This window comes from Streptococcus sp. 27098_8_91 (genome assembly GCF_041432385.1).
In the GTDB taxonomy this organism is placed as follows: domain Bacteria; phylum Bacillota; class Bacilli; order Lactobacillales; family Streptococcaceae; genus Streptococcus.
On sequence record NZ_JAPVZN010000008.1, the window covers coordinates 1 to 55,336 of the forward strand.

General features: G+C 40.2%; 72 protein-coding genes (1 of these 72 cut by a window edge). 9 read left to right on the forward strand and 63 right to left on the reverse strand.

Annotated features, from left to right (window positions below):
- Positions 1–38: 38 nt before the first annotated feature.
- The 4 genes from rpmG to O3611_RS07705 all read right to left on the reverse strand — a co-directional run bounded on the left by rpmG (position 39) and on the right by O3611_RS07705 (position 1,745).
- Positions 39–188, reverse strand: a complete 150-nt coding sequence (rpmG, locus tag O3611_RS07690; protein ID WP_001265622.1) for a 50S ribosomal protein L33 — start codon at positions 186–188, stop codon at positions 39–41.
- A 15-nt stretch (positions 189–203) separates the two neighbouring features.
- Positions 204–386: a 50S ribosomal protein L32 gene (gene rpmF / locus O3611_RS07695; protein WP_000290417.1), complete on the reverse strand. Its 183-nt coding sequence runs from the start codon at positions 384–386 to the stop codon at positions 204–206.
- 148 nt (positions 387–534) lie between these two features.
- Positions 535–735, reverse strand: a complete 201-nt coding sequence (locus O3611_RS07700) for a PTS ascorbate transporter subunit IIC (protein WP_000796543.1) — start codon at positions 733–735, stop codon at positions 535–537.
- Positions 736–737: 2 nt separating this feature from the next.
- The gene (locus tag O3611_RS07705) at positions 738–1,745 is read right to left on the reverse strand and encodes an SPFH domain-containing protein (protein WP_075230949.1); all 1,008 of its coding nucleotides are present in this window, start codon (positions 1,743–1,745) and stop codon (positions 738–740) included.
- Positions 1,746–1,929: 184 nt separating this feature from the next.
- On the opposite strand from O3611_RS07705, the gene ilvD reads away from it, so the two are divergent.
- Both ilvD and O3611_RS07715 read left to right on the forward strand, forming a co-directional pair.
- Positions 1,930–3,633, forward strand: a complete 1,704-nt coding sequence (gene ilvD / locus O3611_RS07710; RefSeq protein WP_371608250.1) for a dihydroxy-acid dehydratase — start codon at positions 1,930–1,932, stop codon at positions 3,631–3,633.
- Positions 3,634–3,741: 108 nt separating this feature from the next.
- The gene (locus O3611_RS07715) at positions 3,742–4,029 is read left to right on the forward strand and encodes a glyoxalase (RefSeq protein ID WP_371608251.1); all 288 of its coding nucleotides are present in this window, start codon (positions 3,742–3,744) and stop codon (positions 4,027–4,029) included.
- A gap of 40 nt (positions 4,030–4,069) precedes the next feature.
- On the opposite strand, the gene O3611_RS07720 is transcribed toward O3611_RS07715, so the two are convergent.
- The 30 genes from O3611_RS07720 to O3611_RS07865 all read right to left on the reverse strand — a co-directional run bounded on the left by O3611_RS07720 (position 4,070) and on the right by O3611_RS07865 (position 33,092).
- Positions 4,070–4,411, reverse strand: coding sequence for a metal-sulfur cluster assembly factor (locus tag O3611_RS07720; RefSeq protein WP_371608252.1), 342 nt, complete (start codon positions 4,409–4,411; stop codon positions 4,070–4,072).
- Positions 4,412–4,676: 265 nt separating this feature from the next.
- Positions 4,677–6,494 (reverse strand): acyltransferase family protein, encoded by a 1,818-nt coding sequence (locus tag O3611_RS07725; RefSeq protein ID WP_371608253.1) that lies wholly within the window; start codon positions 6,492–6,494, stop codon positions 4,677–4,679.
- 133 nt (positions 6,495–6,627) lie between these two features.
- Positions 6,628–7,770: a tRNA guanosine(34) transglycosylase Tgt gene (tgt, locus tag O3611_RS07730; protein ID WP_075230954.1), complete on the reverse strand. Its 1,143-nt coding sequence runs from the start codon at positions 7,768–7,770 to the stop codon at positions 6,628–6,630.
- A gap of 405 nt (positions 7,771–8,175) precedes the next feature.
- Positions 8,176–9,177 carry a GH25 family lysozyme gene (locus O3611_RS07735; RefSeq protein ID WP_371608254.1) on the reverse strand — a complete coding sequence of 334 codons (1,002 nt, stop codon included), beginning with the start codon at positions 9,175–9,177 and terminating at the stop codon, positions 8,176–8,178.
- Between the two features lie 9 nt (positions 9,178–9,186).
- A complete protein-coding gene (locus O3611_RS07740) occupies positions 9,187–9,465 on the reverse strand; it encodes a phage holin (protein WP_371608255.1) in 279 nt (92 codons plus the stop codon).
- A gap of 3 nt (positions 9,466–9,468) precedes the next feature.
- The gene (locus tag O3611_RS07745; RefSeq protein WP_371608256.1) at positions 9,469–9,885 is read right to left on the reverse strand and encodes a phage holin family protein; all 417 of its coding nucleotides are present in this window, start codon (positions 9,883–9,885) and stop codon (positions 9,469–9,471) included.
- A gap of 9 nt (positions 9,886–9,894) precedes the next feature.
- Positions 9,895–10,500 carry a DUF1366 domain-containing protein gene (locus O3611_RS07750; RefSeq protein WP_371608257.1) on the reverse strand — a complete coding sequence of 202 codons (606 nt, stop codon included), beginning with the start codon at positions 10,498–10,500 and terminating at the stop codon, positions 9,895–9,897.
- Positions 10,501–10,555: 55 nt separating this feature from the next.
- A complete protein-coding gene (locus tag O3611_RS07755; protein WP_371608258.1) occupies positions 10,556–12,601 on the reverse strand; it encodes a DUF859 family phage minor structural protein in 2,046 nt (681 codons plus the stop codon).
- Between the two features lie 11 nt (positions 12,602–12,612).
- Entirely contained in the window at positions 12,613–16,416 is a 3,804-nt protein-coding gene (locus tag O3611_RS07760) for a phage tail spike protein (RefSeq protein WP_371608259.1), read from the reverse strand.
- Complete coding sequence (locus O3611_RS07765) at positions 16,416–17,918, reverse strand: distal tail protein Dit (protein WP_371608260.1); 1,503 nt, start codon at positions 17,916–17,918, stop codon at positions 16,416–16,418. The genes O3611_RS07760 and O3611_RS07765 overlap by 1 nt, the downstream gene beginning before the upstream one ends.
- Complete coding sequence (locus O3611_RS07770) at positions 17,915–21,955, reverse strand: phage tail tape measure protein (RefSeq protein WP_371608261.1); 4,041 nt, start codon at positions 21,953–21,955, stop codon at positions 17,915–17,917. Before O3611_RS07770 ends, O3611_RS07765 begins: the two co-directional genes overlap by 4 nt.
- A gap of 59 nt (positions 21,956–22,014) precedes the next feature.
- Positions 22,015–22,254, reverse strand: a complete 240-nt coding sequence (locus O3611_RS07775; protein WP_371608262.1) for a hypothetical protein — start codon at positions 22,252–22,254, stop codon at positions 22,015–22,017.
- On the reverse strand, positions 22,247–22,399 hold the full coding sequence (locus O3611_RS07780) for a hypothetical protein (protein ID WP_371608263.1): 153 nt from the start codon (positions 22,397–22,399) through the stop codon (positions 22,247–22,249). The genes O3611_RS07775 and O3611_RS07780 overlap by 8 nt, the downstream gene beginning before the upstream one ends.
- 254 nt (positions 22,400–22,653) lie before the next feature.
- Positions 22,654–22,947, reverse strand: a complete 294-nt coding sequence (gene gpG, locus O3611_RS07785; protein WP_261049524.1) for a phage tail assembly chaperone G — start codon at positions 22,945–22,947, stop codon at positions 22,654–22,656.
- Positions 22,948–22,998: 51 nt separating this feature from the next.
- On the reverse strand, positions 22,999–23,595 hold the full coding sequence (locus O3611_RS07790; RefSeq protein WP_371608264.1) for a major tail protein: 597 nt from the start codon (positions 23,593–23,595) through the stop codon (positions 22,999–23,001).
- Between the two features lie 15 nt (positions 23,596–23,610).
- A complete protein-coding gene (locus tag O3611_RS07795; RefSeq protein ID WP_371608265.1) occupies positions 23,611–23,991 on the reverse strand; it encodes a hypothetical protein in 381 nt (126 codons plus the stop codon).
- Positions 23,991–24,389 carry a hypothetical protein gene (locus O3611_RS07800; RefSeq protein WP_371608266.1) on the reverse strand — a complete coding sequence of 133 codons (399 nt, stop codon included), beginning with the start codon at positions 24,387–24,389 and terminating at the stop codon, positions 23,991–23,993. The genes O3611_RS07795 and O3611_RS07800 overlap by 1 nt, the downstream gene beginning before the upstream one ends.
- Positions 24,382–24,774, reverse strand: coding sequence for a phage head-tail adapter protein (locus O3611_RS07805; protein ID WP_371608267.1), 393 nt, complete (start codon positions 24,772–24,774; stop codon positions 24,382–24,384). Before O3611_RS07805 ends, O3611_RS07800 begins: the two co-directional genes overlap by 8 nt.
- The gene (locus O3611_RS07810) at positions 24,758–24,934 is read right to left on the reverse strand and encodes a hypothetical protein (RefSeq protein ID WP_371608268.1); all 177 of its coding nucleotides are present in this window, start codon (positions 24,932–24,934) and stop codon (positions 24,758–24,760) included. Before O3611_RS07810 ends, O3611_RS07805 begins: the two co-directional genes overlap by 17 nt.
- Entirely contained in the window at positions 24,927–25,217 is a 291-nt protein-coding gene (locus O3611_RS07815; RefSeq protein ID WP_371608269.1) for a phage gp6-like head-tail connector protein, read from the reverse strand. The genes O3611_RS07810 and O3611_RS07815 overlap by 8 nt, the downstream gene beginning before the upstream one ends.
- 15 nt (positions 25,218–25,232) lie before the next feature.
- On the reverse strand, positions 25,233–26,354 hold the full coding sequence (locus tag O3611_RS07820) for a phage major capsid protein (RefSeq protein ID WP_371608270.1): 1,122 nt from the start codon (positions 26,352–26,354) through the stop codon (positions 25,233–25,235).
- A 16-nt stretch (positions 26,355–26,370) separates the two neighbouring features.
- Positions 26,371–27,153 (reverse strand): head maturation protease, ClpP-related, encoded by a 783-nt coding sequence (locus O3611_RS07825; protein WP_371608271.1) that lies wholly within the window; start codon positions 27,151–27,153, stop codon positions 26,371–26,373.
- The gene (locus O3611_RS07830) at positions 27,134–28,285 is read right to left on the reverse strand and encodes a phage portal protein (RefSeq protein WP_371608272.1); all 1,152 of its coding nucleotides are present in this window, start codon (positions 28,283–28,285) and stop codon (positions 27,134–27,136) included. The genes O3611_RS07825 and O3611_RS07830 overlap by 20 nt, the downstream gene beginning before the upstream one ends.
- 58 nt (positions 28,286–28,343) lie before the next feature.
- Positions 28,344–29,984: a terminase TerL endonuclease subunit gene (locus O3611_RS07835; RefSeq protein ID WP_371608273.1), complete on the reverse strand. Its 1,641-nt coding sequence runs from the start codon at positions 29,982–29,984 to the stop codon at positions 28,344–28,346.
- Positions 29,981–30,319, reverse strand: coding sequence for a hypothetical protein (locus O3611_RS07840; RefSeq protein WP_315639937.1), 339 nt, complete (start codon positions 30,317–30,319; stop codon positions 29,981–29,983). The genes O3611_RS07835 and O3611_RS07840 overlap by 4 nt, the downstream gene beginning before the upstream one ends.
- Positions 30,320–30,437: 118 nt before the next feature.
- Complete coding sequence (locus O3611_RS07845) at positions 30,438–30,734, reverse strand: HNH endonuclease (RefSeq protein WP_261049445.1); 297 nt, start codon at positions 30,732–30,734, stop codon at positions 30,438–30,440.
- The gene (locus O3611_RS07850; protein ID WP_371608274.1) at positions 30,731–30,937 is read right to left on the reverse strand and encodes a hypothetical protein; all 207 of its coding nucleotides are present in this window, start codon (positions 30,935–30,937) and stop codon (positions 30,731–30,733) included. The genes O3611_RS07845 and O3611_RS07850 overlap by 4 nt, the downstream gene beginning before the upstream one ends.
- A gap of 165 nt (positions 30,938–31,102) precedes the next feature.
- Positions 31,103–31,669, reverse strand: coding sequence for a tyrosine-type recombinase/integrase (locus tag O3611_RS07855; protein WP_000261915.1), 567 nt, complete (start codon positions 31,667–31,669; stop codon positions 31,103–31,105).
- A gap of 89 nt (positions 31,670–31,758) precedes the next feature.
- Positions 31,759–32,184, reverse strand: a complete 426-nt coding sequence (locus O3611_RS07860; protein WP_371608275.1) for a DUF1492 domain-containing protein — start codon at positions 32,182–32,184, stop codon at positions 31,759–31,761.
- A gap of 44 nt (positions 32,185–32,228) precedes the next feature.
- Positions 32,229–33,092: an SPFH domain-containing protein gene (locus O3611_RS07865; RefSeq protein ID WP_371608276.1), complete on the reverse strand. Its 864-nt coding sequence runs from the start codon at positions 33,090–33,092 to the stop codon at positions 32,229–32,231.
- On the opposite strand from O3611_RS07865, the gene O3611_RS07870 reads away from it, so the two are divergent.
- Positions 33,072–33,140 carry a hypothetical protein gene (locus O3611_RS07870; RefSeq protein WP_371608320.1) on the forward strand — a complete coding sequence of 23 codons (69 nt, stop codon included), beginning with the start codon at positions 33,072–33,074 and terminating at the stop codon, positions 33,138–33,140. The genes O3611_RS07865 and O3611_RS07870 overlap by 21 nt on opposite strands.
- Here the strand turns inward: O3611_RS07870 and O3611_RS07875 are convergent.
- The 20 genes from O3611_RS07875 to O3611_RS07970 form a co-directional block, all read right to left on the reverse strand.
- Positions 33,109–33,273, reverse strand: coding sequence for a hypothetical protein (locus tag O3611_RS07875; RefSeq protein ID WP_371608277.1), 165 nt, complete (start codon positions 33,271–33,273; stop codon positions 33,109–33,111). The genes O3611_RS07870 and O3611_RS07875 overlap by 32 nt on opposite strands.
- Entirely contained in the window at positions 33,263–33,499 is a 237-nt protein-coding gene (locus tag O3611_RS07880; protein WP_371608278.1) for a DUF3310 domain-containing protein, read from the reverse strand. The genes O3611_RS07875 and O3611_RS07880 overlap by 11 nt, the downstream gene beginning before the upstream one ends.
- Positions 33,480–33,857, reverse strand: coding sequence for a YopX family protein (locus tag O3611_RS07885; protein WP_371608279.1), 378 nt, complete (start codon positions 33,855–33,857; stop codon positions 33,480–33,482). Before O3611_RS07885 ends, O3611_RS07880 begins: the two co-directional genes overlap by 20 nt.
- 20 nt (positions 33,858–33,877) lie before the next feature.
- Positions 33,878–34,369: a MazG-like family protein gene (locus tag O3611_RS07890; protein ID WP_371608280.1), complete on the reverse strand. Its 492-nt coding sequence runs from the start codon at positions 34,367–34,369 to the stop codon at positions 33,878–33,880.
- A complete protein-coding gene (locus O3611_RS07895; RefSeq protein WP_371608281.1) occupies positions 34,366–34,626 on the reverse strand; it encodes a DUF1372 family protein in 261 nt (86 codons plus the stop codon). The genes O3611_RS07890 and O3611_RS07895 overlap by 4 nt, the downstream gene beginning before the upstream one ends.
- Positions 34,627–34,638: 12 nt before the next feature.
- A complete protein-coding gene (locus O3611_RS07900) occupies positions 34,639–34,803 on the reverse strand; it encodes a hypothetical protein (protein WP_371608282.1) in 165 nt (54 codons plus the stop codon).
- Positions 34,804–34,805: 2 nt separating this feature from the next.
- Positions 34,806–35,357 (reverse strand): DUF1642 domain-containing protein, encoded by a 552-nt coding sequence (locus tag O3611_RS07905; protein WP_371608283.1) that lies wholly within the window; start codon positions 35,355–35,357, stop codon positions 34,806–34,808.
- The gene (locus O3611_RS07910; protein WP_371608284.1) at positions 35,350–35,676 is read right to left on the reverse strand and encodes a hypothetical protein; all 327 of its coding nucleotides are present in this window, start codon (positions 35,674–35,676) and stop codon (positions 35,350–35,352) included. Before O3611_RS07910 ends, O3611_RS07905 begins: the two co-directional genes overlap by 8 nt.
- A gap of 19 nt (positions 35,677–35,695) precedes the next feature.
- A complete protein-coding gene (locus O3611_RS07915) occupies positions 35,696–37,051 on the reverse strand; it encodes a PcfJ domain-containing protein (protein WP_371608285.1) in 1,356 nt (451 codons plus the stop codon).
- Entirely contained in the window at positions 37,048–37,524 is a 477-nt protein-coding gene (locus O3611_RS07920) for a Cas9 inhibitor AcrIIA9 family protein (protein ID WP_371608286.1), read from the reverse strand. Before O3611_RS07920 ends, O3611_RS07915 begins: the two co-directional genes overlap by 4 nt.
- Before the next feature lie 103 nt (positions 37,525–37,627).
- The gene (locus O3611_RS07925; protein ID WP_371608287.1) at positions 37,628–37,858 is read right to left on the reverse strand and encodes a hypothetical protein; all 231 of its coding nucleotides are present in this window, start codon (positions 37,856–37,858) and stop codon (positions 37,628–37,630) included.
- Between the two features lie 14 nt (positions 37,859–37,872).
- Positions 37,873–38,643: an ATP-binding protein gene (locus O3611_RS07930; RefSeq protein ID WP_371608288.1), complete on the reverse strand. Its 771-nt coding sequence runs from the start codon at positions 38,641–38,643 to the stop codon at positions 37,873–37,875.
- Positions 38,637–38,795 carry a hypothetical protein gene (locus O3611_RS07935; protein ID WP_371608289.1) on the reverse strand — a complete coding sequence of 53 codons (159 nt, stop codon included), beginning with the start codon at positions 38,793–38,795 and terminating at the stop codon, positions 38,637–38,639. The genes O3611_RS07930 and O3611_RS07935 overlap by 7 nt, the downstream gene beginning before the upstream one ends.
- Positions 38,783–39,580: a phage replisome organizer N-terminal domain-containing protein gene (locus O3611_RS07940; protein ID WP_371608290.1), complete on the reverse strand. Its 798-nt coding sequence runs from the start codon at positions 39,578–39,580 to the stop codon at positions 38,783–38,785. Before O3611_RS07940 ends, O3611_RS07935 begins: the two co-directional genes overlap by 13 nt.
- 30 nt (positions 39,581–39,610) lie before the next feature.
- The gene (locus O3611_RS07945; RefSeq protein ID WP_371608291.1) at positions 39,611–40,039 is read right to left on the reverse strand and encodes a hypothetical protein; all 429 of its coding nucleotides are present in this window, start codon (positions 40,037–40,039) and stop codon (positions 39,611–39,613) included.
- Between the two features lie 9 nt (positions 40,040–40,048).
- Complete coding sequence (locus tag O3611_RS07950) at positions 40,049–40,339, reverse strand: hypothetical protein (protein ID WP_000398535.1); 291 nt, start codon at positions 40,337–40,339, stop codon at positions 40,049–40,051.
- A gap of 98 nt (positions 40,340–40,437) precedes the next feature.
- A complete protein-coding gene (locus tag O3611_RS07955; protein ID WP_371608292.1) occupies positions 40,438–41,145 on the reverse strand; it encodes an ORF6C domain-containing protein in 708 nt (235 codons plus the stop codon).
- An 18-nt stretch (positions 41,146–41,163) separates the two neighbouring features.
- Positions 41,164–41,394 (reverse strand): hypothetical protein, encoded by a 231-nt coding sequence (locus O3611_RS07960; protein ID WP_371608293.1) that lies wholly within the window; start codon positions 41,392–41,394, stop codon positions 41,164–41,166.
- A 254-nt stretch (positions 41,395–41,648) separates the two neighbouring features.
- Positions 41,649–41,912: a hypothetical protein gene (locus O3611_RS07965; protein ID WP_371608294.1), complete on the reverse strand. Its 264-nt coding sequence runs from the start codon at positions 41,910–41,912 to the stop codon at positions 41,649–41,651.
- Between the two features lie 95 nt (positions 41,913–42,007).
- Complete coding sequence (locus tag O3611_RS07970; protein ID WP_049549205.1) at positions 42,008–42,244, reverse strand: hypothetical protein; 237 nt, start codon at positions 42,242–42,244, stop codon at positions 42,008–42,010.
- 72 nt (positions 42,245–42,316) lie between these two features.
- On the opposite strand from O3611_RS07970, the gene O3611_RS07975 reads away from it, so the two are divergent.
- Positions 42,317–42,529, forward strand: a complete 213-nt coding sequence (locus O3611_RS07975) for a hypothetical protein (RefSeq protein WP_268699020.1) — start codon at positions 42,317–42,319, stop codon at positions 42,527–42,529.
- Between the two features lie 199 nt (positions 42,530–42,728).
- Positions 42,729–43,436, forward strand: a complete 708-nt coding sequence (locus O3611_RS07980) for a DUF4145 domain-containing protein (protein ID WP_268699021.1) — start codon at positions 42,729–42,731, stop codon at positions 43,434–43,436.
- Here O3611_RS07980 and O3611_RS07985 read toward each other — a convergent pair.
- Positions 43,433–43,564: a hypothetical protein gene (locus O3611_RS07985; protein WP_000446473.1), complete on the reverse strand. Its 132-nt coding sequence runs from the start codon at positions 43,562–43,564 to the stop codon at positions 43,433–43,435. The genes O3611_RS07980 and O3611_RS07985 overlap by 4 nt on opposite strands.
- A 73-nt stretch (positions 43,565–43,637) precedes the next feature.
- Positions 43,638–43,913 (reverse strand): hypothetical protein, encoded by a 276-nt coding sequence (locus O3611_RS07990; RefSeq protein ID WP_371608295.1) that lies wholly within the window; start codon positions 43,911–43,913, stop codon positions 43,638–43,640.
- Positions 43,914–44,073: 160 nt separating this feature from the next.
- Here O3611_RS07990 and O3611_RS07995 point away from each other — a divergent pair, with 160 nt between their 5' ends.
- The 4 genes from O3611_RS07995 to O3611_RS08010 all read left to right on the forward strand — a co-directional run bounded on the left by O3611_RS07995 (position 44,074) and on the right by O3611_RS08010 (position 48,373).
- Entirely contained in the window at positions 44,074–44,802 is a 729-nt protein-coding gene (locus O3611_RS07995) for an XRE family transcriptional regulator (protein ID WP_371608296.1), read from the forward strand.
- A 362-nt stretch (positions 44,803–45,164) separates the two neighbouring features.
- Entirely contained in the window at positions 45,165–46,088 is a 924-nt protein-coding gene (locus O3611_RS08000) for an exonuclease domain-containing protein (RefSeq protein ID WP_371608297.1), read from the forward strand.
- A 175-nt stretch (positions 46,089–46,263) separates the two neighbouring features.
- Positions 46,264–47,409 carry a tyrosine-type recombinase/integrase gene (locus O3611_RS08005; RefSeq protein WP_371608298.1) on the forward strand — a complete coding sequence of 382 codons (1,146 nt, stop codon included), beginning with the start codon at positions 46,264–46,266 and terminating at the stop codon, positions 47,407–47,409.
- 106 nt (positions 47,410–47,515) lie between these two features.
- Positions 47,516–48,373 (forward strand): DUF975 family protein, encoded by an 858-nt coding sequence (locus tag O3611_RS08010; protein WP_371608299.1) that lies wholly within the window; start codon positions 47,516–47,518, stop codon positions 48,371–48,373.
- Between the two features lie 47 nt (positions 48,374–48,420).
- Here the strand turns inward: O3611_RS08010 and O3611_RS08015 are convergent, their stop codons facing one another.
- The 7 genes from O3611_RS08015 to O3611_RS08045 form a co-directional block, all read right to left on the reverse strand.
- A complete protein-coding gene (locus tag O3611_RS08015) occupies positions 48,421–48,783 on the reverse strand; it encodes a DUF1304 domain-containing protein (protein ID WP_371608300.1) in 363 nt (120 codons plus the stop codon).
- Positions 48,784–48,793: 10 nt separating this feature from the next.
- Positions 48,794–49,219, reverse strand: coding sequence for a MarR family winged helix-turn-helix transcriptional regulator (locus tag O3611_RS08020; protein ID WP_371608321.1), 426 nt, complete (start codon positions 49,217–49,219; stop codon positions 48,794–48,796).
- Positions 49,220–49,443: 224 nt separating this feature from the next.
- On the reverse strand, positions 49,444–50,568 hold the full coding sequence (locus tag O3611_RS08025) for a LysM peptidoglycan-binding domain-containing protein (RefSeq protein WP_371608301.1): 1,125 nt from the start codon (positions 50,566–50,568) through the stop codon (positions 49,444–49,446).
- Positions 50,569–50,744: 176 nt separating this feature from the next.
- Entirely contained in the window at positions 50,745–51,359 is a 615-nt protein-coding gene (locus O3611_RS08030) for an HAD-IA family hydrolase (protein ID WP_371608302.1), read from the reverse strand.
- A gap of 3 nt (positions 51,360–51,362) precedes the next feature.
- Positions 51,363–52,643: an MATE family efflux transporter gene (locus O3611_RS08035; RefSeq protein WP_371608303.1), complete on the reverse strand. Its 1,281-nt coding sequence runs from the start codon at positions 52,641–52,643 to the stop codon at positions 51,363–51,365.
- Between the two features lie 60 nt (positions 52,644–52,703).
- Positions 52,704–54,188, reverse strand: coding sequence for a threonine synthase (thrC, locus tag O3611_RS08040; RefSeq protein WP_371608304.1), 1,485 nt, complete (start codon positions 54,186–54,188; stop codon positions 52,704–52,706).
- Positions 54,189–54,262: 74 nt separating this feature from the next.
- Positions 54,263–55,336, reverse strand: the 3' portion of a protein-coding gene (locus O3611_RS08045; protein ID WP_371608305.1) for a gamma-glutamylcysteine synthetase. The gene runs 204 nt beyond the window's last position; the window shows 1,074 of its 1,278 coding nt (coding positions 205–1,278); its start codon lies beyond the right edge, outside the window — the gene reads right to left on this strand; the stop codon is at positions 54,263–54,265.

Below are 55,336 nucleotides of genomic sequence, written 5' to 3' on the forward strand. Positions count from 1 at the left end.
ATCAGCGTTTTTCCTATGTATTGATTCGTATTGAATGCTTACTTCACTTCTGTAAACACAACGTGCTTGCGAAGTTTTGGTGAGTATTTCTTCAATTGAAGACGGTCTGGAGTGTTACGTTTGTTTTTAGAAGTAAGGTACAAGCGTTCACCAGATTCTTTGTGTTCAAGTGTAATATTTACGCGCATGGTATCTCCCTTCTATTATTCAGCTGATGCAGCTTTAGCGATCTTACGTCCTTTGTAGTATCCTTTAAGTGATACACGGTGTGAACGTGAGTAATCTCCAGTAGTTTCGTCAAAGTTTACAGATGGTGCTGTTACTTTGTAGTGTGTACGACGTTTGTTTTTCTTCGCTTTTGAAGTGCGACGTGCAGGTACTGCCATTTTGATTTCTCCTTTTAAGATATAAATTCAGTTAGGTTTGATTTTCATCAACTTTAATAGTATATCAAAACTTTTTTGTAAAGTAAAGTTACTTGACAAAAAAAGATAAAAAAATTTTCCTATCCACTATTCTGGATAGGAAAATAGATTAAATATCAATCTCGAAGGGTTCATCAATGGTTTCTGAGACGTATTTCCCGTCTTTTTTTCGTTGTTTGACACATTCGGTGAGAAGATATTCGATTTGCCCGTTAACTGATCGGAAGTCATCTTCTGCCCATGATGCGAGTGCAGCGTATAACTTATTCGAAAGTCGAAGGGGAATCTGCTTTTTTTTAGCTTCTGCCATTTTTAATAAAGGCTTCCTGTATTGACAATTGGTTGTGCATCATGATTGCCACAGAGAACGACTAGGAGATTTGAAACCATAGCAGCTTTTCGTTCTTCGTCAAGTTCTACTAATTCTCCTTCATTGAGACGTTCTAGTGCCATTTCAACCATTCCTACAGCGCCATCAACAATCATCTTACGTGCATCAATAATGGCTGATGCTTGTTGACGTTGAAGCATGACAGCTGCAATTTCCGGTGCATAAGCTAGGTAAGTAATACGTGCTTCAAGGATTTCCAAACCAGCGTCCTCTACACGACTTTGGATTTCTTCACGAATGCGACTAGCTACAATCTCACTAGAACCGCGGAGGCTTCCTTCATCGGCTTGCCCATCACCTGTAGTATCCACATTCGGAGACACATCGTAAGGATAGATGCGAACAATATTACGAAGGGCGCTATCACACTGCAATGACAGGTATTCTTTGTAGTTATCTACGTTGAAGACTGCTTTAGCCGTATCGACCACTCTCCAAGTAACAGCGATTCCGATTTCAACAGGGTTCCCTAGGCAATCGTTAATCTTTTGACGAGAATTACTTAAAGTCATAACTTTGAGGGAAATCTGTTTCTTGCCAATTTCAAGATTTACGTCATTACCATTTGATGATTTCATCCCTGAAAAAGGAGATTTTGTGCTAACATCACCACTTTGTCCGAGTCGAGTGTGGATTGCAGGATTGACCGCTATACTGAAGGGATTGACAAAGTAAAAACCAGGTTCTTTGATGGTCCCAGTATAGTTACCAAAGAGGGTCAAAACCAGTGCTTCTTGAGGTTTCACAACTTTTAAACCAGCATGAGCTAGACCTGCAATTAAGCTTAATAAAAGTCCGATAATAATTCCAAAAATATTTTCCGAACCAGCACCCATTACAAATATAAAAACACCAAGTACGAGTGCCAACTCAATGAGAATCAATGCTACTACACCATTTGGTTTTGAATTGATTAGTTTTTCAGTCATCAGAATGACCTCCTGTTTTTTGATATCTAAATGATATCACTTTAATTTATAAAGTCAAGAAATAAATGCAAAATTTTTAAAGAAAATATTTCTGTATAGAATTTTCTGAAAATTCAAGAATTTTCTTCTGTTCATTGCTTTTAAAATGTGCTATAATGATACAAACTGAATCGGGAGGGAACAAATGACAGAATTAGATAAACGTCACCGCAGTAGCATTTATGACAGCATGGTTAAATCACCAAACCGTGCCATGCTTCGTGCGACTGGTATGACAGATAAGGACTTTGAAACACCAATTGTGGGAGTCATTTCGACTTGGGCAGAAAATACACCATGTAATATTCACTTGCATGACTTCGGTAAGCTTGCAAAAGAAGGTGTCAAATCTGCTGATGCTTGGCCTGTGCAGTTTGGAACCATTACGGTAGCCGATGGTATTGCCATGGGAACGCCGGGTATGCGCTTCTCTCTAACGTCACGTGATATCATCGCGGACTCTATCGAAGCTGCTATGGGCGGTCATAACGTCGATGCATTTGTAGCTATCGGGGGTTGTGACAAGAACATGCCTGGTTCCATGATTGCTATTGCCAATATGGATATCCCAGCTATTTTCGCTTACGGTGGTACTATCGCCCCTGGAAAACTGGATGGCAAAGACATCGACTTGGTTTCTGTATTTGAAGGAATCGGTAAGTGGAATCACGGCGATATGACAGCGGAGGACGTGAAACGTCTGGAATGTAATGCCTGCCCTGGCCCTGGTGGCTGTGGTGGTATGTATACTGCCAATACTATGGCGACTGCTATCGAAGTTTTGGGGATGAGCTTGCCAGGTTCTTCTTCTCACCCAGCAGAATCTGCTGATAAGAAAGAAGACATCGAAGCAGCAGGACGTGCTGTTGTTAAGATGTTGGAACTTGGTCTCAAACCATCAGATATCTTGACTCGTGAAGCCTTTGAAGATGCTATCACTGTAACTATGGCTCTCGGTGGTTCTACAAATGCTACTCTTCACTTGCTTGCCATTGCCCACGCGGCTAATGTTGACTTGTCACTTGAGGACTTCAATACAATCCAAGAACGTGTGCCTCACTTGGCCGACTTGAAACCATCTGGTCAGTATGTCTTCCAAGACCTTTACGAAGTTGGTGGTGTGCCTGCGGTTATGAAGTACTTGTTGGCAAATGGATTCCTTCACGGAGACCGTATCACATGTACTGGTAAGACTGTCGCTGAAAACTTAGCTGACTTTGCAGACCTCACACCAGGTCAAAAAGTCATCATGCCATTGGAAAATCCAAAACGTGCAGATGGACCATTGATTATCTTGAACGGGAACCTTGCACCTGATGGAGCAGTTGCCAAGGTATCAGGTGTTAAAGTGCGTCGTCACGTTGGACCAGCTAAGGTCTTTGATTCTGAAGAAGATGCTATCCAAGCTGTCTTGTCAGATGAAATCGTTGATGGCGACGTTGTCGTCGTGCGTTTCGTTGGACCTAAGGGTGGTCCTGGTATGCCTGAGATGCTATCACTTTCATCAATGATCGTTGGTAAAGGCCAAGGAGACAAAGTTGCCCTCTTGACAGATGGCCGTTTCTCTGGTGGTACTTATGGATTGGTTGTTGGACATATCGCTCCTGAAGCTCAGGATGGTGGACCAATTGCCTATCTCCGTACAGGCGATATCGTCACTGTCGACCAAGATACAAAAGAAATTTCTATGACCGTATCCGAAGAAGAACTTGAAAAACGCAAGGCAGAAACAACATTGCCACCACTCTATAGCCGTGGTGTCCTTGGTAAGTATGCCCATACCGTATCTTCTGCATCACGTGGTGCCGTTACAGATTTCTGGAATATGGAACAATCTGGTAAAAAATAATTAGAAAAATAAGAGCAGTCGTTAAATGACTGCTTTTTCTGGTTCTTTGTATTTTCTCATGGAATGTGATAAGATAATTGCTCTAACTATGATTATGAAGGAGAAACAATGTTTTCAAAAAATACAGGAATTATGCTCTACGTAGAAGACGTAGCAGCTGAGAGAAACTTTTGGTCTGCTTTCGATTTTGAAATTGTGAACCACTCTGAAATCATGGGATTTGAAACTTTTGAGATGAAACCCAGCCTACTCTTTGAGACAGCAGATCTTCACGGTCTTCATAAACGCCTAGCTGCAGTGACTGACACCACTAGTCCGATCAGTACCCAACCTTTCCCTCACTTTAACTTTGCAAATCCAAGTGGACACTATTTCGCAGTTAGAGGAATCGAATAACAAAACAGCTCTCTGTTTATTGGCAGAGAGCTCTTGTATTTTAACGAGGTGGCAGTCCAAGGGCAATACGACCGTAGCGACTGATTCTTGTAATCTTCCAGGCAGGCGACCAGGTAACTTCAACCTTGACATCTTCGATACCCTCGATTTGTTTGAGACCTGCCACGATTTCGATAGGCAGGCTTTCGGCGCAATCGCAGGCGGTGTCGGTGAAGGTCATGACAATTGTACAAAGACCAGCCTCGTCCAAATGAATCTCGTAAATCAAGCCAAGATTATAGACATCTAGTTCCACATCTGTATCGTAAACTTTTTCTAGTTTTTCAATGATTTGTTCTCCTAATGCTAGAGCACGATCATTGATTTTGATATCTTCTCTCATTGCATTCCCTCCATTTGTAAACTGCACCTATTTTCTCATAATTCTGACAATTTGGCAAGTTTTTCCCAATCAAAACTGGATTCGCCATAAAAACTACAGACTAGAAATTAGTCATAGTTTGAACCAAACTGCCCAAAGAGCTAACAACCTAGAGCAAAGGGATATTGGCATAGGTTAGAGAAATAAACTCAGACAATGATTGAGCTTCTAAGACATACTTTCTAAAAAGAAAAAGTAGAGAACGGTCATCTCTACTTTTTAAATATTATTTTGACTTCACAGGTTTATCTGCCAAGGCCTTGATAGCTGATGCTATCGTTTCTGCGTAGAGCTTAGCTCCCTCTTCTAGTTTAGCATTATCACTTCCAAAGTGAACCTGGTCCGTTCCTTTCCAGATGTCTGGATGATCCTTAGATACCTGATTCCAGTCAGCAACCTCAATGTAAGGATACTTTTGAGCTACTTCACGCACATAGCTAGCATACTGTTCTACATAAGGCTGAGTTGCTTGAGTTGTATCACCCTCATAAGGTGTCATAAGTACAAGTTGATGCCCCTTAGGTAGATTCGTTATCAAAGAATCGATATCAGCCTTATAATCCTCAGGATTATTCACTCCAGTAGCAATAACGACTATTTTAGGGAGGACTTTATTCTGACTATGGTTGAGCATAATAGCATTGGCTTGCTTGGTATTTCTGCTGACTTGACCATCTGTCTGAGCGTCTGGTAGAACCTCTTTAAGTTCAGGTGTTGCACGCAAGGTTACAGAATCTCCAATGATGGATACACCTTCAGCAATATTGTAGTGACTGGCTTCTGCTTGGTCCGCCATGGTTTTTGTACGGGTGATATTGGTTTGAGCTTGATTAAGACCATTTACCATCAAATCCGTTTCAAAAGCACCGACTTGGGGAGCTATGAACATCACAATCAGTGTTAGCAAGCTAAGAAAACCGACGCTACCCGCAAAGATTGGTTGAATATGCGGAATTTCTTTTACCTTTTGCAATATGCTACTATTCTTCCCAGCAATGAAAGGTTCAATCACATAGAAGGAAAGGCTTGCAAAGAGATAAGAAAAGATAGTGGTGAGAATCACAGCTGGTAAATTGCTCATCAACTGAGAGAAAATAATATAAAACGGCCAGTGGAAAAGATAGACGGCATAGCTGGTGTCAGCTAAGAAGCTAATTACCTTTGGTTCTTCAATCGTCGGAGTTTTCTCATGCAAAAGTCGTGCTGCAACGATCATCAGAAGCGCAGCTAAACTTGCCAACAAGAAGCCAAGCAAGTAGGCAAAGAGATAATTAAATTTCACGAAGAAAGTCAATAAGAGCAAAACTCCGAGACCTGCCCCGAATACTAGCAAGGTCTTTTTCAAATCCCAGGTATTATTTAAACGCTTAACAAGAGTAGTCGTTTGACGAACACCTACCAAAGATGCCAAAATACTGCCTAGAAAGAAAGGATAGACGTGAGTAAAGCTAGAAAAGTAGAGCGTCGAGTAGGAACTAACGATAAAGCTACCGATAAACATTGAAAGAAAACCGATGATAAAGACAGCTGATGATAGAAGAAAGACTAGCCCTCTTAATTGTCCAGATGATTTTACCCGCTTGGACAAGAACCAAATCGCCAAGCCCCACAAGATATAGTAATGAACCTCAACCGCCAAGCTCCAATTATGAACAAACAAATGAGGAATGAACTGAGATTCATAACTTCCCCCTGTTAACATTTCATAGAAGTTAGTCATAAAACCAAGAACACCAGCTATCTGACTACCAATCCCGGCTATATAATCTTGGCGAACCAAGAAAGTAAAGGGCATAACGACCAGGATCATCAAGACGACTGGAGGGAAAATACGATAGAAACGTCTCCTGAAAAATCCCAAGATATCGATTTTCCCTTTTTGTCCAAATTCTTCTAACAGGAGTGACGTAATTAGAAAACCTGAAAAGGTGAAGAAGACGTCAACCCCGAAGAAACCTCCTGGAAAAATCGTCTGAAAAAAATGGTACAAGAGTACCAAGAGTAAGCCTGTAATCCTAATCAAGGAAAACCATTTTATACGCATACGAGTTTATTCTCCGTTCATTAGAGTAGTAAAAAAAACCATCTAATGTTCATTCCATACTACCTTTATTTTATCAAAAAAAGAAGAAAAATCCTAAGAGAAAACTTAGGATTTTAGCTTTGGTCTACTAATCTTAGAAATTACGACCTGATTTATTGTAGCCATATTTTTCAACAAAATGCTCACGGAATTCCAAGAGATTATCATCCATAATAGCCTGACGAACCTGCTTCATAAGGTTGAGCAAGAAGTAAAGGTTATGGTAACTTGTCAAACGAATACCAAAGGTCTCATCGGCCTTGAGCAAGTGACGAAGGTAGGCACGGGTGTAGTTCTTACATGTGTAGCAATCGCACTCAGGATCAAGTGGGGTAAAGTCCTCCGCAAACTGGGCATTCTTGACAACCAAACGTCCTTGGCTAGTCATACAAGTTCCGTTACGAGCGATACGAGTCGGCAAGACACAGTCAAACATATCGACCCCACGAATAACCCCATCAATCAAGCTATCTGGCGCTCCCACTCCCATCAAGTAGCGAGGTTTGTTTTCAGGAAGAAGTTGAGTGGTGAAATCCAAAACTGCATTCATCTCTTCATGAGTTTCACCTACTGCCAACCCTCCGATAGAGTATCCAGGGAAGTCCATGCTAACAAGGTCGCGAGCTGATTGACGACGAAGATCTTCAAATCCTGCGCCTTGCACAATCCCAAATAATCCTTGGTCATGTGGACGACGATGAGCTTTTAATCCACGCTCAGCCCAACGGCTTGTACGTTCGATTGACTTCTTCACATAATCATAAGGCTGATAAAATTGAGGACATTCGTCAAAGGACATCATGATATCTGAGCCTAGATTGTTTTGGATAGAGATGGCTTTTTCAGGTGATAGGAACATCTTGGAACCATTGAGGTGGTTTTTGAAGGTTACCCCTTCCTCTGTAATGTTACGGCTATCAGCTAGAGAGTATACTTGGAAACCGCCACTATCCGTCAAGATAGGTTGGTCCCAGTTCATGAACTTATGAAGCCCACCTGCTCGAGCAATCAACTCATCTCCAGGACGAAGCCACAAGTGATAGGTATTAGAGAGGATAATCCCTGACCCAATCTCTTTCAATTCTTCTGGCGATTGTGTTTTGACCGTTGCTTGAGTCCCAACTGGCATAAACATAGGAGTTGGGAAGGTTCCGTGTGGCGTGATAATCTCACCCAGACGAGCTCCCGTGTGTTTTTCTTTTTTAATCAAACGATATTTGATTGGTGAATCTGACATTTTTTACCTCCGAAGCTGGGAAAGACAGTCCCAGTTCTTACTTTGTGCCCAAGGGCATACTGTATGATTCTATCAAAAAAAACAGGAACTGTCACGAACTATGGTATAAGTGACAAATGTTTTCCAATACTTTCTGTTGCTTATCGTTAGTTGAGTTTTTGCTTATTTTTATTTAAAATTATTTCCATTGATTACCGTCATTTTTTTAAATCGTATTCATCTTCGTATTCATTTTCATACTCACCTTTGCCCGTATAGTTGAGAAGGCTACAATTTAGTTCTAATAGTTTACAAAAGGATCAGTGAGTAATTTCACTGTTTTTTTCTATTTTCAGACCAAACAAAAAAACCGCAAGCTACTGCCTGCGGTTAGTGTACGATATTTTTGATTCTTTCTGTTTTATTTTATTTTGTGGTGATTAATCCATTAGGTAATACATCGAGTGCTGGTTTGTCTGAACGACTGCCATCCTCATTGACGTAGTACCAGCCTCCTTCGACCTTGACAAGTTCTTTTGAAGACATTTCGCCATTCTCTTCTTTGAGATGGTATAGTTTGTCCTTGTATTGAACCCAGCCAGTGACCATTGCTCCTGAAGCATCAAGATAGTACCATTTGCCATTCACAAACACCCAACCAATGGCCATTGCCCCATTTTCTTTGAGGTAGTACCACTTATCATTTTCTTTGAACCATTGACTGGTTAGACAATATCCTTTAGCATCAAAGTAGTACCACACACCGCCGATTTTTTCCCATTCTTCTTTTGGATAAGATCCGTCTGGGTGTTCCCACCACCAACCAGTATCATTTCTTTTCCATTTTGGCTCGGCTTCTTCGTCATCTAGTAAAACAATATTTTTGTCGTACGGATTTGAAGAGTATTGCCACCAGCGGATACCATCCATTGATGGAAAATATTCAAAGTTAGCTGTACCATCATTCAAACCATAGCCTGCAATCCAAAGGCTATTTGGGAATTTCTCAAGAATCTGCTCATAATAGATATTATTGAGCGTGAATGGCTTATAGCTGTAATAGATTGGTTCATAGCCATTTTCTTTGAGGATTTCCATGAAGCGAATACAAGCATCTGTATTTGCCTGTTTGTCTCCGCTAGCGTGGTCTTCATAATCTAGCACCAGATATTTAACTTTTTTAGGCACGTTGTCCAGAAAATATTTAGCTTCTCTTTCAGCTTCTTCACTATCTCCGCCAAACCATGCAAAATGGTAGAACCCAATAGGATTTGATTGTTCTACTTGGGCATGTCGGCACGGATTTAGGTAGCTTGTGCTTTCTGAGATTTTGATGATGGTATTCTGTGTACCCATGTCAGCCAAAATACCTGTAATATCGTACCCATTATGGCTAGATACATCGATGAATAAGTCGTTTTTCTTCATTGTTTTCTCCTAATCTTCGCTTGGTTCGTAGTATTCTAGCGCACGTTTGCTGTCTGAAATCCCTGCTGTTGTTGGGTCGGGAATGATATTTAGAATATTTACAATCGTCAACCCCACAAGATAAGGGTTCGCAAAGAATTTGCCAAGCAAGTCTAAAATGACTCCCCAGCTGACCAAGTCCTCCAGTTTAAGATTGAAATATGCGAGGATTGGCAAAGCTAGTGCGAATGCCACTCGCAATAAAAATGTTTTGTTTTTTAAGTTAAAACGTACTTTCCAGTTAATCATGTGTTATTCTCCTTTATTTTTATCTTCGTCTTTCTCAATCAATCGCTGAAATGCTTTTAAAAATGGTTGAAAAAGATTAACATTTCCTTTTAATTTACGGTAATTTTCAACGAGGGATTGAAAAGTAAATGCGATGTACCCGAGGTAAATCGAATACAAGAAGAGGAAACCTGTCTTTTCAGGCAAGAGGACAGACATCGGAATGAGGATCATCAGCAAGAGGACTCCTAAAATTTTGCGAAGAAGTCCGTTGATGCCGATTTTGCTCTTGTACTCGATGTCAGGGTTGACAATAGCCGCAATCGTTCCTGTCACAAAATCAATGATTTCCATGGAGACAATTAGTGCTAGGGCGTACAAGACCAGACCGTCTTCAGTCTGGACGACGCTTCTTAAAAAATTGAAAAATTCGATTTGCATATATCCTCCTTAATCGATACGTGGCATGACCACAGTCAGCACACCTTGCTGCAGCATGTCAGAGAGTGCTTGGTCTTTGTATGTGAACCCCTCGTTTGCTCTCATTTGAAACATAAAGATAGTTTGCGTGCCTTTTGGCCATTTGGCATTGGTTTCAAATGGATAAGGCATGGCAATGATGTCTCCATTTGAGTAGCGTGTACCTTTAACAAGAGGCTTGATGAAATTAGCAACCTTGCTATAAGCAAATGTAGGCATTCCTCCATTTTGAGAGATGCCCAAGGCAACCAGGACCTCAGTGATAGCTGAAACTGTGTCCAGATTTTCCTTATTCTCAGTGGTAGCTTGCTCCACCTTGGCTGCCATTTCCTTGTTTTGTTGCAACTGAGCTTCTACCTGGTTAAATTTCTCCTTCTCAGCACGCTGTGGGAAATTCTCTTGATAGAGAGCCTCTAGGGCGAGTTCAAATAGCTCTGTATTTGATAGGCTGATTTTATCAGCTGGTAGCAAGATTGGCACAATAGCACCATCTGAGTTGACAAGCGTGACCTTAGTGGCTGTTACTGCACCACTTCCGTCGTACTCTAATGATTTTTGACCGTATTCTAGTTTCATATTTCCTCCTTTTGATTTAATTATCTAAAAAATTATTGGGACTTTTTACGATGTTTCAGATTTTAAATGAAACATTATCAAAGTTAAGCCAGTTTGAGTCTACGTTACCTTTTACAACTATATTGCCATTTCCGTAGATACCTAAAACAGCTACATTATAGTTGTTATTGATCGTTGAGATGTACAGTGTCTGTGTTGGTCTAAACCCCACTGGTAAAGTCCCTATCACTGTCTCAATCGTAGTTTTCCCTTTGTACGCTGAACCTCTAAAATAAACAACGCCGTCAAACGTTTTTGAATATTGAACATCATTGTACTGCTGATGATGCTGCCATCCGTTTTGCAAAGATAAGTCCCTCCAAGGTGTGGGCTCGCTTTCTGATTTTAACAATGCCACATAGTCAGAGTTATTAGTGGATTTTGATTGTTGCACTAGATAGCGCCATGGCCTCCAGTTATTATCAAAGCCATTCTCCCTAACTGCCATGTATCCCATTGATGTTGTAAATCGCTGAATAGCCTCTACTGAGTTTGGGTTAGGTCTGAATACTTCTAACATCCCCCAAGCGCCAAAAGGATTGTTGGGAGAAGTTCCGTCTATCCACCAATGCCCAGTATTTGTCATTGAGTTGAAATCTTGTTTGATGAGTTTTCCAAAACCTCTATTATCTGTAAGCTGATACTGCTGAATAGGTTTGTCATCGGCAAAGATGTCCCCTTTGACATCAAGAGCGCCACGCTCTCTGATTTTGTTGACACCTACACCTGACCTGTCATAAGACAAGACCACGCTCTCTGTTGCTACATTGACCATGAAATCAGACCGTGTGAACTTGTCCTCTAGTGTACCAATGACGACCCATGACTGATTAGCTAGATAATTGCCAGCAAGATTAGCCTGTGAATTGACTAGACTTGAGATACTTGTCCAGGATCCAGTAGCTGGTCCTGTATCTACTTGATAGTTAGCAGTCCCAAGTCGTGCCACCTTGAAGGTCAGCGACATTGTATTCTTTTGACTTCCTGAGACAGTCAAGGGCGCTATTTTGGCGTTTCGTGTAACTGTCAGAGTGCTAGAGGTTGAGCCTGTTCTTGCTATGCTAAAATTCAATGCAGGAGCAAAATACTCAAGCACGGTCACAGATACCTCTCTAGTATCAGACCATCTACCACGGCTATCAGATACACTAGCTCTGATTTTGATTGTGCCGTGATAGTTCATAATACCAAGGCTCCCACCGTTTGAGCTTGTGGATTGGTTCTTGCCGATTATTTCAGCATAGTATCCAGTGATGGATGAGCCGTAAGAACCAGCTGCGCCATTAAACGCTACTTTGATGTTAGAAATAACCTGGATGAACGTGTCAGAATTCGGGATAAGGTTCTGTGCTGCAGAATTCAAATCTGACAGTGTAACCCCTGAAAATGTAGGTTTCACATTCGCTGGCACGCTAGCCGTCAAAGTTGTTGACTGCGTTCCAGTCTTGGTAGAGCCTGAATACGTATCAACGTAGATTGTACCTGTACCACTAGCAGAGTTTGGGATGTCGTTGGAAAAGTCAAGAGGGATCATCCACGTTGTGGATGTGTCTACATTGCTTGCAATCGTTCCACTCTTACCGGCCCAGGTATAGCGCACTGTATGCTTAAAACTGGAGCTTTGACGGTTAATATTGATAGTAACCGAACTACCAATAACTCCAGCGCTCACGCTTACAGAACTTGAACGTGGTATAGTCGTCAGGCTAAGGCTTGCTGATACTGTGATAGGCCCATGCAGGCCATTATTCGGATTGAACGTGCATGATATAGGTAAGGTCTTAGTCCCATCTGCATTGTGGCTGATTGTACTTGACCCACTAGCAAGCGTGTACTCCTCTCCTGATGTCTCCCACGTCGGATAGCTGTAATGCACGTTTTGACCATCAAGATTAAGAGAAAGCGTACTGTCCCCTTGATGGTTATGAGTATAATAGGCGCCTGTACGACTGACTGTCATCCGCCAGTTGACGGTTGAGGTGTTAGCCGTGATACTCTGAGAGCCTTGCTCCACATAGACATTGAGATACAAGCTCCCACTTGAATTACTAAACTTTGCCATACTTCCTCCTTTTAGCCTACATACCTGATAACGTTCATATCAGGGTTAATGTGATACTGCTCTTCCCTAAATCGTCCAATTTGGATAGTTTTAGAGAAAATCCCGTTCTCGATGTGGATTACACCTTGAGAGATATACATAACCTCTACACCAGCGCTAAACATTGAGATACGGCCGTTAGGGTTGAACATCATGCTAGAGCTACCGTCATTCTTACCAATGACAAGACCCTCATTAGATGAGCTCATATAGCTATCTATGAAATTCCAGCGGTCAGACAATTCTCCCAAGTCTTTTGCGATATTAGAGACGCGCTGACTAGCCGAAATCAAATCTTTTTCAGCCTGCGCCCTTGCGGTCTCGTTTGCGTTGACAAAGTCCTTGTAAGCCTTTATCCAGTTATCTAAGTCATCAGCGCTAGCCTTAGCCTCAACCTCGGCTTGAATAATCCCAGCCTTTTCATTTAGCGCATTGATTTGTTCCTGAGTTAACCCTTGGTCAGCTTTAGAGTCTAGTTGTTTTTGAGTCTCTGACCAGTGAGGTTGCCAGCTCGTCATTGGTATGGCTCCAACTGTTAAAACTGCCCAGTCAGCATTACCAATTCCTTCTAGTTCTACAGTGAAAAATGAAACAATATCACCAGCGTTAAGGTTTTTCTTGGATGTAAAAGTAGCACTCCAGACATCCAACTCAAAGCTATATGCTAAATTTATCCACTGCCAGCTATCGCTAGAATTTTCACGAATCCCAAAGTTAAGTGTACTGTTATCACTCCTCCACCACCTAGCGCTTAATGTGTACTGTTTACCGAATTTCAAAGGTTCAGCTAAAATAAAATCTTGTCTGTGCTTATTTCTCCATCCGGCATTTGAATCTAGTAAGATATTACCCGATTGCTCTGTTGTGCCAAACAAAGCTGTCCACTTGTACAGTTTAGGATTTTGACTATCTGCCTCAGTGAAATCCGTTAGCGTACCTAAATATCGCTTATTCGTGCTATCTGTTGTACTGAAACCATCACGACCATCAGCAGAGTTAGCCCAAGCCCTATGAAAATATGGAGTCCGCCCATCTGCTCCAGGCTTACCTGGAATACCTTGAGGACCATCCTTACCATTCTTTCCATCTGGACCTTTCCACTTGTTCCAGCGATAATCAGCAGGGTTTCTGCTATCTGTTGGATTAAAGTCAACATACACCCCGATATAGGCTTTGTCAGCATTTGTTTGACTGAATCCACTACCTGTTGCATTATCAGCATAGGCCATGTGAGTGTACTGTGTACGGCCATCAGCTCCCTTAGGGCCTGGAATACCTTGGTCACCCTTAGCGCCTTGCAAGCCTTGGAGTCCTTGTAAGCCACGTTCTCCACGCTCGCCTTTCTCCCCTCGATCTCCTTTAGGACCTATTGCTCCCTGTGGTCCAGGGTCTCCTTTTCCCCCGCGCACACCAATAACAGCAGGCTCTGTTGTCTTGTTTGTACCATTTGTGTATAGCTCAACTCGATAATTCCATAAATAACGCTTGTCTGATGTGATAGGCTGTGGCGTAGTTGTCCACCCTGCACTTGCTCTTGTGATACCTGTTGGGACTGTAGTAGCTAAATAGTAATTAGTTACATTAGAAATACCAGTACCATCTGCTCCTTTTATCAACGTCCACTTATACACTCTGTAATCTGTACTATCTGCCTGAGTGTAATCTGTGTATGTTCCGATATACGTTTTATTTGTACTGTCAGTAGTTGAGAAACCTTGTGAGCCGTTATTTGATGTGGCGTAAGCTATGTGTAAGTATGGTGTCCTACCATCTGCGCCAGCCTTACCTGCCACACCATTTACACCATCAGAACCTTTTACAAGTGTCCAATTGTAATCGGATGGAGTAGTACTATCAGCGCTACTGAAATCAACATACATACCGATATAAGCTCTATCAGAGGCACTTACAGAAAAATCCTTAGTTCCATCAGCACTATTACTATAAGCTATGTGAGTGTATTGTGTACGGCCGTCTGCTCCATTTCGACCAGGTAACCCTTGTTCACCTCGTGCGCCTTGCAAGCCATCTAAACCACGTTGTCCTGGTTCTCCTTTTTCGCCTTTTTCTCCCTTGTCCCCTTTTACTTTAGCCCACTTGTATTTTTTATGATCTGTGCTATCGTTTGGTTCAAAGTCTGTATAAATACCAATATAGAGTTTATTGATTGAGCTATCAAGACTAAATCCATCTGTTCCTGTTGCATTATTAGCCCACGCTGTATGCACATAAGGAGTGCGACCATCTCGCCCCGGAGTTCCAGGTGTACCAAGTTTTCCATCAACAACATTAACAAGCGATATCTCATCAACAGCAACCTCTTTATTTCCAATGTAAGCCGCAACTGTCAGAGTGACTGTATCTGTTACATTTGAGCCTCTAACTAAGTAAGTCATCCCTGTTGTCACTTCTCCATCGAGCGCCCAACGCCAAGTAACACCAGCAACAACTGGTTTTCCTCCCTTGTATAAGGTTGGGGTTATTATACTCTGGCCGATCTGATTCTTAAAGATGACACCATTGCTAGTAGATAACTTGACGATATAGGGCCTAGACTGCTCAAACAAGCGCTCAAGTACCTCTTGTATGCCGTCTGATAACTGATTTTCAAGCGCTTTAAAATTTGAAAAGATCGTTTTGTTGCTTGCTGGGTTTGAAAAACTGATTTTTTGTTCAGAAACACGGGCTTGAACTATCAATAGTGGATTGAATCCCTCATCATGAATTTTGACTGTATCGCCGATTTCGACATCAACAAAGCCATCGACTTCATAAGTGATTGCTGGATAGCAATGTTTTTTTAGTTCATTATATGCTAGACGTCGCAATTCTTTTGGATCGTCGGTATCGTAACTAAAATCTTTTCTTGTGTACTGGTCTAGTTCACCTGTTGAATGTGTGAATGTTGATGGATATAGCTGCATAGAGATTGGAGCAACAAGATGAGCCCCTAATTGATAAAATTCACAAATTCCATCCTTGTTGTACTTTTTCCACTCATCAAGACCTTGTATTGTAACTACTTCTTCAACTTCTTCACCAGATCCATTTTTTAATCGTCTTTTACCAGTTGGCCGGATTGAATTGAAAAGACCTGTCTTATCAACTCTACGGGTGATAGAAGTGATATTCTTGCCATATTTTAAGCTTATATCGTTTCTGATACGACCTACACCTTGATGTGCGTCATCATTTTCATGATAGACGTTGACACTAAACTTTTTGATTGTGCTATCAGCGTTTAATTGTGTATCAAACTCAATCTCAGCATCAAAGCGTTTGGCAAGACTCAATAGACGGGCTAGTTTAGTTTCTTGCCCTTCCCATTCAAGAGTACGTTTGTTATCTGATACTTCATTGATGCCGATAACAAGATGGGTATAGTTTAATAAATCCATAGCTTCGCAATACTCAGCAAAGCTCATAGCCTTTGTAGCCTTGTAAGGATTAGCTACCTCATTGATTAACTCAAGATTGAGGTTTTCACAATAGCATTTAATTGTCTGCTCATTTTCTTCAACCTGCATAACGTTGAAAATAAAGCTCTTTCCATGATATTTGAAAGATACCCACGCCCGTTCATTCAGATAAGAATAGGCTTTTTGGGTTGGAGTGTCTGACTTGATAGACTTTTTAAATACAGTGAATTCAAAAGTGGATGATCCTGTTTGTAAACTTCTAGTCCAGGTATCGTTGTAAAAGTTAAGTGTGCTTTGCTTGCTGTTATCAACAAAAGCAACCTTTCGCAAGTTCGCGTCATGAATTGTTAATAGCATTATAGCCACCTTTCTTCAAATTCGATTGTCACGGTTGGTTTTTTCTTGATAAAACTTGAAAAATACATCTCAAGTTTAGAATTTCCAGGCGGTATAGATAGCCATTGTGAGCCATCGACAACCTCTCCAGCTTTAGCGATACCGTCAATATATACGGTATCATCTTCACTATTGATTACAACATTTGAACCGATAGGATAGCGATTAGGAATGTCTCTTGATGCTTGTACAAAGTCCTTACGATACATCAACTCATCAAGATATAAGTGAGAGATGATTGTTTTTCCGCGAAAAGCACCTATCGTAACATGGATCTTAGCTGACTTTTTGCCTTTAATTTCAGGGACAATAAAGTCATAGTGCGAGCCATTATAATAAACTTGAACTCTCTCGTCGTTTCTTTGTAATTCAAATTGACCTTTTGAAAGTGCAAACGGATTTGTATTTTTATCGCTAGAAGAGTCAAAAAGCAAAGTTTTTAAAAAGTTATATCCACCAGCGTTATCTGTCGCAAAGACATTAAATCCACAGTATAGACCGTTATAGCGCTTATAGGTTTCGATTCCGTACAAAAATTGACCACTAGTGTCAGATACAGCTACCTTAATAAAGCCACATTGATTGATTGACTCTAGTTGATAGACCAATTTACAAAATAGATAATCATTGAGTGAGCCTTTCTGACCTGTTGAGTCTGCAGGTATCTCCCACGAAAGCCCTGCGCCATAATTTTCATTGTAAGCCCCGCTGGTCTGCTCTCTTACCTTTATACGCTTCTTGCCATCTACTGTGGTCAGTTCTGATGTTCCCGTTATATTGTCCCATCTGCTATTGGTCACTGAGCTATTTTTCACTGCTCTAGCAAAGCCATCAGCGATTTTGTCGCCTCTAAAATCAAGCAAGACCTCAGACCGTTTGACTGGTTCAGTATCAGCTTCCTCACGGTTTCCCATCTCAAAAGCCGTATTATTATTGACAAGACCTATATATCCATTTTCAGCATTATGCTTAACTTGGATAATGGGAAAAGCCTCAACGGTTCCGTTGTTTACTAAATCAAAAACCATTTTATCAGCTGCGCTTTGCGCATTTGCATCACTATTGAAATTTTTATAGGCTGAGCTATGGGCTACACCGTCTGGAACAATGAATTTTATAGAACCGGTTGACCTTCGACCACTCGTTTCTTGCATTGAAATACTCTCAATCGTCATGGCCAGATAGTATTTGTCAGGCTCATCTGAAAATGTCAGCTCTTTAGGGCTATCAACATTAAAAATACCCGCAAGCTTGTGCTTGAGGGTATTTCTGTCTTTGGACCAGATCGAAAAATCTACCTTGATATATTTTGCATCAATGGTTTGTTGCTGAATATTGACTCCGATTCTTGGTGCTTGGTCGGTAGAGATAGAGCGATTGTTCCCGATATCTCGTTGGATGTCATGGATTTCAATAAGCTCTCGAAAATCAGTTTTATTGAAACGCATTGTCACTTCACTCATTCAAGTACTCCTTTCATTCTTAGTGTCATTCTTTCTCGCTCTCTCTGCCTCTTGGTTATAATATCCGTCACTACAGAGCTATCCATATAAGCGTTCGTATCCTTGTTGAGGATAGCAATAAGCAATTTTTCTAAACTTGCCCTCAGAATTCTCATCTCAGCAACGACTTTTTCTGTATCCTTACCACTTTGAACACTAGTAGTCTGAATTGTAATATTACGCTGCGCTTCTTCCATTTCACGGAGGAATTTCGCATCGCTAGGAATACCAACCCCTGTCGCGTATTTGGGAATCCCCATCTCACGCATCAAGCGTTTAGTTTTATCCGCTCTCAAGACTTTAGACCCTTTAGGAAGAGGGAGCAAGACATCTCTGCCTTCAGGAATGAAACTCCTGCCATCTGGCAGGGTAACCATTTCTTTGTAGTTGCTGTTGCGCTGGTCATTGACAATAGCAAGACCACCAGGGTGGTAGTTGGTCCCACGGGCGTGTCTGCTTGCAAAAATATTTGTAAAGAAGTTGCCCGTTACACTATTGATCCAGCTTCGAATCCCTGAAAGTACATCAGAAGCGTTGTCTTGGACGTTAATGGTTACAGTTTTGTCACGAATAGAATCAACCCCACTTTGTACCTGGTTAACAGTTCCTTGTGTATTGTTTTGAGCCGAAATGCCAATAGGACTATTCTGTTTAATAGCATTGATTTCACTACTTGTCTCGTTTCGGACATCACCTGTCAAGTCTGTCGCGTTAATATCAACTGGTTTATGTTGACGAATAGAATTTACACCATACAACACCGACTCTACAGTGCTTGGTGTGTTATCGATTGCTTCGATAGGTAACTGTTTACCAGTCATCATATCAATACGACCTTGGACTACCTTAATATCGCTACTAGCTAAATCTTTTAAAGTCAATGCTTTTTCGCTCAGTGTCATTAAGTTCCACTGAGTCAATGCTTGCTTAGCACCTTCTGCACTGCTTAAAAAGCTTTCATTCTTACCAAGAATTTCTTTTGCCTCAGAAGGCAAATCGTTCCATTGTAACATCAGTTCTTTGCTATCCAAGATAGCTTGTACCGCTGGTTTGCCATTCACAATTAGTTCTTTTTCTTCTGGAGATAACTGCTCCCACTGGCCGTTTGCAACTAAAGCTTCACCAATCGTTAAGCGTGCATTTGTTTCAAGGTTTGCTTCTTTAAGAATAAACTGCATGGCATCCCATCCACCTTCTGCTTCAAGGGCCTTTTGAACTTCTTCAACTGCATTTGTCTTTAATTGACCAGTCTTTTCATCCCAAACCATTGCATTCCATTGAGTATTTGCAAGCTTCATTGATTCGGTTGCATCTTTAGCGGTTTGTGCCCACATACTATGGCTTTCTTGTACTTTCGAGAAAGTGTTCTGGAACTTTATAGCCATTTCATCATAAGTCAAGCCCATCTCTTCAGCTCGTGATTTAAGTTGATTCATGATGCCTGTTAATGCTTCTGGACTAACTTGCAAGGTTTTCAAAAGTCTACCTTGTAAATCGTTCCACTTCTGACTATATGCTTCCATCTTAGCAGTATGTTCTGCTTCCAATTGCTCCATTTGGGCCTTAATCTCAGCACGAGCTTTAACAGATTTTTCATCCTCGCCTTTGATTTGTTCCATGAGTTTCTTGTACCCATCCAAACGTTCTTTGTATGAAGCTTGTTCATCTTTGACCCATTTCTCAGTTAACTCAGTGGCTTTTTTAAGCTGTTCTGTATTTAATTCATCGGCTTGACCATTGAAAGCTTTGATCATGTTGATACGTTCTTCACCAGAATATTCCATCAACTCTAACTGAGTATTGATGAGTTCATTCTGGTTTGCTAAAACAATTGCTTTTTCCTCTTCAGAAAGTTTTCGATGATTGTTTGCAGCGTTTTGATAAATTTTGATAACCTCGTCCGACATTTGTTGCACATTATCTTTAACTTGATTAGAATGCTCAGTTAAAGCTTGAATTGCTTCATCACTAAGTCCTAACTTTTGTGCTAAATCGATGTCTTTAGCTAGGTTTTCATCAGCTAACTTTTGAATCTCAGTAGCTAGCTTTTTGACAGATTCAGTTACCTTATCGACACTAGCAGCGCCTGATCCAAAATCTGTCATCGCATGGTTTGCTTCATCTACTTTATCTTTGAAATCTTGAAGTTGATTTGCTTGATCCACGCTAACGCTTGCCCCCCATTCTTGAGCACGTTGTCTGGCTTCATATGCTTTGTGAGCAAAGTAAGCAATCGCACCCCCAACTGCAAGTGTCCCGAGAACTACAGCTCCTGTTGGTGTAAAAGCAAGCCCAAGCAATGTTCCTGCTTTTGACAACAATCCTACACTTGCACCAGCTTCAGCAGCGGTTGCCCCTACTGCTGATATGTTTCTTGCTGTGTTAAGTAGCTCAACTCCCTTCCCAGCGATTTTAAATACTCCTCCGAGAGTTGTTGAGAAATTACCCAGCATATTCAAAGCAGGGTAGGCGACTGCTGCACCTAGACCAACTTTTATCCAAAAATTTTGTACTTCTGGGGAAGCCTTTGAAAAACTCTCTATAATATGATTAACCTTCTCGATTAGAGGGCTTAAAGTTGGCAACAACTTTTGACCAATATTTATCTGCAATACTTCCAGATTAGCTTTAAAACGTTCAACTCCATTTTTTGAAGAGTTCATCAACTCTCTAGCAAGTTTATGAGTATATCCACGAGCATTTTCAGTTTGTTTTGTTAGATTCCGAAGCGCATCCCCTCCTTGATTAATCAAGGCATTCATACCTGTTTGAGCCTCAATACCAAATGCACGGGCAATTGCAGAGGATTTTTCTGCATCCGTCCAGCCTTCAGTAGATTTCTTGATTCGATCGATAATATCTGGCAACTTCAATGCACCAGACTGGAATTCTTCAACGCTAAATCCTAATTCACGCATTGCATTCGCATTAGATTCAGAAGGTTTCAATAATTTTGATAAAGCACCACGTAATGCCGTACCGGCCTTCTCACCAGCTATACCATTATCAGAAAGTAGACCAATAGCTGCTGAAGTCTCCTCAATTGACATACCTAGCGAATGAGCTACAGGTCCGATATATTCCATAGCAAGTCCCATATCTGAGAATCCAGCTGATGTTTTGTTAGCTACATAAGTTAGACTGTCAGTTACCCTACCAGTATCTTTAGCTTCTAGTCCAAACTGGCGTAAGATGTTTGTAGATGCGTTCATAACCACGTTAAAATCATCGCCAGATGCTTTAGAAGCATCTAGGATGCTTGGCATAGCATCAATAGTCTGATTAGCATCAAAACCTTTCTTGATGATTTCTTGCAATCCTTCGTTAATAGATGCCGTAGAAATTCCATATTGTTTCGCCCATCCTTTAGAACTCTCACCTAATCTTTTTGTTGTTGTATTCAGTTCTTCAACAGTGGGTACAGTGTCTGCAAGGAGTGATTTGGTTGTGTTCATCTGGTCCTCAAACTCAATTGCTTTTCGAGTTGCTAATGTAAATCCTGTAGCAACCAAAGTCGATACGGGACGCATAGCGTCTCCCATACCACGCAATTTCCCACCTAGCCACTCAAACTTTTCCCCTTGTTTGGATAACTGATTCGAAATTATACCAGCCCAGCTATTTTCGCGACCAACATCTTTCAAAGCTTTTTCAACTCCACGTAGCTGGTTTTCCATCGCTGCCAACTTAGCATTCTCACGCTGAATATCAGCTGCAGCTTTATCAAAGTTAGCTGTTCCAGGGTCTAGCTTATCAAAACTTTTCTTCATCTCATCCAAAACTTTACGTTGTGAATCAATAGCTTGTCCTAAAGTCTTGTATTTAGCTTGAAGTAAGCTAGCATTTTTTTCATTTCCTTTCAAAGTACTATCCAAAGAACGGACATTATTTTGGAAGTACTTTACAGCATTTTTTGCACCATTTAGAGTGGGGTTGAACTTTGACACGTCCAGCCCTAGCTCAATATACATCTGACCTAATGGCGTACCACTTGCCATCTTGTTCTCCTTCCTAACTCCTAAGAGCAAATAAAAAAGCCCTTACGGACTCTTTTCATTTATTTATATCGTTGCAAATTACGATAAGCAAATTCTACACAAGCTAATAAAGACATTCCACCAACTGCTATCAAAAACATAGGGATCAACGGTGCATAAATTAACAACATGATGAAAGGCGCAAAGATTTCATCCATATCATGATTAAAGATATAAATAATCGTATAGATATAGAAAGCCAAAGAAGAAATAGCAACACCTAACCAAATACGTGCCCAAATCAATCCTTTTCTACTCATCTTGTCCTCCCAGCTCTCTATAGAGCTTCTCTATCCCTTGACGGATCGTTTCTGATCGTCCTTGTTGTAGCTTGGTTGATATAAAATTTAGTTTATTTAAAATTTTCTCATCAACTCTAGCTCGTATAACAAATTGCTTATCCATGTAGCCACCATCTTTTCAACATTATTATACTCCTGTGTAGCTACATTTGCAAGTTAAAAGCTATATAGTTCCCAACAAATCAGCTAGGTCTATAACTTCTTCTCTCTCACTTGTTTCCATCGTTTCCATAGTTCCCAAAACCCCCATCAGATCCTCCCAACTCGTATCCATCACATCACGAATACTCATTCCATAAGGTCCCTCTGTGACATGCTTGATAAAACCATAGAACCGCCGCAGAGCCTCACTAGACTCTAATTTGTCCCCTTTGGGTCTACGTCACCAACCAGATGAGCGTAGACGTCCGCAAAAATTTCGATGATACGAGCAAAGTCTGTATATTTCAGCAACTGCTCCGCCGTCACATCTTCAAAGAGACCGGCGATAAAGTCCAACTGCCTATCCAACTTTTCCACGTCAGACATGTCTTTAGACATAGCCTCATTCATAACCAGATAGTCACGATAGTCCATAGTCGTGATTTCCTTACTAGTCTTGAGAACATCCTCACCTTTCTCGTTCTTGATTGTAAATTGTACCTTAGCCATATACTTTTCCTTCCTAGAAAAACAGATAAAAAGAGAGCTTACGCCCTCTTCCTACCCTGCTGCGGTCATCTTTAGTTGACCCTTCAATTTCTTCAATTTTTCAGCATCCGATCCATACACAATTGCACCATATCGACCATTAGTTGCAGCATCTGAACTAGCTGTCGCAGCAAAATTCACATTAGTGGTAGCTAACTCATTAGCCTTATCCTTGATCGTTTCAAAATCAATAGCATCCATAGAAAGCTGCCCTTTGTAAAAACCATAGTAAACTGGTTCCCCATCAGCAGTATTACTTTCAATGAGAATTGAAACATTCTTGGCAACGGTGTCTGCACCGAAGTAATAGATACCATTATCATTGCCATACCCCAAAGCATTAGTATATAAAGCTAATGGAACATCAAGTAAGCCCATCTCTACCTTAACATCGCCTACCCCTCGATTGGAAACGTGATAAGCAACATTACTACCGTAAGTCTTTACGGGATCGCTAGATAATCCAGTTACTTTAGCAGTCTGTGTAGCCCCTTCATTATCTTTACCCTCTAGCGTGAAGAGATTCTCTCCAGCTGTTGGAGTCTTTCCATCATGCACACGAATTGTGACCGATTTAAGGCCAATAAGTGCAGTTCCTTTTACTGTCATTTCTTTACCTTCTTTCTAGTACTTATCATACAGACCACTCCGACCTTTGTAGGTCCGAGCGTCTACATAGCGTTTGATATCAGGGATCCATTGATCCAAACCACCTTCAGTCTGATAAAATCCCTGATGTTCCATTATTTTTTCAATTTTGCCTTGGAGTTCTTTACACTCCACACGATTCTTTGACTCTACATTGATTTGATAGAGAAAAGTCTTAGCCAGACTAGTATTGCTACCGTGAGCTGTCTGCATTGGAGGTCCGACAGGGATAATGACAATACTCGTCTCGTCATCCCCCAAGGTATCAGGACGTTCAAATGACTTGATACTAATACCAGATAAAGACTCATCCTCTTTCAAAGCGTTGTAGAGTTCAGTTAATTTGTCCTTAATCATTACAAAAACTCCTGTTTTAACTTCATGCCTACTTTGGATTTGAAGACTGGTTTGCTACCTTCAAAAAAGCGACGCATAATACCGAAGCCACGAGGATGTCCTTTCTTTGCGTATCCAAATTCATTCAAGTGAATAAGAGTCCAACGAGGACTTTTAAAACCTAATTTAACCATTGGAACCCCACTAGCTGTACCAGTCACATTTCCATGGACGACGGCTCCGGCCGTCTTACCAGTGTCAGCGTACACCGCCATAGCCCGTTTGAAAGTAGGCTCAAACTCCTCAACCGTTTCCTTCAAAACTCTATTGACCTTTCTACGGACCACTGGCTCCCCTAGGCGAGCCTCGACATTCCTCAAAACATCATCAAATCCTTTTAGATTTGCTCCACTAGACATCACGACCACCTCCGATAATAACTATCAAAAAATCCCGATTATCAAAATCAGGACGCACATCAATAACCTGCCATTTCTTACCAACTAGACGGATATCCCCAACTTCGACAAAATGCCGACTTTCAGGCTGATAATCTGTCAGAGGGTCACGAATTTTCAAAGTAATCTTAGCTTTCATAGCTTTTCCAGTCGCAATCTCAATATCTTTGAAACTAGGGGAGTAAACTTGCCCCATCGTAGAAAAAGCCTTCTTGTAGCTCACATCACGACCATCAACCCCCTCCTCGACTTTAGAAGTATAGAAAGTCAAGGGGGTTCTAAGGTCTCCATTTTGAGCCTCTGGCTTTCTGTAGCGATAGCTAGGACGATTAGTATAGTGAGACATCAGGCGTTGTTACTTCTGCTTGTTTTTCTGACCATTCAACAAAGTCAGGCAATGCTTCATTGATTTCATCAAAGCGCTCTTTTGTCGCTTCAAATTCTTGGCCAACAGAACGAAATACCCCTTCTTTGAGATCATAAAATTCTTTTAAAACCTTAATCATGTTTTTCCTCCAGTTTGTAATTTTCTAGTGATAATGACATCAAATCCCCTTGAAAGTTCCCGTAGAAAAATTCAACTTGGTCATTGTAGACATATCGAGCACGTTCTAAAATAAGCTCTCTCACTCGTGGATCAGCAGAGTCCTTACTACCGACCAGACTGAGGATGGCTGACTCAGAACTTTCCAACATTTTAGAGAGGTTGTGATCCTCTCCAGTATGAAAAATCCTCATCCGCTCCTTGAAAGATTTAAGGAGTGGATGAAGTTGTTCTTCTGGAGTCATGGTTCAACTCCTAGATTAGGCTTGAGGAAGTTGTAGAGTCCAGACTGCTGCAGTCTTTTCATCGTGAGCCTTACCATAAGCAAATTGCTTAGCAGTATAGAGGTTCAAATCTTCCAAAGCATAGGTTTCTGTGTAGCGACCGAATGAAATACCGCCACCGACAAAGGCATCATAACGACCTTTGACAAATGTAGTGACTTTACCAGCAGTCTGCGCCACGGATTCAACCAAGATAAGGTTAAATGGCATCGCAGTGATATAAACTCCTTGAGCATTCAACGAAGTGTATTGTTTCTTTACATCCCAAGCATCAGCTGGGTTAACAACCATCACAAGGTTGCCTTCTACTGCAACTGGAGTTGTTCCGTCCGCTTTTACAGAGTGATGTTTGTAAACATTTGTCAATTCTTTGACTACGGTTGCTGAGTCAGCAAAAGTCAACTTAGCAGTTTGAGCTGTTTTTTCAGCATAAGTTGTCTTATTGCTTTCAACAGTCCCTGAGAGAGTACGAGAAAGACCGATAGGTTTGTTGTCTCCATCGCCGTTCAAGAAAGCAGCTTCAAGGGCAGCGGCAAAGGCTTCTGTAATTTGTGCAGAAACAAATTTTTGCAACCAAGCTGGACCAAATTTTTCGGCATCTTTTGGAATCACAACGAAAGCAGTCAACTTGTGTTGAATTGCTTCTTCATCGTTGAATTCTTGTTTAAGTTGTCCTTCGATTTCTGAATTGATTTTGCCCCAAACAGCTTGACCAGTTTGCTCTGATTTAAGGAATTTCAAACGGATACCAGCATTTTTAAGGCCGATATGCTGAAGGAGTGGACGTGCCATAACCATATCTTCAAAGATACGGTCGATTGTTTCTTGTGGGAAGAGTTTTTCAACTCCCTTAGGTGCGGCTTTTTCAATGTTATTGAAAAACTCACGAGCTTCAGCGGTCAGCTTAGCATCGTATGGATTTAAGGTTGAAACTTCTTCACGGGCAGCATCACGAGCTTGAGCCATCATTTCATTTGTCATGGACTCGATCATGTCATTGTATAGCTTCGCTTGTTCTTCTTGAGGTGCACCATTTGCAACGGCATCCAAAAATGCCTGACGTTGTTTTTCAAATTGGTTAGATAATTGCATTGTCATTCTGTTTTTTCCTTTCTTAAAACATAAAAAGACCGAACCCTTTAGGAACAGCCTTGTCTGTGTTATTTTCTGGACTTTCTGGAAAATTGAATTTCTTCTGTAGAAATTCGCTATTTTCAAAAGCCTCTTTGTCGATTTGTATATCTTGTAGTTTAGCTTCTAGCTTTTCAGCTACCAGTTCTGCGAGTTTATCAATGTCTGGAGTCATTGCTGACTTCATCTTATCAATAAAATCACTTGGGATCATAGGAGTTTCACTCGCTACCAGAGTCGGAGCAACTTCATTTGTAAACATGATCTTGTCTACAAATCCATGATTCAAAGCTGATTCAGCATCAAACCAAGTAGTCTTATTCATCAATCCAAGCAAGTCATCAAGAGCCTTACCAGTCTTATGAACATAGGCACTAGCAATAGATTTGTTAAACCCTTCTAGTACCCCAGCTTCATGAAGCAGGGTGTTATGGTCTCCATTTACTTGCGTTGAAACATTGTGGATCATGATTTGGGCGGTCGGACTGATTTCAACCGTATCTCCTGCCATTGCAATCACGCTTGCTGCGCTTGCTGCAATACCGACAATCTTCACGGTCACGTAGCCAGGATACGAGCGTAGAGCAGTATAGATTTCACTACCAGCATAAACATCTCCACCACCCGAATTGATATGAACCTCAATCGGTTCGCCACTTTCAGGAAGTACGACATCTTTCGGAGCTGTTGCATCCCACTCAAGCCAATCGTAAAGCCATCTGTCATTGTTTGATACAATCGTACCCTTAATCGGAATTACCTTCATCTTCTTTCTCACCTCCTTTCTCTAATTGTTCACCAAGTTGATAGTTTTTGGTGATGAGGAATTTATCGCCACCAGGGACAGATTCTAAGCCAAGTTCAGAGCGCACCTCGTTTCGAGTCATCGCTCCAGAAGAAATAAGCTTATCAATGTTTTCAGCAAGTGCAAACTTATCTCTCTGACCTTCGCCAATGATTACAAATAGATTATTGCGCTCGTATTTCCGTCTTGATACTAAAGCGAAATTAAGTCCATCACTCATTTTCTTAACGAGTGATTGGTAGCAATAACTATTAAACATTTTTTGGCTATTTTCAAGATTGGCCATATCGCCATGACTTAAAGCTGTTGGAATCCCTAAGACGTCCGCGACCTCATCATCAAATTGCCGACGAAGTTTCTTTAACTCATCAACAGAAATATTTGAAGTCCCTGTTGTATTCGTATGCTCGGAATATTCCATTCCATCTTGAGCTGGAACAATGGCAATCGTCTTGGTGCTGAATGATTTAAAAAGACCATCAGCATATGATTGGAGTTTATCACGCATCTGCTGATCAAAACTCCCATTATTTTTGGTTTTCAGAGTTCCTCTGATTTGATTATTCCTAGCCAAGGCCTCGACCAAACGAGTGTGCAACTTCTCGTAATCAGCAAATAAGTCAGAAATATAATCTTGCAGTCGGTTATTGTTGTACTGTAAGAAAATGACTTCACTCATCCGAAAACGCTTCTCAAAGGTATATCCTCTACAAGTTACAAACTCAAACACATCATCATAAACAGCATATTTAGTCCGTGTGTAAGAGTCAGCAACAAGCAACTGGTCATCAGTTGTAAGAAAGATTAGGACCTCATTCTTAGTAATCAACCGATAGACGACCTTTTGCCAAAAGTCTGACGCAGATTCATTCTTGTTTGGTCTTACATTCAGCAAGTAGTCCCAATCAGAAGACTTAGCCTTACCATTTTCTTGATACTTAAATACTGACTTAGCAAAAATCCGAGCGATGAACTCAGCTGACTTATCAATCGCTAAGCTTTTAAGTTGCAGATTCCCAAACATCCGCTCAAGATCCTCGAACTCAAAACCAACCTCTGGCACTTCACGCTTAAATAAATTCAGTAACCCCAATGCACTTCCTCCTTTCTTTTAATTTCTGCCGACCACCCACCCAAAATTTATGCTTAAATTAAAAATCCCAGCTATCGAGCATGTCAAGGAACTCCCCAACATTCGACTCTTGAACCAGCTCCCGCTTGTAGAGAGCAGCTATCAAAGCATGGAACCCATCCGTCTTTCTTCTAACAGGTTCTTTCTTCAAGAAACGCTTATTGCCATCTTTGTCCTCTTTGACGTAGGTATTATCTGTATACCAAATCATAGAGTTGTCCCCCTCAAAGACAAAACGCTCATTTGCAAATCCATCTTCGATGATTGGCGCAACCTTGGATTGAATCGCCCCAGGATTTCTCAAGAACTCATATTCAAACCCAGCCTCTTCTAGCAATGGCTTCAACAAGTCCATTCTGAAACCATCAGCACATACAAGCTCAATCTGATAAATATTTCTCCATTCTTCCAGCTTAGCAATCAAAAGCCGAGGATCAATACTCGGACCATCAACGATTGTAAACAAGCCTTTTTCTGCCCATTCGTCAATAGGCGCTTTTAGCTTGAAAACTTTCAAAAATGATTTCCGTGCAAATGAATGTTGCTTCCAGATGAACTCATCGCCATTCTTAAAGAGCAAACCAACACTCGCAAAGTCTCGGATGCTCGCATAGTCAAACCCAGCAACACATGACCGACCTTTCAAGTTGATACCAGGAGAACGCAAACAAGCAACTAGCTTTTCTCGAGAGGTGACATCTTTCTCAAGGTCCGCTTCAGGAAGATTCATCCGCTTAGTCATAAACTCCTGACGGCCAGACGGCTCCAGCTCAAGGTCATCATAGTCAGCCTTAGTTCTTGCAAGCAACCTTTTAGCGTAAGGCGTGCTTTCATCCAACATCGGATTTGCTTTTGACCAGTTCTTCATGTCGTCCACCTCATCCGCACTGTCTAGCTTGCAGATGAAAGGGAATAGCCTGAAATCATCAACCTCTCCATTCAAGATTTGCATAGATTTCTCTATCAGCTTGTCATAGAACCCCTCACGCACATATCCATTCGTCCCGTTGTAGAAAGTCCGAGCATGAGCAATCTTACCAAGACCAGACCGTTGAACCTTCACGGCCTTATCATCTTCAAACTGGTGAATCTCATCAAATTCAAGACAACCATCACGAGCCGAGTCCATCGTTTTCGGATTATTCGTCCGAAAAGAAAAGACCGAGTTGTTCGCTCGACCTGTAATAGACATTTTAGTTAGATAGAAATGGTCCTCAAGACCTCGCCTTTGGATAGTCTCATAGACCTCCTCAAACGAAACCTTGCCCTGTTTCTCAGAGTTGGCAGTGATGGTCACGTCATAATCTCTGATAGGGTAGATAGGACTGATAAAGAACGAGGACCTGGCAGACATAAAACCATTCTTACCACCCCCACGAGCGAGTGTGTATAGATACTCGTCGAAGTGTGGCTCCCCGTCCTCTTTCCTAAAAAGAAAAATGAACGGGGTCAAGAAAAGCTGGTATTTCGCTAGAGGGAAAAAGTTCTTTTCCGCAAAACGAATGAACTTGTCAATTAAGTCATTATCAAAATATAAATCATCACGAGGATAGATTTTCTCCTTGATAATTTTAAACAGCAACTTTCTTTCCTTGTTGACGACAATTTCTCCACTCTCGGCCATTTTGATGTAGTCATCAACCAACGGATGAGAAATCATAACAGATCACTTCCAGACGTAGGTTTCTCAACAGGAGAATTTTCCACCTCAAAATCAAACGACCGCTCAATTTTCAAAAGCTCGCTGTTTATTTTGTTGATTTCCCCGACGAGAGGATGCGATTTTGTGAACATTTGCTGACCGTTGCGAACAATGTCAATTAGATCCTCTTCATTCAGGCGAGCTGTCATATTATAAAACAATCTGACAAGATAAAGATAACGATTCACTTTTTCGTACTGGATCGCATCCTTTTTTCTAGGACTAAAATAGCCGATTTTAGAAAGTAGCTGATTTTCTAATTCTTTTATATTTTTTTCTGAGTATTCTTCCATTACCCCCCACCCCCTTTAGTTTTTTGTTAAAAATTTGGACAGTCGAGTGCAGACCGCTTACCGACGTCTTTGAAAATTTCCGATTTTTTTGACCGGGGGGTATTTAAGGTTCGTTCACCTAACCCCACCATTCATCTTTTCGGAAATTTCTGTCATTCTTATCAAAACGATCATGCCTCTTATTATGACATGCTTTGCACAGTGTTCGTAGATTATCGATATCAAGCGCAAACTCTGGATAGAACTCTAGTTCCTTGATGTGGTCAACCTCTAGGTTCTTTCTAGTGACTTTGCCTTCGTCTTTGCACCAAACACATTCATTGTGATCACGTTCAAGTACTAACTTACGCAGCGCTCTCCATTCACTGGAATTGTAAAATTGGTTGCGTTCTTCTCGAGTTGAAACTTCAATCATTTGATTATTGATGTTGATACTTTGAGCTCGAATGTATTTAGCTTCTCAATACAATTGTTCAAGTGTTCGATTGCTTCACAACATTCTTGAATTAACTCTTTTAATTCTGAGCAATTTTCAATTTCGACTCCAACTACAATTTTTCCTAATGGTTTTTGTTTAGTGGTTCTTTTATTAAAAAGTCTTTTAATAATACCTTTCATAACTGTGCAATCTCCTTTGTTTTCACTCTCTCAATTCCTTGTTTTACATATTCTAATGAATTCGCTATATGAGTTTTAACTCAGACTTATCAAGCGTTTATCCTGCATACATAAAATGAAATCATCATAACCTCAAAACAATGAATTGATATTAAAATAAAAAAATTAAAAGCCCTGAAACTTTGTCATGGCTCGGTCTTGTGAATCTTGGTTTTTGCCAATATATCGTAGTGAAATGCTTTGGCTTGAATGGTTCAGTAGGTCCATTATCAGAGCGACATCCTTGGTTTGTTCGTACATGAATAAGCCAAAAGTCTTTCTCATCGAGTGAGTCGCTATATTTTCCAGACCAACCTCTTCAGCAGCTCTTTTAATAATCTTGTAAGCTGTGTTAGGTTTTATGTGCTGATGCTTTCCGTTTCGACTAGGAAAGAGGAAGTCTTCATCTTTCTTGTCTTTGATATACTGCCTCATGGCATTCTTGAATTTCTTTGGCATCTTTCGTTTGGTTGGCTTGTCTGTCTTTTCATCGACGATCTGGACGTGCCAACCTTTAACGTGCTTTACTTTTAGTTTGACGATATCACCAATACGAAATCCCAAATTAACACCAGAAAGGAAGAGCATGAGGTTACGTTGTCTATCTGACTCTTTGACTGCACTATGCAACGTCAGCCATTCAATCATAAGCTGAACATCATCTCTATTTCTGATTGGTTCAACAACTACCACATATCCTCACCTCCTTTTTTAATGCACAAAAAAAGCAGAGGTTTCCTCTCTGCTATTCTTCATGATACTAATTTACCACATTAAAATTATCATTTGCTATCATTCTTATCATACATTTTAGATAATTTTAGTAACGCTTTATGTTTTGCTCGCTGGATGGTTGCAGGGCTACAATTTAATTTGATTTGGACCTCTTTCCAAGAAAGGCCATCGATATACAGTAATCGCATCACGATGTTTTCCACTGGATCATCGAGTGACTCAATAGCTTGAACGAGTTCATCACGTTCGTGGTACATTTGTTTGATTTCTTCATACAGCTGATCTGACTTGTCAATGATCAACACATTCAATTCTTCAGTTTGATTCTTGTTGTTTTTTGACTTTGGCATGCTGTCGAACTGTTGCCCTCGTAAAATACCTGATTTCAAACTGATTATTTCCTGGTGCTTTGACTTCACTTTGATATCAATATAAGGCAGAGCCTTCAATCTTTTTTTGATGTCTATTGCCAAACCTTACCTCCGACCTATTTTAATTATTACCCGATTGATAATTTTTACTCATGATTTGTAATCACGCCACCGGCTCCATTAACAGTGACCCAACCATGCTTCTCTCTGGCTTCTGCTTCTTTCATACGGATAAGGTTGTCTGTGATTGAGTCCGACTTAGCTTTGTTAGCTTTGGCTTCACCTTCTGCTTTGATGATACCAGCATCCGCTTCGGCTTGAGCTTGAACTTTCTTGATGTCAGCTTCGACCTTAGCTTTCTCCTGTTCCTGTTTAGCTGTGTCGATTTCCTTCTGTTTGACAGATTCAGATTTGATTGCTGCTTCAATCTCATCTCCTGCATCTTGGTCAGTTATTGTGAATGAAACAAATTCAAGATCATAAGATTCAAATTTCTCTTTTAGCGCCTTGTCAATCTCTTCATAGACTTCTGTGCGCTTATTCCCAAGAATGTCGTAGATGTCATAATTCCCAGTAACCGACTCGATAGCTCTCTGTACTGCTGGCGCAATGACACTCTCATTAACATTCTCCAACTTCGTATAGTTTGAAAATATCGTCATAGCCTTTTCTTTATTAACGCGATATTTCACATCGATGTTAGTGTTCAACCATTGACCATCTTTGGTCTGAGTTGTGATTTTTTCCATCGTCTTCGTCTGAACTGAAGTCGAAAGAGTATAGACGGTATCAATGAAAGGAATTTTAAGATGATAGCCTGTTTGTAGGGTATTTTCTTGAACACCTCCAATTGCACTGACCTTTACTCCAACCGTATTAGCTGGGATGCGCTTCACAGCAAGTCCCCTAAAAATTCCTAACGAAGCAATAGCAACAACCGTGACGATACCACCTTTTGCAAGTTTCGTAAGTTTAGTTTCCCCTGTTTCGTGATCGTATTGTGTAAACATTGTTTTTACTCCTTTTTTAAATCATTTTTCCTTCAAATACTAATGTAATCGTCCCTGTCCCATTTCTATGCTTAGAAACCAGTGCACGACAATCTGAACCATATTCAACACCATCAATAGTGATGCTACGCTTTATCTTGTCAACATTGATGATAGATCCGTTTGATGTCTTAATTCTCATGTTCTATCTCCTCGATCAACCAATCCAGATTTTTGCGTGCTTTCTTCAAATCTTCAAGACCGTTCTTCTTTTGATGACGTAGTAAATACTTCAAGCTATTCCCTAAGTAGAAACCTTTCAGTTGTTCAGGTGTCATGAAATTTCTTAAAGCATCGATGGATTCCATACCGTACCGACCTTGGTAATGGCTTGGTTTGTTCACGTTGTCAATTTGTTCTGGGTTCATTGTTTTCCTCCAAAAGTTCTGGGTTTTCATAGATGTTGCCGATGATTTCTCTTGAATTAGCCACAGTACATAATCGTTCGAAATTATTGTATCTAATCAAACTATTCGTCCACATTCCTAAATCAGATCTGTACTCAACTACACCATTCAACAATCCATCTTTTGTACCAAGGATATCACCCTCGAAAATCTCTTTGTTATTTTTATCAAAGAGTCCTGTCGATTGCATGAGCTCGATTTCATCAAACTCAACTGACATTTCTGTATATCTTTCAGTATCTCCCTTCTGACATATATCTACGAACTTGCTGTCGAATGAAATATTAGTTACATCGCACATCCATTTCAACGACTTCATCCACACTCTGTACTTCGGTATCATCCCAAGTCCTCCTCTTTCACGAACGAACCATCAATCCAGCGACCTTTACGGTTTTTGATTTCGTTGTAAGCCAGTTCAAAACATTCATCAAAATCATATCCAAGTGCATTGCTGATTGATTTTAGATAACCAATTGAGCGTACTAGATTATGTCTGCACATTTCTTTACTTGCTAAATTCTGCGATAACTGAAATTCACTGATGTTCGCATTTAGCAAGTTAAAGCAGGCAAGCACATCCTTCTTTCTGATTTTGTCTGATTCTTTGAAGATATCATGCAAATCTTCTTTAATCAACAAGGCCAGCCCGACAACCACGACTGCACAATCACCGATGCTGTCTTTGGTTACTTTCTCATTCTTCTTGAGATACCCAGCGCATAGTTCTCCAAACTCTTCGCTTAGTTTAAGTGACTGCTTGTCTAACCGTCCACCGTTTTCTAAGTCACGGTCAATAAACCATTGCTTGACATTTTCTAGTGTGTTCATAATTTAACCACATCCCCTACTCTTACTTTCTCATACTGCTCTTTCGTAACTACGAAAATGCCATAATCCCTGATAGTCACTGTATACAACTTGCCATGTCGTCCTTTTTCAAGGACCTTTCCGAATATCTCAGCGCCTTGATTATCAGCCTTGTAGATAACCATCGGCTTCTTCTCTTCTAAATTCCGGATTTTATCCATCTGCCAGATGTTCAATCCAGCAGACAGCAGAATCCAGATTGCGATAAAACGTTTCATTCTGTCGCCTCCTTAAAGCGCCCATCTATTTTTGGGCTTATTTCTTTTAAAAATAGGATTCTTCTTTTCTTTTTTCTTCTGCTTGTGATATTCACTGTCTTTATTAAAGATAATATCTTCATCTTCAATCAGTTCAGGAATGAAGTGTTTAGATGGGTATCGTTCAGGTCGTTCCATCACTACACCTCCTTAATCTCAATCCCCTCACAATCAAATACCCAGCCGAACCCAGCTTCTTCGAGTTCTTTGCGGGTGAAGTTAGACCTTAATCTACTTTGTAAAAATCCCAAGAAATCCTCGTCTTTCACTCTCACAAGATACTGATCTACTGCTTTTATCTTCACAAGATACCGCTTTTCTTCCTCGACCTCGTAGCCATCAAGCCATGCTCGAGCAACTTTGTTGTAAGCATCCTGTTCATTCATCAACCACTCATTGTATTGTTTGTTGAAGTTTTTTTCTCTAAGCGCATCATATAACGTAGCGTTCTTTCCCTTGTAATACTCGATAATTTCCGCCACAAACTGCGGAACTTTGACTGGTTGCGGTTCGTCCTTGACATAAATCGCATCGTTTGGAGCAATAATTTGTTCGCCGTAATCGAGTTTAACAATATTCTCAACAAACCTGTCAGCAAGCACCTTTAAACCAACTATCTTCCCTTTTATTAAAATCTCTGTTCCGATAGGGAACAAAATCCGTGGGACATTAATCAATTCCTGCTTATTCATTTTGGTTTCCTCCATAAATCAAATAAACTGCAATAACTACCTGAGACATTCCTGGCGAATAGCCAACCCAATCATCAAACTCCTTAGATTTTGGCAACCACCTCTTAGTAGCTCCCAAATCATAGTCTTTAGGTTTTTCATCAGAAAAGATACATTCCATCGCTCCCATAAACGTCATGCCATCTTCTGTCATTTCCCAGAAATAGTCTGCTCTGTCTCTTACCGCTTGTGGTAAATCTTGCTTGGGAGGTTTAGGTTTCCCATCTTCTACCGACCAGCCGTATACTCCATTAACTTTTTTCTTTAAATCTTCCATCATCTTCCTACTCCTTTTTCCTTTATGATGACTTTGGTACTAATTTCGTTTGCTTCATCCATTCATTGGCTATGTCCCAGACTTCAGCTGGCACATCTTGGTTATACTTGCCACGAAATTGGGCTATCTTCCCCTGCCTTACTTCGAGTGTGTAAAGAGGTTTTTTAGGTTGATTTGACAGGCGGACAAACACTATTAAGGTATTACCTTTAAAATGCTTGTCTGTGTATGAGCTTACGCAGTGATGTAGCTTCTTGCCCTCATAGATCAGCTCAGCCACTTTTCTAGGGACATGGAATGCGTATCCATTGATTGTCTTATCCATTCCTTCTCTAAGTTTAAACTCAGCTTCAAGTTGCTTGCGTTTCTTCTTATCTTCCAGTTTTTGTTTTTCTTCGACGAATTGATTGTATAATCCAACCGTGTGATTATGCATGGACGTGAAATCCTTTGGCACAAGCATAGCATCACCTTCAGGCTCAATGCCCATTTCTCGTAGCATCTTGAGATAGTCAAGATATTCATTGAAGTCAATATGATTCTTGATAACCCAATTCTGAAACTTATTGATCCCGATACCTTTCGGTATATGCTTGATATCGTGGTAAGTCAGATAAGACTCAATGCCAGGTATCAGCTGGCCGTTCCGTTCTTTTAATCGACGGCTCAACTCAAATTCATTAAAACTACGATCTGAATTCTTGAAAAATTGTTTATTCTTCTGAAGCCATCTGCGGTTTAAGGTTCGCATATCTACATTTTTGGTGAATCCAGTATAACCTGGGTACATAATTTCATTGGCCAGTTTATAAGCATGAATTTTCTGAGCAAATTCAATTTCAAACTTATATTTGTAAAACCGTTCAATTTCCCAGTATCGGATATTCCTAAACTTCAAATACTTGAGTTCGGATACTTTTTGAAGTCTCTTTTCCCAATTGTTTGGATAAAAAATATTTCCTGTGTAAAAACCGCTACTAAATGAATTAGCGAATAGACACGGATAAAATTGTCCGTTGTAACCTTGGCCAATCTTTGTGTGTTTGTCATTTTCGAATCGCTCTAGATTAGTAAGTTGCCAATCGATAAACTGTTTCCCTTCAACCAACTTCGACCAAAATACATAAGATTGAATCTCGATACGTTTCGAAGTGCTGAGAATGATAGAGAAAAAATAAGCCTTGTCATAAAAAGTGAGCCGTGACGACTTTGTCAGTCGTTTCTCGATACAATGGCCAAGGTTTAAATCTGAAGCGATTATAGTCTTGTCCTTATTGGTCCATTTGTACGTTGTAATTTGCGAATAGCACCAGCTCCAGAAGTTTGCAGGTGGTTTCAATCGTCTATCGGCTTCTCGCTTGCATTGTTCATGTTTCATTCATCCAAGAAATCGAAAATGCTCATTTGCTTTTCGACTACTCCTTTCTCTTTTTTAATTTTAGGTTTCATGATGATATCATCATCTGGACCAGCGCCTTTCCTAATTTTGGCGACATCAACCTTTTCTTCAGGAGAAGCCTGAGATTTGTCTTCCTTTTTCTTCTTGACGGGCTCAACAGGCACCTGCTTGATGTTAGATACTTGTGAATTTGAGATAAAGTACTCTCTAACCCATCTGAAGACAGTAGCATCATCGATGCAAGCGACTCCGTTTTCAGCAAATTTACGAGCTTTTTCTTTAGCATGGCTTAAAGCACACTTCAGAGAGTATCGCTCTTTTAAGATTCCTTTAAATAATTCCTCATCCTCCTGATCGCATATCCAGTTATGAACACGGTCAAGGGCGGTATCATGTGGTTGATTTAATTCATCCAGCAACTTAGCCAGAGCTTTTTCTTTAATGTCATTCATATCATTTTCCAAAAAATGCGACTGCCTTTGTGAGTTTGGCTAAATACGGGCAGCCGCTCGTCCGAGGTCACATGACCTTTACTGACACATTTCTAGCTCGCTTTTAACGTGGTTCGCGGCACGTTGATTTTGTCGCTAAGTAGTAGCAATCTACCGCACCATAATCAAACCTCACATTGTCTTTTCCGATGTGTTTCTTGAATTTTGGTCTGGTAATACCTGAGAAAGACCATTGATGGTCTTTCATCCGTTCGATAAGTTCATCCACATTGTTAAAACTTCCAAGAAAAAACTTGCAGTGCCTGTTGTAGACGAAATATAGATTCAATAACAAGATGCACCACCTTTCTAAAAGTACTCTTTCCTTTTATTTTTCAAGTCATTAAATACCATCAGATGATTATTGTCTACACCCTTCATCAATCGACTCATAAACGGCCGACCATATCGTTTCTGAATTTCTTGTGCAGTCAAATTAGTCGTGATAACAGTATTGGCTCTTTTATTAAGAATGTTGTACAGAATACTGAAAGACCACTCACTGTCCTTCTCCATGCCGAGATCATCCAAGACCAAAAACTTTGCACTAGCAATTTTATTGACCAGGAACTCTTCTTGACTAAAGTCCGCCTTGATTTTCATCAGCAAGTCAGTGACATTGATAAAAATAGCAATTTCCTTTGTTGCATCGGATAACTTTTTCATCATCGCAAAGGCAAGATGGCTTTTACCCGTTCCAGCTTCTCCTTGAAAAACAACATTATTTCTAGCCCCCTCAGACCACTCTCGGCAAATCCTCTTTGCAAAAGCTAGCTTTTCCGCTTCTTTTTCAGTAGGTGTGTCGAAGTTGTCAAGAGTAGCATTTTTCAGCACATCATCATAGAGAGAGAATTTCTCAAGATAAAACCTCCGCTCTCGTTCATGTTCAGCATCAGCCAACTCATTGACCTTTATTTGATTCTCTGCATGGATCCGTTCCGATTCACATAAGCGACAAAGGACATCATTTGTCCGGAGGATTTTGATCAAGGGAATCCCATGCTTTTCGCAAATTTCAGCCTGTTGTTCAGTATTTCTATGGTAAGATAAGGCCATCTCCTCGAGTGCATCAGTTACCATGATACCTTACCCCCACAAGCTTTCCAGCTAGCCATATCTGACAAGCAAGCAGTAACGGTAGAAAGAGGTTGTTTTACAAGCAGTGACTTCTTTTCTTCGCTTATCGGATAAAATTCATCTTCAAATTGCTTGATAGCTTCTAAAATCCCCATTCGTCTTTTACCTCCTGTCCTGATTTTTTCTCCTTGTGTTGCTTTTCCGATTGTCGAACTTGTTCAACTGTCGTAACCTGGTTCAGCTGCCAATTTCTTAGAATGCCACCAATATATTTGATGTTAGGCTTACCTAAATTAATAGCTGTTTTCAATGCTTCTTTAACTAGCTCATCATCATTTTCCTTTAACAGATGATTGATTTCCTCAATCTCAAAACCTGATAGTAATCTACGAAACTCAGATTGGAATAATTCAAGGATATTTTCATTACTACTAGTAGTAGTTATATTCTTATCTTTATCTAATCTATTCTTAATCTTAGTCTTATCTCCTTCTTCTTCTAGTGCGTTACCGTCCGTTACTGTAACGTTACATGTAACGTTACCAAGAGCAAGACTTTTCTGTTTCTCACGGTGTCTTGCTACACGATTCCGTGTTTGTTCCTTGATTCTTTCCATGCCATCAATATTTTGATGTTTTTCCCAATTTGGCAAAGTAATTACACCGTCAATAATCTCAATCATCCCAAATTGTTCAAAGACTCCCAAGGCCATTCTTACACTATTTAGAGGTCTTTGGAAAATAGTAGCGAGCATTTCATCAGTGTAATGAACTTTATCCGACATCATCAAAAGCCCGTTGCGATTATGTTTGCCAGCGAGAGCTAGGATTTTAAACCATATAACCAAAATTGCATCATGATCTGGTAGTGCATCGATAAGACGTATTTTTTCATCATCAAAAATGTCCGTCGTAATCTTAATCCATTTGATTTCAGACATTGCTACCCTCCTTTTTATTTTTGGTGATTTTTATGCCCTAGCTCCCCATTTCCGATTATTTCTCCGAAAATCCAAAGTCATTTCCTGATAAAGCAAACGACCATTTTCTTCTAAGAGATTCGCATTTTGCTTTCTTAGAAAATCATTGTTACTTGCTTCTTCATGATAATCACGAGCCAGTCTGTCATAATCTTCGATGCATGCTCTAAAAACTTGTGGTACGTCCTCAATTGATGAAGCGAGTCCTACAGGCGGCTGAGTGTCATAGGTGAATCTCCTGTCGCTATTTTTCAAGTTTCTTCGGGCAACTTCTCCGAAATCTTCTTTTTTTTCAATGATGACTACTACATTTTGTTCATCCGATTTTTCATTTTTAGCAGTCAGTAGCATCAGGATAAAGATCCCGATAAAGATAGCCGCCAAGCCAAGCAATTGGCTTGTTAAAGTTGGTTCTGTCATTTTTTCTCCTTATGCTCTCAATTTCCGTACTTGTTTTTCTAACTCTAAAATCTCATAAACATCATTGACATCATACATAATATCTTTCCCCTGCTTACGAAATCTTAATCCTTTACGTTCTAACTTCTTAATATAGCCATGAGTAAAGCCGAACTTCTTCATCAAAGCCTGTTGATTGATTGGCATGCGATCATTCTCTAACTGCTCCTTGACCTGCTTTTCAGCAAAGGCCAATAATTGATTCGTGAACAATTCAGCACTTTCGCCGTCCAATCGTAATTGTAACGTTATTCCTTCCATTTTCTACATCCTCTCAACTATGCGGGCAAGCATTTTTGTGATATAATGGTTTTAATTATTTAAGTATGCGCCTGGTTCCCGTCAGGTGCTTTTTTGCTCTACAATGCATAAGCGTTCAATTCCATGATTTTCATCTTGGTATTGGTGCTTGGCTCCCACGTCATCCAGTAGGCCAAGGCTGCATCTGCAAACTTTTTCGGTAGCAAGTCATAACGACTGATATTGAAATGATCCTTGAAATCAATCTCAGCTTGTCTAAATACCGACTGAGCAAAAATCTTATCAGCATAAGCTGGACTATCGATACCACCTAGGCATGCCACAACCCTAGCCTTACGCTTCTTCAGGAGCGACTGAGCATAGCTCGGATGAATCGGTTGCTCACTCTTGAGGTAGTCGATATCTTCCAGCATAGTCGCCTGTTGCTCACGCAATTTCTTCTGACCAGTAAACAGAGCGATAAAGGCATCCTCGTCCAAGTCCTCACGGATAAATCCGCCCTGCTTGCGAATAGCTGGCAAGACCTCTGAAGTCACCCAGCGTTTAAATTCTTTCGCTTGTGGAAGCTTACTTGAAAGAATGAGAGAGTAGAGGCCGGATTCATTGATAATCAACATATCTTGTGTTCCACCACTAGTAGGGATGCCCTGTTTTAGGGCATCCTCTTCATCAACGTGAAGAGCGATCGCATTTCTAGCCTTACTATATCCTAGGATGTCCGCAACATCTTTCCCAACGAACCAAGGCTCGTCATCAATTGTCAAAGTACGGACTTCCTGCCCGTGAAAATTAAAAATTTCGTTCATATTCCCCTCCTTCAGCATCTAATTTTTGTGATTAGGTGTTTTTTGTTGCATAGCACGTTTTTTGATAGCTTTCCCCAAACAATCAGCTAGGTGAATCATGTGTGGAATATTCAATCCCTTGATGGAAGCAATGGCTCCTAAAGCTTCATAATAGGTTTCTGTATGTGCCAAAACATCGTCAACCATATTTTCAAAATGTTTCTCAATGATTTCTTTGATGACATCATTATTTTGTTTCTTTACGTCCATCTCAAACCTCCTACTCTAACACCTTACTGCCGACTACCAGTCGTTTAACGACAACGTCCATCTCCTTAAATTCGGCATTCTCTGCACAGTAGCGGACGCTCTCGCTGATGATGTGACAAATAGATACTCCGTATTCGTTCGCAAGCTCCGTAGCGATATCCCAGGCATCTTTGTCAATCCGTGTTACTTTTTGCGCTACGTTGTTCATAATATTCCTTTCTAAATTGGTATAATGTAAATAAAACTCGCCAGAGCTATTTAAGTAAAGTATTTTTAAACGACTGTTTGACAGATACTACATGAGGCGCTTCACGGTTATTTATATAATCAACCTGAATAAGTGTCTCTGGCACTTCATCTTTCTTTGTTTCCCAAATTATCTTGATACCTTGAAGACCAATATCTTCTGCTTGAAAATAAATCCCGTTCCAAATAACTCGTGGAATACTAGAGTCGCTATCTATCTTAATTTCTAAATTTTGAATTGGTAGTAAATTTTTTGATAGGCCGCTCATCATCCTTCTCTCCTTTCTTTCTTCTCAGCAATATATGTTACGGTCCTCAATATCTCGTTGAGGACTGTTCTTTATATCTCGATTCGAGATATTTTGTTTTAAAAAAATAATTCACTTTCTGTCTTGTGAAAATAATTGGATATAATCGATATTTCATAATCGTGGAATGGCGCTTTACCACTTTCTTTTTGTTCGTATTGTCTTCGGTCTTTCAAGCCGATTAAATCAGCCATAAAAACTGTTGTGAGTTCGTGTTTTTTTCGCTCTTTTCGCAGCTTAGTTTTAGGCTTTAATTCTTGTTTTCTCAATCTTTGTTTTTTTGTAAGTTTTTGCACGTTCCTACCTCCTTATTTTTCTATTTGTTCCTCGCAATTCTGCTATAATAAAGCTAGAAGGGAGGTTAAGTCATGAGTAAAGAATTTGATGCTTTTAAAAATTCTACTTACGCTACTTTAAATACTATGATTTCTGGTGATGTAAATATCGTTTTAGGAATTATAGAGACTTTGCTTCAAGCACAAGCAAAAGATCTTGAAAACACATTTACAAACCGAAAGATCGATGATTTGATGAAGCGTGTTGCTGAGTTAGAGTCACAAGTCGATGAATTCTCAAACTAGCATCATCTAATTTCTGCTCAGCTCGTTCTTGCTTTTTTTGAATTTTAGCATTAAAGACTGAGTAAGCATCTTCCCAAGCCTTGACTATTTCTGTAGTTGAGGCTTTTATTTTCCCGCTATATGGATACCGTCTTGGTCTCATTTCCTCACCCCCCTTTCAAATGTGGTATAATCAAAATAAAACGATTGGAGAAATAATATGTCATTTGACCTTTCTAAATTAAGCCTAGGCGGTGGCTTCGCAGGCAATTCAAAAGCCTTTCAATGCCCTGTATGTTCAGGTTTCTCTTCCCATTTATGGACTTATAATCCTATTGATATCAATGGAGATTACAACGAATCTATCAAATTTATTATAATTGCACAATGTCAGGCTTGTAATCAATTTTCTATTTGGATAACAAATGAAATCCGAATAAGTAGCTCCGGGCTCGTATTATACACAAGCGGTGCAACCTTGACATTAATTTTCCCAAATGTTGCCGAAGGAATACCTGAACCTAATAGTGATATGCCTGATGATGTGAAAGAAATCTATATTGAAGCTGGCGAAGTTCTAAATATATCACCCAGAGCTTCTGCAGCTCTATCTCGCCTAGCTATTGAAAAGCTTGTTGCTCATTTAAACGCACAAGGTAAAGATTTAAATACCCAAATTGGAAGTCTTGTCTCTAAAGGAATGCCAATAGAAATCCAACAAATGTTAGACAGTGTTAGAGTAATAGGGAATAACGCCGTACATCCAGGCCAAATAGATATAAAAGATAACAAAGAGTTAGCTTTATCATTGTTAAGTTTTATCAACTTGATTGTAGATAATCGAATCACCCAACCTAAAAAAATTCTAGACACATATAACCTATTACCGGAATCCTACCGAAATTCTATTGAAAGAAGAGACAATTAATCTTTCTCAAAGATTAATACATTTTCTTTGTCCCAGTACTGAGTTACAACTCTAACCGGGTCATCTTCTGTTCCTTTCCCTCGTTTAAATGTAATTTTTATCAATTCAACAATTTCAACACTTTCCACCTCTCTTCCTCCTTTCTCTTTTTTTGCTCTATGAGCAACAGCCTGCCAGGGAGTCGAACCCTGGTGCTACCGATCAGGCTACATTCATTTTGTCCATCATTCCTACGAATGATGCATCGAAGCGAATCTCATCAATTTCATCTTGAGTGAAACCAGCATCAAGAAGGTAACGCTCTTGGCGTTCGATATCTTCTGCCAACTCTGTCCAACCGAAAGCGAATTGACGGCAGTTGTTCCAGAATGATTCAAGTTGACCATAGAGGAAAAGTTCCTCGTATGTGTTTTGAAGTAAGGTTTCTGCAACCACTGCTTTGAAGATGTTGATTGCTTTCTCGTTTAATGTGTTCATGATATTTCCCCTCGGTTTGTTTTTTGTTATTTCCTTAAGCTCGATTTAATTATATCTCATTTTGAGATATATGTCAATAACTTTTTATCGCTTTTTGAGATTTTTTTATTTATTTTTTTATCACATTGGTATATAATAAAAAAGAAAGGAGTTAATTGATATGAATATACTAGGAAACTCAATTAAAGAGGTGAGAAAATCCAAAAAGTTAACTCAAAAAAAACTTGCCGAACTGACAGGTTTTAAACAAAATACAATTTCTAACCATGAGAACGGGAATAGACAATTAGATGAAGGAGATATAAGAATATATGCTCAGGCTTTGGGTGTATCGCCTCAATATTTGTTTGATTTATCGAAACCTTCATCGGTTGATAGCACTCCCCAAATCCAAACCATCTACGACGAACTAAAACCTCCAAGGCAAGCCAAAGTCTTGAACTACGCAGAGAGGCAACTGAAAGAGCAGAAAAACGAAGAAGAAACGAAGATAAACGAAGTATCGGAAGTCATTCAGCTCTATAGTTACGACTACTACGACCACCCAGCTTCTGCAGGTACAGGCCAGTATTTGAACGATGTACGAGTGGAACGGATAGAGTTGCCAGTAGATGTTGATGCCGACTTCGTCATTCCAATCAAAGGGGACTCCATGGAGCCTGACTATCACGACGGCGACCTTGTCTTTATCCAAACCAGCGTGGACTTAAATAACGGTGTTATCGGAGTGTTCAACTACAACGGTGATGCTTATATCAAGCAGCTTGTCATCGACAAAGAACAGGCATACCTACATAGCTTGAACCCTGCGTACAAGGATATGCCAATCACACCAGAGACCGACTTCCGAATTATCGGCGAAGTCGTAGATTTGTATAGAGAGGGATAATATGAGTAGTGAAAGCAGACCCATGGAAGTGATTAAACACAACCTAGATTGTCAATGTCATAGACGAAGAGAGTGGATTAGAGTCAATGATAAGTGGCATGCTATCGAGTTTTCGGTAGACGATCCCAATGAACCTCCTATGACCGAAGAAGAAAAAGCCAACGTAGCCTTAATTATTCAACAACACTTATCAAAAAAATCCGAATAACAAAAGACTCTATAAAGACGCGCTGAAGAGCCTTGACGTCCCTACAGAGTTTGATTACTTAAAATTCATGTCTTACTACAATCTGAAAACTATGACAAGTGAGATCATGGTTCAAGAGGAATACTTAGCATTGTTGGAATGAAAGGAAACTTATATGTCTTACGCATATGTTGCTTTAGATGTTGAAACTGCGAATGATTTTCGAGGGAGTGTTTGTTCTATCGGATTAGTAAAATTTAAAGATGGGAATATTGTTGATACTTTTTACACTTTAATCAATCCCGAAACAAGGTTTGACACCTTCAACATTTCTATTCACGGTATTAAACCTGAAGATGTTGCTGATGCTCCTACATTTCCGGAAGTACGGCAAAATATTGTTGATTTTATTGGTTCTGATATAGTTGTAGCCCACTTTGCACAGTTTGATATGGGTGCTCTTAAAGACGTATACCAAAAATATGAACTGGATTTTGATAATATAGAGTATATTTGTTCGTATCGATTGGCCAAGGTTGCTTTTCCTGGACAACTGAGTTACAAATTAAAAAGACTAGCTAAACATTTGAATATTGAGCTAGATCATCACAATGCTCTATCAGATGCACGAGCGAGTGGATTGATTTTAGAATATTTACTATCTGCTAATTCATTTTCCGACCTTGATACTTTTTTAAAAGAATATAGATACAATAAAACCGGCTTACTTGGCCAGTATGGATTTAAGAGAAAAAAAGACGCTAAGTACAAAGATAATCTCATCTATACTCCTACAGAAGAAGAAAAAGCAGCAATGAACCCAGACCATTACTTTTACGGTTTATACTTTTGCTTTACTGGAAAACTCGAGCGAATGACTAGAAAAGAAGCTAACAAAGCTGCTACGTTAGTTGGTGGTATCCCTGAAAAAGGTGTAACCAAACACACCAATATATTAGTTGTTGGAGAACAAGATTGGAGAGTTGTTGGCACAGATGGATTAAGCAGTAAAATGAAAAAAGCACAAACCTTGTTAGAAAAAGGTCAAGATATTGAAATCATGACAGAAAATGATTTTATAAGATTGCTTGAGGAGTAATTAACAAAAAATAAAAAAATCCCCACACTCGCCATCGCCAAACTTTGAGTGTGAGGATTCAACCTTCCATGTGACAAGCAATCGAAAGGATGATAAAAAAATACAACTATAGTTTATCATAAGTTCTACACCTTTTCAACTATGCGGGCAAGCAATCGAAAAGAAAGGACTTTTTATGATAAAAAAATACATTACAAAAAAAGGAGATACTAGATACCTCTTTCAAACATACCTGGGCATAGATCCAGCTACTGGAAAAGAAAAACGGACAACACGCCGTGGCTTTAAAACCATTAAAGAGGCAAAGGCTGCCGAACGTGATCTTCTCTTAGATGTTGAAGAGAATGGTTTTTCAAGTAATGCAGATTTCCAGAACCCTACTTTTGCCAAAGTCGCTGAGTTATGGCTTGAAAGCTACAAGAACACTGTAAAACCAACAACTTATCAGAACACTAAGAAGAAACTTAATGTTATGATTGACTCATATTTTACAGATATGAAAATTCAGCAAATCAGTGTAGCTTATTGTCAAAAGGTTGCTATAAAGTTAAGTAATCGTTATGTCCTCTATGCTAATTACTACTCTGTTATTAGCCGTATTTTCAAGTATGCCACTTCTCTTGATATTATTAAGTCAAATCCCTTAGACAAGATTATCAAGCCTAAAAATAAACCCTTAAAGGGCAAAGAAAACTACTATACAAAACAGGAACTAACCGAGTTCCTTAAAGTTTACAAAGCAAATTGTAAGCCAGTAGACTATACCTTTTTTCACTTACTCGCTTTTTCTGGATTGAGAACTGGAGAAGCAATCGGCCTCATGTGGTCAGATGTTGACTTTGAAAATAAACGGTTAAGTATTTCTCGCACGGCTGTCGTGATTGACAAAAAACAAACTGTTCAGGATCCTAAAACCAAAAGGAGTAAGAGGGTTATCACCTTAGATGATGAAACTCTGAATGTTTTGAAACTCTGGAAACGACAGCAAATAAAAGAATATTTCCAGGCTGGTGTGCCTTACAAACATGATTCGAATTATATTTTTACGAATGACATAGGGGGATGGCTTTTAGCCGCAACTATGAAAGTGAAGCTTAGCAGATTCTTTCGTAAACACAATAAGCTTAAAAAAATTTCTCCTCATGGATTTAGGCATACACATGCTTCTCTTCTGTTTGAAGCTGGTGTTACAGCCAAAATCATTTCGGATAGACTCGGTCACAATAATGTTCAAATCACCCTTGATATGTATACTCATATCAATGATAATCAACGTGTTGAAGTCGTTGACCAGTTCATGGATTTCATCCGCTCCAGCTAAAAGTAAAGTCGTATTCAATCTCGTATTCACTTTTGCTTAACACGCTAGAAGTCCACTGTTTTCAAAGGATTAGCAAGCTGTGTACTATTTATGGTATAATGAAAGAATGAAATACCCAAAAATTAATTTAAAAGAAGTTCGTCAACAAGCTAAACAGTTTCAAGCTGAACATCCACGTCTATTGCTTGTCTTTCTATTACCAAGCATTTTCCTGATTCTATCCAGCTTTATAAGTCCATTATCCCTACTTGATGAGGGGATTCTTGAGCAATCCTTCTTTACTTTTTTGATGAGCTTGATCCAGTCTTCACTCTTTCCTCTAGCAGTCGGATTTACAAGTTCTATTATCCTAGCTGGTGCTCTGTTTACAACCATTAATCTTTATAGAATTTCCGAGATAGAGCTTTCCTTTAAAGATAGCCTGTCCTTACTTGACAACCGCTTCTTCACCCAGACCTTTCTGACTCTCTTGCTCAAGCGTTTCTATCTCTTTTTGTGGAGCATCCCTAATATTTTTGGAGTCTACTTGCTCTTCTATAGCAGTGCCATGGCTCGTAAATTTGTAGAACTTCATCCCGAATTTCCAGCCGTAGACGTCACCAATTCAGATATCGAACATTTTCTGCTCACTTTTGCACTCTACTTCTTTGGTAGCGTCTTTCTGATGATTTTGGGAACCATTGCCTATCTGCCACAATACTACGCTTATTCCCAAGTAGAGCTGCTCCTATGTGATACCCTTGCAATTGGAATTGCCAAGCCAAGCCGCGTACTCAAAACCAGTCGCTTCCTTATGAAAGGCTATAAGTTCCAACGCTTCGTTCTTGATTTACAGCTACTTCCTTGGTATCTCCTTATCTGGATCAGCTTCGGAATTGCGAGCATCCCTACTTTCCCTTATATCTATAGTAGTCAATTCTTCTTTTATCAAAGATTACTCGAAATCAAGCGGAGAAAAGTTTAATGTGAATGATTAAAACCAGCACCTTCAATAGAAAGTGCTGGTTGTTTTTATTTCAAGAAAAGGATGCTCAAGAGGGCTAAAATAGCTGGCCCACCTTGCTTTAGAATGATTTTTTTATCTGCTGTTAAGGCACCATAAGCCGCTGCTCCTATGACAAATAAAACAAAGATTGTCACGATTTCAAGGCTCTGCGAGAAATAGATTCCATAAAGAAGAAATAGACCTATCAAGGCATTGTAAATTCCCTGATTCTTGAAAAGAGAGGTTACTGATGGCCTTCCTAATTCTTCCTTATCCATGTTAAAGACACGACTGGTTGTGTCCGATTGGGTTGCGATACTCTCCAAATAAAAGATATAAAAATGTTCGAGGGCAACAAGGGTTGCTAAAATAGTAGTAATGATTGACATCGTTTTCTCCTTAAAATTCTATTTTTTCTAATCCTGATACTAGTTTTGTCAACAAAGCTATCAGGTCTTGCTGCTCAGTAGAGGATAAGATGTTCTCCATCTGTTCCTTCACTCGCAAGTGATGTTTAGGCGGATTGACCAAGAGTTGATTCTTGGCTTCTTGGGTTAATTCAACTAAGACTTCTCGCTGATTGATTGGATTCCGATTGCGACTGACATAGCCCTCTGACTCCAGTATCTTAAAATGACGGGTCAAGGCTGCCTGGTCAATTTGTAACTTCTCCTGAACGGCAATCTGGTTACAGGGTGACTGTTGCAGTAAAGATTGCAGGATTTGATAGCGGGTCAAACTAATTCCCAATTGTTTCTCAAAAAGTTGAGTGATGGTCTGATCTGTTAAATGAAGCTGGTAAAGTAAATCATGCATTTTTAGTATTTTCTCCTTTCTTTGATATTTGATTTATCAATCATTGACTTATCAAGTATATTACAAATAAATTGACTTTGCAAGTCTTTTGCTTACTCCGTTAAATTAGTCTCCTAGTCACAATCCCTCAAGGCTATGTTTTTCTATTTTATGCCTGGAGTTTATTTACGCTATCTAAGAGTTTGAAAATAAAAAAAGAAGCGGAAACTCAAGTTCCCAACTTCTTAATATTCTTAGTTCATCGATACGTGAACGTGATCATAGTGGTTTTCTGTAACACTACCACGGTCTGGCATTGGATTCCAAGTGTAGGCTGGTCCGTATTTACTATCAAATGGTGCATAGAAACGTTGTTTCCAGATGATGTAGCTTATGCCACGGCTAGCCATATTTTGGATAGCATAATCTGCAATTTGGTCTCCAAGAGCAGAGCTTACTGGAACCATAAAGTCAATGGCAAGTCCTTTTCCGTGGTCTCCACTATCTCCTGGACGGTAACCACTAAATGATGTGATTCCGAACAAGTTAGCTACTTCCTCTTTAAAGGCAGCCGTTTGTGGCTGAAGACCTGCATTTTCTGATTTTGAAGCTGCAATACTTGCATAATCAGGTGCTGCTGGTGCTGCATAAGTCGCTGATGAACCTTGGCTTGCTTCAGCTTGATAAGTTGATGGTGTTGATTGAGTCTCTGCTACAGTTTCTGTAACTAGTGCTTCTGTTGTAGTCGTTTCTTTCACTACAAGTGTTTCTGCTACCGGCTCTTCTACTGGTGCTGAAACTTCTGCAACAGCTCCTGTTGTTGTTTCTGCTGCAGATTCTTCTGCTGGTGTTGCAACTTCAGTAGTGGTTTCTACTACTGACTCTTCTACCGGTGCTACAACTTCTGTAACAGCTGCTTCTGCGACTGGCTCAGCTACAGTTGTTTCTGCGACTGGTTGAGTTAAATCTTCAACCTGTACAGTTTGGTCATCTACAGTGACTTGGTTGGTTGTCAAATCTGCTGTTGCAGTTGTGCCTTCGCCTCCTTGAACTGCATCAGGGGTTTGAATTTCAACCTCTGTCACTTCTTCTTTTTCATTGACAGTTGTTGTAAGGACTGTCTCAGGGAAGATCAAATCAATATTGCTGATCTTGTTCAGGTTAGCAAGAACGGTCACATCCACTCCCAAAGCTTCGGCAATGGTACTTAAGGTATCACCATACTGAATCGTATAGCTTGTTTTATTCTCATTCTTAGTAACATCGTTTTGAATTTGCTCAACACTACGCGCTGTCCACACTAATTCTTCTGCTTGGGTTGCCAATACAGGGGCAAGGGATAAGGCTACTGTTGATGCTAAAATAATTCTTTTCTTCATACTATCAAACTCCTTTTCAAATGTAGTACCTGTCTATCATAACACAAAGAAAATAGAAAAAAAGCCCTTTTGGGGCTATTTAACAGAACTGTACATTCGTTGTAACAAATCACATTACTTGAAATAGTTTGTTAGTTTCTTGTCATCAGGCTGACACATTCTTCTTGCAGAAAATTCTAGAAGGAAAGCGAGCTAATGTCTTCTAAATGCTCTATCTGTTGATTACAAGTTGCAGGAGAGGCAAGAAAATTGATACTCTGGATGCCACTGTTTTGAGCAAATTCGATATCCAAAGTCCGATCGCCGATATAATAAGTCTGCTGAGGATCTAGTTCATACTTATCTAGAAGATAAATCGCAGCTTCTGGACTAGGCTTCCGAGAAAAGCCACTTTGATTGGTTAAAATTTCTGTGAAATAGTGGGCCAAACCCAAATTCTCCAAAATTGTAAAAGCATTGTCCCCTTTATGGGTATAAACAAACTGCTCAATTCCTTGCTGGTCTGCCCAAGCTAAGATTTCACGCGCCCCCGGCATCAGAACAACTTGAGCATTCTTCTCAGCCAAACTCTGAGCACGAACCTGATTGAGCATATCAGCATCCAAGCTTCTTTCTTCTCCCACCTTTTCCAACAGATCTTGAACGGAAGTTTTTAGAATAAAGGCACGAACCTCAGCCTTATCATAAGGAATGTCAAACTGGGCAAAAGTCTCTTCGATTCCTGCTAAGATAGCCTCATAAGAGTCTAACAAGGTCCCATCTAAATCCCAGATAAATCCAATTTTTTTCATATGTCATCCTTTCAAAGAGATATATTGCTTATAACGATAGCGCAGGAAGAACCAGCGAAAACCATTATCCAAAAGCGTTCCTGCCCAAATACCAGGCAAGCCCCAACCAAGAACAATTCCCATCAGATACCCTGTTCCGATACGGATACACCACATTCCGATACTTGTCGCATAAAAGGGGAGGCGTGCATTTCCCAACCCCTGCCAGACAGCTGTATAAATGACTGTTCCCGTCGTCATAGGAGTTCCTAGTAGTGAGAACAGCGTCACCAAAACACTGGCTTTAATGGCCGCAGGATCACTAGTGTAGAGGTGACTTAGGGGCGTTCCAAGAGCATAGATACTAAGTGTTAAGGGCAACATGAGAAAGAGCGATAGCCAAAAAGTTTGCTTACTTAAGTTGTCTACCCTTGCCCAATCATCTTCTCCAACTGCTCGAGCCACCTGCATGACTGTTGCTGTAGCGACACCAAAGGCTGGCATATAATTAAACTGAGTCAAGACTTCACCGATTGCATTTCCTGCGACTGCCTCCGTCCCAAAGGAAACAACCAAGGCAATAATGACCACATCACCAGCTCGCATCATGAGACGCTCTCCCGCTGCAGGTAAAGCCAAAGTCAGCAAGTCTTTATCCAGTCCAAACCTTGGTTTCGTATATGGAAGTTTTAATTGTGACCACAAAATCACAACCCCGACCAAACGTGACAAAATAGTCCCCCAAGCTACACCAGCTATGCCCATATCAAGAACAAAAATAGCTAGACTTGAAAAGAGAATATTCAAGGCATTGGATAAAAGACTCACATAAAGGGGAAGACGCGGATTATGGGTGGCGCGAATCAAGGCTCCTAGACTAGTCATCAAGCCCAAGAGGACGATTGTTCCACCGACCAAAGCTAGGTATAGTCCTCCACTCTCAGCCACAGCCGCTTCTGTCCCCAAAAGACCAATCATCTCTTGACCGGCAAAGATGGACAAGAACCCTAAAATCAAGCTCAAAAGCAAGGTTATCTTGAGCGCTTCTGTCACGTGGTAGGCTAGTCTAGACTGGTCCTTCTGCCCCAAACTTTTGGAAATAACACTGGAAATCGCAGCTCCTAGAGCAATAAAAATCGCTTGGTAAATGGTGATAATGTTACCCGCTACAGACACACCCGAAATGGCGATTAAGCCTAGATGTGCTACCAGATAACTATCCACCATTCCCATAAGCATCTGTAAAAAATTTTCACCCATGGCTGGCAGAGCTATGTTGAGAATGTCTTTATATTTCTTAAACAATCCTTCCTCCTGATGAAAAGAAACTCAGTTAGTTTCCCAACCGAGTTTACTTCCTCTGTTTTAAAGTCCTAGATAAGATTCTACTGCAGTCTGCATCTCTGATGCTGCAACAGTTGTCTTGTGACGAACTGGAGCTGTTTCAAGGCCATCCACTGCTGGTGGCACTGCTACTCCTGAGATTTCATGTAATTGAGCCAAGGCTTCAAAGTCGCTAAGACCTGATTGTCCAGTTACAGCTTCTACTGCAACGACTGGGAATTTGTAAGGACTAGCTGTTGAAGCAATCACCGTCTTAGTCACATCGCCTGTTGCTGCTTGGTATTTTTTAAATACGGCTGAAGCAACTGCTGTATGAGGATCCTCGATATAAGAATCTGACTCGTAAACACGCTTGATTTCTGCTGCGGTTTCCGCTTCTGTCGCATACTCTGCCGCAAAAAGAACAAGAATCTCTACATCAAAATCTTTCAATTCATACTGACCTTGAGTGTTCAAGGCATCCATGAGTTCAGCTGTCTTAACCGCATCATTACCCAAAAGATGGAAAATCAAGCGCTCCAAGTTTGAAGATACCAAGATATCCATAGACGGACTAGTGGTCACCTTAAACTCGCGCTTCTTGTCATAGACACGAGTTTTAAAGAAGTCTGTCAAGACATTGTTGTCATTTGAAGCACAGATTAGTTTCCCAACTGGCAGACCGATTTGTTTAGCGTAAAAGGCAGCCAAGATGTTCCCAAAGTTTCCTGTCGGAACGGTGAAGTTGACCTTGTCACCAGCCTTAATCTCGCCAGTCTTAACAAGCTGAGCGTAAGCATAGACATAGTAGACAATCTGTGGTACCAAACGACCGATATTCATAGAGTTGGCTGATGAAAATTGCAACTTGTTGGCTGCTAATTTTTCACGAAGAGCCACATCGTTGAACATATGTTTGACGTTGGTTTGAGCATCGTCAAAGTTTCCATCAATAGCGATAACATGAGTATTTTCCCCAGTTTGAGTGGTCATTTGCAACTCTTGTACCTTGCTGACACCATCTTTTGGATAAAAGACGATAATTTCAGTTCCAGGAACATCCGCAAATCCTGCCATGGCAGCTTTTCCAGTGTCTCCAGAAGTTGCAGTCAAGATAACAATCTTGTTTTCCAAGCCATGTTTCTTGGCAGCTGTTGTCATAAAGTATGGCAAGATAGACAAGGCCATGTCTTTGAAGGCAATGGTTGAACCGTGGAAAAGTTCCAAGTTGTATTGGCCATCAAGTTTGACAAGAGGAGCAATGGCTAGCGTATCAAACTTGCTATCATAGGCATTGGTGATACAGTAGTCCAACTCCTCTGCTGTAAAGTCATCCAAGAAAGCTGACAAGACCAGCTTAGCCACTTCTTGGTAAGAAGCATCTTTTAATGTGTCAAAATCCAAATCTACCTTTGGATAACTAACCGGAGTAAACAAACCTCCATCTGTTGCCAAACCTTGCAAAATCGCTTGGCTGGCTGTTACGGTATTTTTCGCATCACGCGTTGATTGATAAACTAATGTCATAAATCTCTATCCTTTATCTATAGTCTTATTCATTATAACATGATTTTTCAGAAAATTCTCCCTTTATAAGAAAATTATAGAGTCATTTTTTCTTTCAAAGGCTCTAAATAGGTCATTTCTTGCTGACCTCTCATTTCAAGACCTTGCTCTGCTATAGCTAGCAAGTCTTTTGAGAATTGAACAATTCCAGCTGTCTCCTCATCTGAAAGCTGTTTCTTAGAAAACTGGCGTCTCAAAGATTTGTAGTCACAACCAAATCTCTCAAAGAAAGGTGCTGTTTCTAGGTATGTTTCAAGCTTGTCTAGATTCACCAACAAACCTAGATGAAAGGCTGCCGAAGTAAAAGTGCGGTCTAGGGGTTGCGTACAAACACTACGAAATTCGACCGTTCCTCGAGTTGTTAGGTCTTGATATTGGTAACTACGATGCGTTTGAAAATCCTTCTCTTGAGGAACAAACAGAGTTTCTTTTCCATTTAGAGTATAGGCCGAAATTTCCTCAGTAGCTAGATAATCTCTAGCCCGAATCGGAGAAAAATAGTAGGTTTCCCCATCTCGTTCTGCTGTAAAAATCGCAGAGCGGTCTAGATAATCAAAGAAATCATCCTCATCTTTAAAGAGTCTATCATTGACACCAACATTTTCTGGATAAATCCCATGCATGGATTTTTCCCAAAAGATATCTCGTGAAATCAAAGTATCCCAGTCTGCTCCCGAAAACTCAGAATTGGCAAATAAGAAAGCTTTGGCTGCCTCAAGCTGAGTGAAAGCATTGATAACTCGTAAGTAGTTTGACTTCGAGACATCTAACTGAACTTGACTCCCACAGATAAATGCACCATAGGCTGGAAAGTCATGCAAAGAAACGGACTCCTGATTGTTGCCCATCTTCAGATAGTCCATCAACATCTGGTAACGCTGATAAGCGACAGGCAGATTATCATTGATATTCCAGTTAGGATGAATCCCCCAACCCTGAATCGCATGATCCTTTTCCCCAAGCTTTTCCTGAATCACCTTCATATAAGCTTGAAAGCGTTGGTCGACCTCTTGGATATTCTGGACTCTGCCAAAGGCAAACTCCAAGGTCGTATAGGAAACCTCAAACAAAATCCGGTCTTGACTGATCGGTTCTACAAGTTGAATTGG

Bases quoted from the DNA above. Each gene is read 5' to 3' on its own strand.
- rpmG (WP_001265622.1), bottom strand. From the start codon at position 188: ATGCGCGTAAATATTACACTTGAACACAAAGAATCTGGTGAACGCTTG.
- rpmF (WP_000290417.1), bottom strand. From the start codon at position 386: ATGGCAGTACCTGCACGTCGCACTTCAAAAGCGAAGAAAAACAAACGT.
- O3611_RS07700 (WP_000796543.1), bottom strand. From the start codon at position 735: ATGGCAGAAGCTAAAAAAAAGCAGATTCCCCTTCGACTTTCGAATAAG.
- O3611_RS07705 (WP_075230949.1), bottom strand. From the start codon at position 1,745: ATGACTGAAAAACTAATCAATTCAAAACCAAATGGTGTAGTAGCATTG.
- ilvD (WP_371608250.1), top strand. From the start codon at position 1,930: ATGACAGAATTAGATAAACGTCACCGCAGTAGCATTTATGACAGCATG.
- O3611_RS07715 (WP_371608251.1), top strand. From the start codon at position 3,742: ATGTTTTCAAAAAATACAGGAATTATGCTCTACGTAGAAGACGTAGCA.
- O3611_RS07720 (WP_371608252.1), bottom strand. From the start codon at position 4,411: ATGAGAGAAGATATCAAAATCAATGATCGTGCTCTAGCATTAGGAGAA.
- O3611_RS07725 (WP_371608253.1), bottom strand. From the start codon at position 6,494: ATGCGTATAAAATGGTTTTCCTTGATTAGGATTACAGGCTTACTCTTG.
- tgt (WP_075230954.1), bottom strand. From the start codon at position 7,770: ATGTCAGATTCACCAATCAAATATCGTTTGATTAAAAAAGAAAAACAC.
- O3611_RS07735 (WP_371608254.1), bottom strand. From the start codon at position 9,177: ATGAAGAAAAACGACTTATTCATCGATGTATCTAGCCATAATGGGTAC.
- O3611_RS07740 (WP_371608255.1), bottom strand. From the start codon at position 9,465: ATGATTAACTGGAAAGTACGTTTTAACTTAAAAAACAAAACATTTTTA.
- O3611_RS07745 (WP_371608256.1), bottom strand. From the start codon at position 9,885: ATGCAAATCGAATTTTTCAATTTTTTAAGAAGCGTCGTCCAGACTGAA.
- O3611_RS07750 (WP_371608257.1), bottom strand. From the start codon at position 10,500: ATGAAACTAGAATACGGTCAAAAATCATTAGAGTACGACGGAAGTGGT.
- O3611_RS07755 (WP_371608258.1), bottom strand. From the start codon at position 12,601: ATGGCAAAGTTTAGTAATTCAAGTGGGAGCTTGTATCTCAATGTCTAT.
- O3611_RS07760 (WP_371608259.1), bottom strand. From the start codon at position 16,416: ATGCTATTAACAATTCATGACGCGAACTTGCGAAAGGTTGCTTTTGTT.
- O3611_RS07765 (WP_371608260.1), bottom strand. From the start codon at position 17,918: ATGAGTGAAGTGACAATGCGTTTCAATAAAACTGATTTTCGAGAGCTT.
- O3611_RS07770 (WP_371608261.1), bottom strand. From the start codon at position 21,955: ATGGCAAGTGGTACGCCATTAGGTCAGATGTATATTGAGCTAGGGCTG.
- O3611_RS07775 (WP_371608262.1), bottom strand. From the start codon at position 22,254: ATGAGTAGAAAAGGATTGATTTGGGCACGTATTTGGTTAGGTGTTGCT.
- O3611_RS07780 (WP_371608263.1), bottom strand. From the start codon at position 22,399: ATGGATAAGCAATTTGTTATACGAGCTAGAGTTGATGAGAAAATTTTA.
- gpG (WP_261049524.1), bottom strand. From the start codon at position 22,947: ATGGCTAAGGTACAATTTACAATCAAGAACGAGAAAGGTGAGGATGTT.
- O3611_RS07790 (WP_371608264.1), bottom strand. From the start codon at position 23,595: ATGACAGTAAAAGGAACTGCACTTATTGGCCTTAAATCGGTCACAATT.
- O3611_RS07795 (WP_371608265.1), bottom strand. From the start codon at position 23,991: ATGATTAAGGACAAATTAACTGAACTCTACAACGCTTTGAAAGAGGAT.
- O3611_RS07800 (WP_371608266.1), bottom strand. From the start codon at position 24,389: ATGTCTAGTGGAGCAAATCTAAAAGGATTTGATGATGTTTTGAGGAAT.
- O3611_RS07805 (WP_371608267.1), bottom strand. From the start codon at position 24,774: ATGTCTCACTATACTAATCGTCCTAGCTATCGCTACAGAAAGCCAGAG.
- O3611_RS07810 (WP_371608268.1), bottom strand. From the start codon at position 24,934: ATGATTAAGGTTTTAAAAGAATTTTATGATCTCAAAGAAGGGGTATTT.
- O3611_RS07815 (WP_371608269.1), bottom strand. From the start codon at position 25,217: ATGACTCCAGAAGAACAACTTCATCCACTCCTTAAATCTTTCAAGGAG.
- O3611_RS07820 (WP_371608270.1), bottom strand. From the start codon at position 26,354: ATGACAATGCAATTATCTAACCAATTTGAAAAACAACGTCAGGCATTT.
- O3611_RS07825 (WP_371608271.1), bottom strand. From the start codon at position 27,153: ATGAAGGTAATTCCGATTAAGGGTACGATTGTATCAAACAATGACAGA.
- O3611_RS07835 (WP_371608273.1), bottom strand. From the start codon at position 29,984: ATGATTTCTCATCCGTTGGTTGATGACTACATCAAAATGGCCGAGAGT.
- O3611_RS07840 (WP_315639937.1), bottom strand. From the start codon at position 30,319: ATGGAAGAATACTCAGAAAAAAATATAAAAGAATTAGAAAATCAGCTA.
- O3611_RS07845 (WP_261049445.1), bottom strand. From the start codon at position 30,734: ATGATTGAAGTTTCAACTCGAGAAGAACGCAACCAATTTTACAATTCC.
- O3611_RS07850 (WP_371608274.1), bottom strand. From the start codon at position 30,937: ATGAAAGGTATTATTAAAAGACTTTTTAATAAAAGAACCACTAAACAA.
- O3611_RS07865 (WP_371608276.1), bottom strand. From the start codon at position 33,092: ATGTTTACACAATACGATCACGAAACAGGGGAAACTAAACTTACGAAA.
- O3611_RS07875 (WP_371608277.1), bottom strand. From the start codon at position 33,273: ATGAGAATTAAGACATCAAACGGATCTATCATCAATGTTGACAAGATA.
- O3611_RS07880 (WP_371608278.1), bottom strand. From the start codon at position 33,499: ATGAACCCAGAACAAATTGACAACGTGAACAAACCAAGCCATTACCAA.
- O3611_RS07885 (WP_371608279.1), bottom strand. From the start codon at position 33,857: ATGAAGTCGTTGAAATGGATGTGCGATGTAACTAATATTTCATTCGAC.
- O3611_RS07890 (WP_371608280.1), bottom strand. From the start codon at position 34,369: ATGAACACACTAGAAAATGTCAAGCAATGGTTTATTGACCGTGACTTA.
- O3611_RS07895 (WP_371608281.1), bottom strand. From the start codon at position 34,626: ATGAAACGTTTTATCGCAATCTGGATTCTGCTGTCTGCTGGATTGAAC.
- O3611_RS07900 (WP_371608282.1), bottom strand. From the start codon at position 34,803: ATGGAACGACCTGAACGATACCCATCTAAACACTTCATTCCTGAACTG.
- O3611_RS07905 (WP_371608283.1), bottom strand. From the start codon at position 35,357: ATGAATAAGCAGGAATTGATTAATGTCCCACGGATTTTGTTCCCTATC.
- O3611_RS07910 (WP_371608284.1), bottom strand. From the start codon at position 35,676: ATGATGGAAGATTTAAAGAAAAAAGTTAATGGAGTATACGGCTGGTCG.
- O3611_RS07915 (WP_371608285.1), bottom strand. From the start codon at position 37,051: ATGAAACATGAACAATGCAAGCGAGAAGCCGATAGACGATTGAAACCA.
- O3611_RS07920 (WP_371608286.1), bottom strand. From the start codon at position 37,524: ATGAATGACATTAAAGAAAAAGCTCTGGCTAAGTTGCTGGATGAATTA.
- O3611_RS07930 (WP_371608288.1), bottom strand. From the start codon at position 38,643: ATGGTAACTGATGCACTCGAGGAGATGGCCTTATCTTACCATAGAAAT.
- O3611_RS07935 (WP_371608289.1), bottom strand. From the start codon at position 38,795: ATGGGGATTTTAGAAGCTATCAAGCAATTTGAAGATGAATTTTATCCG.
- O3611_RS07940 (WP_371608290.1), bottom strand. From the start codon at position 39,580: ATGTCTGAAATCAAATGGATTAAGATTACGACGGACATTTTTGATGAT.
- O3611_RS07945 (WP_371608291.1), bottom strand. From the start codon at position 40,039: ATGACAGAACCAACTTTAACAAGCCAATTGCTTGGCTTGGCGGCTATC.
- O3611_RS07950 (WP_000398535.1), bottom strand. From the start codon at position 40,339: ATGGAAGGAATAACGTTACAATTACGATTGGACGGCGAAAGTGCTGAA.
- O3611_RS07955 (WP_371608292.1), bottom strand. From the start codon at position 41,145: ATGAACGAAATTTTTAATTTTCACGGGCAGGAAGTCCGTACTTTGACA.
- O3611_RS07960 (WP_371608293.1), bottom strand. From the start codon at position 41,394: ATGGACGTAAAGAAACAAAATAATGATGTCATCAAAGAAATCATTGAG.
- O3611_RS07965 (WP_371608294.1), bottom strand. From the start codon at position 41,912: ATGATGAGCGGCCTATCAAAAAATTTACTACCAATTCAAAATTTAGAA.
- O3611_RS07975 (WP_268699020.1), top strand. From the start codon at position 42,317: ATGAGTAAAGAATTTGATGCTTTTAAAAATTCTACTTACGCTACTTTA.
- O3611_RS07980 (WP_268699021.1), top strand. From the start codon at position 42,729: ATGTCATTTGACCTTTCTAAATTAAGCCTAGGCGGTGGCTTCGCAGGC.
- O3611_RS07990 (WP_371608295.1), bottom strand. From the start codon at position 43,913: ATGAACACATTAAACGAGAAAGCAATCAACATCTTCAAAGCAGTGGTT.
- O3611_RS07995 (WP_371608296.1), top strand. From the start codon at position 44,074: ATGAATATACTAGGAAACTCAATTAAAGAGGTGAGAAAATCCAAAAAG.
- O3611_RS08000 (WP_371608297.1), top strand. From the start codon at position 45,165: ATGTCTTACGCATATGTTGCTTTAGATGTTGAAACTGCGAATGATTTT.
- O3611_RS08005 (WP_371608298.1), top strand. From the start codon at position 46,264: ATGATAAAAAAATACATTACAAAAAAAGGAGATACTAGATACCTCTTT.
- O3611_RS08010 (WP_371608299.1), top strand. From the start codon at position 47,516: ATGAAATACCCAAAAATTAATTTAAAAGAAGTTCGTCAACAAGCTAAA.
- O3611_RS08015 (WP_371608300.1), bottom strand. From the start codon at position 48,783: ATGTCAATCATTACTACTATTTTAGCAACCCTTGTTGCCCTCGAACAT.
- O3611_RS08025 (WP_371608301.1), bottom strand. From the start codon at position 50,568: ATGAAGAAAAGAATTATTTTAGCATCAACAGTAGCCTTATCCCTTGCC.
- O3611_RS08030 (WP_371608302.1), bottom strand. From the start codon at position 51,359: ATGAAAAAAATTGGATTTATCTGGGATTTAGATGGGACCTTGTTAGAC.
- thrC (WP_371608304.1), bottom strand. From the start codon at position 54,188: ATGACATTAGTTTATCAATCAACGCGTGATGCGAAAAATACCGTAACA.